Here is a 57,671-nt window from a genome sequence, read left to right on the forward strand (position 1 = left end):
GAGCAGGGACGAAAGTCGGGCTTAGTGATCCGGTGGTTCCGCATGGAAGGGCCATCGCTCAACGGATAAAAGCTACCCCGGGGATAACAGGCTTATCTCCCCCAAGAGTCCACATCGACGGGGAGGTTTGGCACCTCGATGTCGGCTCATCGCATCCTGGGGCTGTAGTCGGTCCCAAGGGTTGGGCTGTTCGCCCATTAAAGCGGTACGCGAGCTGGGTTCAGAACGTCGTGAGACAGTTCGGTCCCTATCCGTCGTGGGCGTAGGAAATTTGAGAGGAGCTGTCCTTAGTACGAGAGGACCGGGATGGACGCACCGCTGGTGTACCAGTTGTCTTGCCAAAGGCATAGCTGGGTAGCTATGTGCGGAAGGGATAAGTGCTGAAAGCATCTAAGCATGAAGCCCCCCTCAAGATGAGATTTCCCATAGCGTAAGCTAGTAAGATCCCTGAAAGATGATCAGGTTGATAGGTTTGAGGTGGAAGCGTGGTGACACGTGGAGCTGACAAATACTAATAGATCGAGGACTTAACTAAAATAGGAAAGCGGAAGAAGCTTTGGCTTCTGCAGCTGGACATGAATGATTGCTTGGTTCTTGTTTTTCTTCGAAGATGATTTAGTTTTGAGAGAACAACTCATAAAAACATAATAGTCTGGTGGCGATAGCGAGAAGGTCACACCCGTTCCCATACCGAACACGGAAGTTAAGCTTCTCAGCGCCGATGGTAGTTGGGGGCTCTCCCCCTGTGAGAGTAGGACGTCGCCAGGCACTTTAAAAAAAGCATCTAGTTTAACTAGGTGCTTTTTGTTTTATTAGGAAATCTAAGCTACATTTTGTTTGCTAAAAATTGAAAGATAAGCTGCGGCCCCTTTTTGGCAGCTATTGATAAAAAGGATTCAATATATGGATAATCTTGATTAGGCATCGTCTTCATCAGTTCACTCCACCACTCTATTTCATACCTGGCAATCATGCTCAAATTATATAATAATAAATAATGCACAAGAATTTCAGGCAACTGTACACTGCGTTTTTCTACCGGAATATAGTATTGAGCATCCGTTACATGGAAGTAGAACGGGGCAGCCGGCTGCAAGCTATCTGAAAAAGAAATATTAAGACTAGTTTTATTCGTGCTTATCCCCTTAATAGGAATTCCTAACTGGTCTTCTAAGTACTGCTGAAAACGGCCTTGACTCATAAAGTAACTATCTAGCACTTTAGAAGGGATGGTTGCTTCTGTACTGGAAAGGGTAACCGGCAAAAAGGTTGGACTTCCTGTGAATATATGGAATAAGTCATTAAGTTCAGGTATTTGTTTTAATAGTTCACCCATATTAAACTTCTCTCCTTCAATTGAAGGAAGCTGAAACATATTCTCCGACATACATGCAAATAATCCGTTTTTTTGAATTTTTATTTCATCCTTAAAAAATAAGTATTGTTGTTTTTTTCTTTTTCTTGTTGAGACACCATGAGCTAGTACAGAGGTACTGCTTGGATAGGCAGGATCTATTGTAAGGAGACAAGCTTTTATTAGATGAACAAACCCGTAAAAAAGTAAAACTGGCTGGATATTTATTGGTGAGTTTAGGGCTTGTTGATAATAGAGCTTACCATGCTCAAGAAAATAAATAAATGGATAGCAGTTTTGATAGCTCTTCGTATCGACATCACTGGTATGTAGTAATTTATAGCATTTTTTTAGAAAAAGCTGGGAATATTCTGCGGAAAAAAAGCAGCTAAACGAGTCCCAGTCCTTATAAGAACTGTACATATGTTTGCCTCCTGAATTTTTTGAAAAATGAAACTTATTGAACTAACCTTGACAGTATTTTGTCCAATTGATAACCTACTAATAATATTTTTTTACTAAATGGAGGCGTTAAAATGTGGGAAAGTAAATTTGCTAAAGAAGGTTTAACCTTTGATGATGTTTTATTGATACCTGCCAAATCAGAAGTATTGCCAAGAGATGTAAGCTTAAAAGTAGAATTGGCGTCTAATTTAAAATTAAATATCCCATTGATTAGTGCGGGTATGGATACTGTAACAGAGGCTGAAATGGCAATCTCAATCGCTAGACAAGGCGGAATGGGAATCATTCACAAAAATATGTCAATTGAACAGCAAGCTGAGCAAGTAGATAAAGTTAAACGCTCTGAGAGTGGTGTAATTACTGATCCATTTTTTCTAACTCCAGACCATCAAGTATTTGATGCAGAACATCTGATGTCAAAATATCGCATTTCAGGTGTACCTATCGTTAATAACCATGATGAGCAAAAACTTGTAGGTATCATAACAAACAGAGACCTTCGTTTCATTGAAGACTTTTCCATTAAAATTAGTGATGTAATGACTAAGGACAACTTAGTAACGGCTCCAGTAGGTACAACGTTAGAGGAAGCAGAAAAAATTCTGCAAAGACATAAAATTGAAAAGCTGCCTCTTATCAATGAAGAGGGAGTTTTGAAAGGCCTTATTACAATTAAAGATATTGAAAAGGTTATTGAGTTCCCTAACTCTGCTAAAGATGCACAAGGTAGATTGCTTGTAGGTGCTGCTGTAGGCGTAACGAGCGATGCTATTAAAAGGGTTGAGCTTTTAGTTAAGTCCCAAGTAGATGCTATCGTTATTGATACTGCTCATGGACATTCTAAAGGTGTTCTAGACGGTATTAGAGATATAAGGAATGCTTTCCCTGATTTAACTATTATCGCTGGGAATGTAGCTACTGCTGAAGGTACAAGAGCACTTATAGAAGCAGGAGCAGATGTGGTGAAGGTAGGAATCGGACCAGGATCAATCTGTACGACTAGGGTTGTTGCAGGTGTTGGTGTTCCACAAATTACGGCAGTTTATGATTGTGCAACAGAAGCTAGAAAACACGGTAAAGCAATCATTGCTGACGGAGGAATTAAATATTCAGGAGATATCGTAAAAGCACTGGCTGCTGGCGGACATGCTGTTATGTTGGGAAGCCTTCTTGCTGGGGTATCTGAAAGCCCTGGAGAAACGGAAATATTCCAAGGCAGACGCTTTAAAGTATACAGAGGTATGGGTTCTGTATCAGCAATGGAAAAAGGTTCTAAAGACCGCTACTTCCAAGAAGATAACAAAAAGTTTGTTCCAGAAGGTATTGAAGGGCGACTTCCATATAAAGGACCTCTTTCTGATACAATTTATCAGCTAGTAGGCGGTATCCGTTCTGGTATGGGATATTGTGGTGCGAAAGATCTTCTTGATTTGAGAGAAAATACACAATTTGTAAAAATGACAGGAGCTGGTTTAAGAGAAAGCCATCCGCATGATGTCCAAATTACAAAAGAAGCTCCAAACTACTCTATTTCTTAAGTAGTTTTGCAATTGTTACGGAATATTACAATAGATGGTGAACTCTATCACCGTCTATTTTTTTTGTTTTTTTTATGGTAAACTGTACAAGGGAAATTCTTAATTTAAAAAAATAATTTAAAGTTTAATAGATAATAATAATGTGTTGGAGGTTTTATCATTGATGCAATTAAAAAAGTGGACGCTGTATGTACTTATGGCCGTGCTTTTCGTGAGCACCGTTGCTGCAGGTCTACCGCAACAAGCAAAGGCAGCTGAGAATGAGGATACTTTAGGATTGGAAGCTGGTGCAGCTATACTAGTTGATGCTGCCACGGGGGAAATATTATACGAAAAGAACGCAGATAAACTAATGGGTGTAGCATCCATGTCAAAAATGATGACAGAATATATTGTCCTTGAAGCAATAAAAGAAGGAAAAATTAGCTGGGATCAAAAGGTTAAAATAAATAATTATATTCACCGTTTATCTGGTGCTCCTGGTCTTTCTAACATAGGATTGACAGAGGGGGAAGAATACACTGTAAAAGAGCTTTACCAAGCGATGGGTATATTTTCTGGCAATGCTGCGACAGTAGCATTGGCTGAACTAATTGCTGGAACAGAAAAAAACTATATTAATGTTATGAATGAAAAGGCAGAGGAGCTCGGGCTTAAAGATTATAAGTTTGTAAACTCATCTGGATTAAATAACAGCGACTTATTGGGCAATCACCCTGCAGGCAGTGAAACAGATGAAAATGAGATGTCTGCGAAAACTGTTGCATCACTTGCTTATCACTTGCTGAATGATTACCCTGAAGTGCTGGAGACATCTGGCATGCCAAGGCTAAAATTCCGTGATGGTAGAACATATGATAACTTTAACTGGCTGTTGCCTTCTTTGGTGTTTGGATATGAAGGAGCAGATGGTCTTAAAACAGGTTCTACAGATTATGCAGGCTACAATGTAACTGCAACAGCTAAACGCGGAGATCAACGTGTTATTGCAGTAATTATGAAGAGCGAAACGAAAAACAGCCGTTTCACAGACGCAACTAAACTGTTGAATTATGGCTTTAACAATTTCAGCACAGAAGAGATTCTTCCTGCGGGTTACACAGTAAAGGGAAACGAATCTGTTAAAGTAACAAAAGGTAAAGAAGACTCTGTAAAAATTCAAACAAGCGATGCTGTTAATTTAGTGATTAAAAAAGAAGATAAAGAAAACTATGTGGCAAAGCTAGTATTGGATGACAAAAAGTTAAACAGCAAGGGTGAACTGGCAGCTCCAGTCAAAAAAGGTGATAAGGTTGGTTATATTACTTTAGAGACAAAGGATGGAAAAGCAGTTCCGTTCTTAACTAGTGATGGATCAGAAAAGGCAAGCGTTGATGTTGTTGCTGCCGAAACAGTTGAAAAAGCAAACTGGTTCGTATTAGCAATGCGTGGCGTAGGTTCATTCTTTGCAAATATTTGGGATAGTGTTTCATCCACAGTAAAAGGATGGTTTTAATAAGAAAAGAAATGGTTCCTGTCTTGACAGGAACCATTTTTTATTGTTTATTTTCATTAGGGAAATTTATACAATACAACTCATATTCTTTTGGTCAATTAAGCAGGCTCTGCGAATAGAAGGCGGAAATAGGGGGCTTTGAATGATTATAGCTACGGAGAAACTGGCAGATAACCATAAGTACATTGTAGTTCGGGATGTTATTAACACAGAATATATAAAAATTCGCTAAAGCCTTAGAACATTACCAAGATGAAGATCTGAAAAAAACTGATTACAGCTATTTGGCGATGAGATTGTAAGTTTGGGGACCAGAAGCGTACATGAAGGAGCATAGCTGGTAATAAGGAGATAAAACTATGACAGATATAAAAGTAGGTGTTCTTGGCCTTCAGGGAGCTGTTAGAGAACATATGAATGCAATAGAAGCTAATGGAGCAACGGCAGTTCTTGTGAAAAATAAAGAAGAACTGAACGAGGTTGACGGTTTGATTATTCCAGGCGGCGAAAGCACAACAATGCGTCGACTTATTGATAAGTATGATTTTATGAAGCCTTTAAAGAAGTTTGCTGAATCAGGAAAACCGATGTTTGGGACATGTGCAGGCTTAATCCTTTTAGCAAAATCAATTGAAGGTTATAAAGAGCCCCATATCGGCGTTATGGATGTTCATGTGGAAAGAAATTCTTTCGGCCGTCAAGTGGACAGTTTTGAAGCAAATTTGGATATAGCTAATGTAGCTGAGGATTTCACTGCTGTATTTATAAGAGCACCGCATATTGTAAGTGCAGGTGAGAATGTGGAAGTACTTGCTAAGCATAACGGCAGGATTGTAGCAGCGAGAGAAGGACAATTTCTTGGTTGTTCCTTCCATCCAGAGCTGACACAAGATCACCGGTTGACAGGGTATTTCATTTCTATGGTAGATGAATCAAAAAAGAACTAATTTGCATATAGTGGTTGAACTTTGTTCATAATTATAGTACGATGAAAAAAACTTTTATATGACATCTACACTGATAGGAATCAGTAGCAGGAATACATTATTCTAAAGAGAGCCGATGGCTGGTGTGAATCGGTGAATAAAGCCTGTGAATCCATCCTAGAGTAAAAACAAGGAAAGCCATGTAAGATGGCAAGTAATTGTTTTCGGCTAAAAACCGTTATGTATTTAAGGTGGAAAGCATATTTGCTTTCAACTAGGGTGGCAACGCGGGTAACTCTCGTCCCTTTTTTGGGGACGGGAGTTTTTTGTGTTCTGCTAAAGGGTTTATCGTTTAGAGCATATAGCTAAAAAAGCAAGGAGGAAGAATACATGCTTGATATTAAGTTTGTACGTGCTAATTTTGAATTTGTAAAAGAACAGCTTCAGCATCGAGGCGAAGATCTGTCTGAATTGGATCATTTTGAGGAGCTTGACACAAGAAGAAGAGAGCTGATTGTAGAAACAGAACAACTAAAAAGCAGAAGAAATGAGGTATCCCAACAAGTTGCTGCACTTAAGCGTGAAAAGAAGGATGCTGAATCTTTAATTTTGGAAATGCGTGAAGTTGGTGACAAAATTAAAGGATTTGATGATGAGCTTCGCCAGGTTGAAGAGAGACTGCAGGCAATTATGCTCGGAATACCAAACCTTCCCCATGAAAGTGTACCTGTTGGTGAAACAGAGGATGATAATGTAGAGATCAGAAAATGGGGAGAGGTAAGAAATTTTGATTTTGAACCGAAACCACATTGGGATGTAGCGACAGAGCTGGATTTACTTGATTTCGAAAGAGCAGCAAAAGTTACTGGAAGCCGTTTTGTGTTTTATAAAGGGCTTGGTGCCAGACTAGAAAGAGCACTATTTAACTTTATGCTCGACCTTCATACAGAAGAGCATGGCTACAAGGAAGTTATTCCTCCATTTTTAGTCAATAGAGCAAGCTTAACAGGAACAGGGCAGCTTCCTAAATTTGAAGAAGATGCGTTCTTGATTGAAAAAGAGGATTACTTCCTAATCCCTACATCTGAGGTGCCTGTAACTAACCTGCATCGTGATGAAATATTAGATGGTGATCAGCTGCCAATCAAATATGCTGCTTTCAGTGCAAACTTCCGCTCTGAAGCTGGGTCTGCAGGAAGAGATACAAGAGGGCTAATCAGACAGCATCAATTTAATAAAGTAGAATTGGTTAAGTTTGTTAAACCGGAAGATTCTTACGAAGAGCTGGAAAAACTGACAGCAAACGCAGAGCGAGTATTACAGCTATTAGGCCTGCCATATCGTGTTTTAAGCATGTGCACAGGTGATTTAGGCTTTACAGCAGCGAAAAAATATGATGTTGAAGTATGGATACCAAGCTATGGTTCATATCGAGAAATTTCTTCTTGCAGTAACTTTGAAGCATTCCAAGCAAGAAGAGCAAACATCCGTTTCCGCAGGGAAGCAAAAGGCAAGCCAGAGCATGTTCATACACTTAATGGTTCAGGCCTTGCAATAGGGCGTACAGTGGCAGCAATATTAGAGAATTATCAGCAAGAGGACGGCAGTGTAGTGATTCCAGAAGTACTGCGTCCATATATGGGAAATAGAGAGGTTATAGGCTGATTAATTGGGCATTATAAAATATATAGAAGAAGCGAATGCTTCTTCTATATATTTATTGAATAAATATTGAATAAATGTTGACAGTAAAAACTACATATGATATATTGTTATCTGTCTGATGGAGGAATACCCAAGTCCGGCTGAAGGGATCGGTCTTGAAAACCGACAGGCGGGTCAAACCGCGCAGGGGTTCGAATCCCCTTTCCTCCTCCATAGTTATTTTACTAATATCGCGCATAAATATTGGAGATATAAAAGTCTGCTGTTTACAGCAGGCTTTTTTTGTTTTCCTATATAAAAAAAGAAGAGGAATAATCCTCTTCTTTATCTTTTTACAAGATTCTTTTGCTGAAGAATAACAGATATCTTCTCAATTATCGGTTCGATAGCAGAACTTCCTTCTGTTGCATCATAGTCGTTTATGTTCAATCGCAAGACTGGACATGAACTAAAGGAATCAATCCACTTCTCATAGCGAGTATGCATTTCTTGCCAATACTCTACAGGAGTTTCTTTTTCCATAGTCCGTCCTCGTTTGTCAATTCTCGTAAGTATGTCATCTAATGAACCTTCTAAATAGATCAGCAAGTCTGGATGTGGGAAATATGGTGTCATTACCATTGCATCGAACAAGCTTGTATATGTTTCGTAATCTGTTTCAGACATTGTGCCTTTTTCATAATGCATTCTTGCGAAAATACCTGTATCTTCGTAAATAGAACGGTCCTGAATAAAACCTCCGCCATATTCAAAGATTTTCTTTTGTTCTTTAAACCTTTCTGCCAAGAAGTACACCTGCAAATGGAAACTCCATCTACTGAAATCTTGATAAAATTTATCTAAATATGGGTTCGTATCTACCTTTTCAAAAGATGTGCGGAATTGAAGTGCATCAGCAAGAGCATTAGTCAATGTGGACTTGCCGACACCGACTGTTCCGGCAATTGTAATTACAGAATTGCTTGGAATATTATATTTCGTGCGTAGGTTCATGTGTATAGGCTCCTAATTTTAATGTTTGCTTCACTTTATCTATAATAGTTTCAAGATCAGCTTTATTTTTCACAAAGTCTAATGTATCGCCATTGAATGACAGCACCGGGATATGAGGATGCTGTTCTTGGTACTGCTCCATCACTTCATGATAATCGGTTGATAATTGCTCTAAATAAAGAGGGCTAATATTTTTTTCAATATCTCTATCCCTTTGTTGGATACGGTCCATCAGAGTATCTAAACTAGCATGTAGATAGATGATAATGTTTGGCGCAGGTAAATCCTCTGTTAAAACATCATATATACGTATATATTTTGTTAGTTCTTTCTCTTGTAGTGTTCTCTTTGCGAAAATTAAATTCTTTAATATATGATAATCAGCTACCACGGGAATATTCTTGTCCAAGTAATGGGATTGAATATCATTAAGCTGTTTGTATCGATTACATAAAAAGAACATTTCCGTTTGGAAGCTCCATTCATCAATGTTCTCGTAAAATTTACCTAAAAAAGGGTTTTCCTCGACTATTTCCTTTAATAGATGATATTGAAAATGTTCAGAAAGCAGCTTCGCTAAGGAAGTTTTTCCAACACCAATAGGACCTTCTACTGTAATAAAAGGGATATTGTTCAATGCTTGTCCCTCCTGATTTATAAAATATGATAAAAAAAGACATATGAAGTCATTTTAACACATGAAAAGCGGTTATGGACATTAACTAGTGTTAAATAAAAGTGCATATTATTTCCTGGAAAAAGGCTGCCTAACAAGAGGCAGCCTTTGAAGTGTAGTGGTTATCTTTTTGTGACGTTAAAGTTATCTGATATGAGCAGCCAGTTTTGCGGAAACGATAGTCCGAGCTTCCAATAACTTACACCTCTGATATTCAATTCCTTTACTAGATCAAATTTTGCCTGTATAGACCTAGCATCTTCAAACCATACTTCATGCTGCCTTCCTTGTGCATCTGTATAGTTGAAGTGAGGCGCCTGTGCATTTGTATCGTAAAGGATAGCAACATTATTGTCAGCTGCCAGTTGAATGGCGCTCTGAGGACTTAAAGCTTTTGCGACTGAACCCTGTACAAATGGAAGTGTCCAATCATACCCGTAAAGGTTTTGACCCATCATTATTTTGTTGGAGGGCATCTCGGTAATGGCATATTCAAGGACATTGCGCACTGGGCCAATGGGAGATACTGCCATAGCTGGTCCGCCGCTGTAGCCCCACTCATATGTCATTATTACAACAAAGTCGACAATTTGCCCGTGAGCACGGTAATCATGAGCTTCATACCATTTTCCTTTCTGCCCAGCGCTGGTTTTAGGGGCTAGAGCAGTGGAAAGCAGCCAGCCTTCCTGTGAGAAACGGGCTTTGGCTTTACGTAAAAACGAATTATAAGCTTCCCGATCAGCAGGACGCAAAAACTCAAAATCAAAATGAATGTCTCTAAAGCCATATTTTTTAGCTGTTGACACAATATTATTTAAAAAGGTATTCTGGATGGCTTGATCATTTAATAATATTCGGCCAAGCTCATCACTGAACTGGTCATTCTCTTGATTTGTGATAACCATCATCAGTACATTATTATTATTTGCTGCAATAGTAGGGAAATTATTAAGTAAAGGTTCCTTCAGCTTGCCATCTCTTAACGCTTGGAAGCTGAAAGGTGCGAGATAGGTGAGATAAGGTGCTGCTTCCCTTGCGGAAGACTCAAGAACAGGAGCTACAGTTGTTCCTCTAGGTTCAACATATGCATTAAACTCTCCTGCGCGTTTAGTTTGCTGTGGTATATATAAACGGTAACCTACTGTTAAAGGACTGTTTGGCGAGATTCTGTTGACGCTGGCAAGCTGTTGATAGGAAATGCCAAATCTCCTTGAGATAGACCATAAGCTGTCCCCTGGCTGCACCCAATAAAACCGCCCGACAATTGGAATAACTAATGCTTGACCTATGACGAGCTTATTAGGGTTAGGCAACTCATTTGCCTCTGCTATATTAGCTGCAGTAGTTCCATAAGCTTGAGCAATGCCTGTCAATGACTGGTTTGCCTGCACAACATGTATTTGCATGGGAAATCCCCTCCTGCTGTTAAAATTACTTATTGCAGTTTATGTTTGAAGTGGGGACGACATGATATTATTTTTTTCATACTTAAATATTTTTGCTTTCATTACGTTCTTCATCATTGTTAAAGCATAAACATTGTCTTTTTCATCGACAGAGGCGATGGCATTGTCAGGAACAATAATAGAGTATTCTCGCATATAAGCATCATTAGCTGTAAATAGGACACAAATATTGCCGGCAATGCCTGTCAGGATAAGCTCATCCACCTTAAGCTGATGGAGAAGTGTGTTTAATGCAGTGCCGTAAAAGGCGGAATGCTTCGGTTTTATTAAAAAGTAATCTGCCTTTTGTGGTGCTATCTTCTCAAGGATGTTGTGGCTGTATTCATTAGAACAATAATCAATGATACTGTTTATATCTGCTTTCCATAAGCTATAATGGTCATTGATATAGATTACAGGAATATTGGACTTATAACAGTATTTCTTTAAAGCAAAAATGTTTTCTGCGATTGCAGCAGCTTTTTCAGCCAAAACTTTTCCATGCTGAAATTGGAAGTCATTAATCATATCAATTATTAAAAGTGCCTTAGATGAAGTGCTCATAGTAACCTCTCTTTATTGAGTTATTAGGAATGATGACATTAGTTTAAGTAACTTTGTGAAAATAAATTACAGTTGGCAAGAAAAATGACAGTATGCACAGGGTGATGAAAAGTGGAAATAGAAAAAAATGATAGGTATTTCATGCAGATAGCTATAGAGGAGGCAAAGAAAGCAGGAGCTATTGGGGAAGTGCCAATAGGAGCTGTTATTGTACTCGATGGAGAGGTTATTGCAAAAGCGCATAACTTGCGCGAGGCAGAGCAAACTGCAATTGCTCATGCTGAGCTTCTGGCAATAGATATAGCTTGCAAAGAGACAGGAAGCTGGAGGCTGGATAATGCAGTGCTCTATGTTACTTTAGAACCGTGTGCTATGTGCTCAGGTGCTATCATACTCTCAAGAGTTAAAAAGGTAGTATATGGTGCAAGTGACCCTAAGGGAGGCTGTGCTGGTACTTTTATGAATCTTCTTCAGGATGATCGGTTTAATCACCAATCTGAAGTAGTATCAGGAGTGCTCAAGGAGGAAACAGGAGAGCTTTTGACTAACTTCTTCCGTGAACTTCGTACAAAAAAGAAAGCTGAAAAGAAGAAGAAGAAGGCTGAAATAGAAATTACAAAAATTAACAGCTTATAATTATTGCTTTTTTGTTTGAATATAAGTATACTTAGTTTGTGTCCAAGATGACACATTAAAATTTGGTATCAAGTTTGTCGTGCTAAGCGGGGAGGTAGCGGTGCCCTGTACTCGCAATCCGCTCTAGCGAGGCTGAATTCCTTTCTGAGGCTAGTGTCCTGTAGGGTCTGCCTTAAGCAAGTGGTGTTGACGTCCGGGTCCTGCGCAATGGGAATCCATGAACTATGTCAGGTCCGGAAGGAAGCAGCATTAAGTGGACACCCCCATGTGCCGCAGGGTTGCCTGGACTGAGCTAACTGCTTAAGTAACGCTTATGGGAGCTAGTCGACGAAAGGTGCACGGCAGTTTAATATTATAATTAAAAGACTCATTCTTCTAAAAGAGTGAGTCTTTTTGATTATATAGTTTTGGATACATAACAATAACAATGTCCATTGTTTTAATGTAAAAATATATTTAGATAAGATATAATAATGAGAGCAGATAGAAAGGAGGGCGGACGATGAATTATCAAGCATTATACCGAGTATGGAGACCACAGCAGTTTATTGATGTAGTAGGTCAGGAACATATAACGAAAACACTCCAAAATGCCCTTCTTCAGCAAAAAACAACTCATGCATATTTGTTCTCTGGACCAAGGGGTACTGGTAAAACTAGTGCGGCAAAAATTTTAGCAAAAGCAGTCAACTGTGAAAGAGCACCAATCAGTGAGCCTTGTAATGAATGTGCCGCCTGTAAAGGAATTACGGATGGTTCCATACCGGATGTAATAGAGATAGATGCTGCTTCGAATAATGGAGTAGAAGAGATAAGAGATATAAGAGATAAAGTAAAATACGCTCCAAGCTCTGTTCCGTATAAAGTTTATATAATAGATGAAGTTCATATGCTCTCTATTGGGGCATTTAATGCTTTGTTGAAAACACTTGAGGAACCTCCTAAGCACGTTATTTTTATATTAGCTACTACAGAGCCACATAAAATTCCATTAACAATCATCTCTAGATGTCAGCGCTTTGACTTTAGACGAATTACTGCCCACTCTATTGTAAAGAGAATGAAGCTAATTATAGATGAATCCGGCATTTCATGTGACGATAAGGCGTTGCAGATGATAGCAAGAGCGGCTGATGGCGGTATGCGGGATGCATTAAGCCTGCTTGATCAAGCCATTTCCTACAGCCAGGAAAGTGTCACTGTGGAAGATGCGCTTACTGTGACTGGGGCTGTTTCCCAAGGGTTTCTTAACGACTTAGCGAAAGCAGTCTATGAAAAAGATACGGTTAAAGGATTACAATCATTAGATGAACTCCTATTTTCAGGGAAAGACCCCTCAAGGTTTATTGAAGACTTTATCTTCTTTTACAGGGATATGCTTCTATATAAGACAGCACCAAACTTAGAAGAGTCATTAGAGCGGGTTATGCTTGATGATGAGTTCAGAAACTTGGCTGACTCGTATGGACAAGAACAAATTTATGAATTGATTGGTTTGCTGAATAAGACGCAGCAGGATATGCGCTGGACTAATCATCCTAGAATTTTCCTAGAGGTAGCAATTGTTAAATTGTGTCAAATGGCTATCTCTTCTCCAACACAAGACACAGGAGCCTTTTCGAACACGGAAATACAAGGGCTTATTTCAAAAATAAACAGTCTCGAAGAGGAACTTGCAAGAATTAGGCAATCGGGAGTAACAAGTTCAGCCGAGGAAGCTGCACCACAGAAAAAGGTGAGAGCAACTCGGAAAGGATTTCAAGCGCCTACTGGTAAAATTAATGAGATACTTAAGCAGGCAACGAAGCAAGAACTCCAAAACATTAAGAGTAATTGGGGTAATATGCTTGGACAGCTTGTTAAAAACCAGATGAGATCTCAAGCTGCTCTTTTAAATGAAGCCGAACCTGTTGCTGCATCTACGGACTCAATCGTTATCAAATTTAAATATGAAATCCACTGTCAAATGGCTTTGGATAATGTTAAATTTATAGAGACAATCACGTTATCTCTTCAGCAGCTGCTAGGCAGAAGGTATAAATTAGTAGGTGTCCCTGAAGAACAATGGCTAAAAATAAGAGAAGATTTTTTAAGCAGTTCCCATCATGCAAGATCCGATGAGGAAAATGAGGGAAATCACGTAAATCAGGCAGATGACCCAGTAGTTGCAGAGGCAAGAAAACTATTTGGTGAAGAATTGCTTGAAGTGAAGGACTGATTGTTGAACGACAGGAGAAATTTGCATATTATATTAAATATGCAAAAGGAATAAATAACTTTAAATGAAAATGGAGGAATTCTTATGCGCGGAATGGGTAATATGCAAAATATGATGAAGCAAATGCAAAAAATGCAAAAGAAAATGGCGGAAGCTCAAGAGGAACTTGGAGAAAAAAGAATTGAAGGTTCTGCTGGCGGCGGAATGGTAACAGTAATCGTTACAGGACATAAAGAAATAGTGGATGTAGTAATCAAGGAAGAGGTTGTAGATCCAGAAGACGTAGAAATGCTCCAAGATCTTGTGCTTGCAGCTACAAATGACGCATTGAAAAAAGCGGATGAGCTAACAAACTCAACAATGGGGCAATTTACAAAAGGACTTAATCTTCCTGGAATGTTCTAAGGAGGAGTTTCATGCATTATCCTGAACCAATATCAAAGCTGATAGACAGCTTTATGAAATTGCCAGGAATCGGCCCCAAAACGGCTGCTCGACTGGCGTTTTTTGTATTAAATATGAAAGAAGATACTGTTCTAGATTTCGCAAAAGCACTAGTCAATGCAAAACGAAATTTAACTTATTGTTCCGTATGCGGTCATATAACGGATCAGGACCCATGTTATATATGTGAGGATACTAGAAGAAATCGTAAGATAATCTGTGTAGTTCAAGATCCGAAAGATGTCATCGCCATGGAAAAGATGAAGGAATTTGACGGATTGTATCACGTTTTGCATGGTGCTATCTCACCAATGGATGGTATTGGTCCAGAGGACATTAATGTTCCATCTCTCATCAAGCGTTTGCAGGAAAGTGATGTAGAAGAGGTAATTATGGCTACTAACCCAAATATAGAGGGAGAAGCAACCGCTATGTATATCTCCCGTCTGTTAAAACCATCGGGGATTAAGATAACAAGGATAGCGCATGGCTTACCTGTAGGCGGAGATCTGGAATATGCAGATGAGGTTACTTTATCTAAAGCGCTTGAGGGCAGAAGAGAAGTATAATCAGAGGGAGGATAAAGTATGCTTTTTCGCCGAAAAGGAAAGTTGAGAAAAGAATTCGATGAGAAGTTATTAGTTCAGTTTCATGAAACAAAAAAACACTGGCTAAAAGAAAAGTCGATACTCGAAAAAAGCTTTGACCCTTCTGATGAGGTCATTTGTGCTGCAAAACTGACTGAAGCAAAGTATTTCTTTCTTTTTAAAGAGGCTAAAGAGAGAAATGTTAATTTAATGAAATAATAGAAGCACTCCCTAGTTCTTTTTTGTGGTAGTTGGACATACCTTTTAATACAAAAAGAACTAGGGAGGTTTTGTTTGTGAGCCCAGTTGTCATTATTTCTATTGTCAGTGGTTTGATTGTCCTTCTTCTGATAATAGGTACTCCCATTAAACCATTGCGTTTTGTAGGACAAGGGTTGATTAAAATTGTAATAGGTGCTCTTTTCCTTTTCTTCCTCAATGCTATTGGGACTAAGTATGGCATACACGTGCCGATCAATATTGCGACATCTACTGTTTCTGGAATTTTAGGTATTCCAGGTGTCGTTGCACTTGTAGCAATTCAACAATATATATTATAAGGGCAAGTTAGTATAAAGAGCAGACTGCTAAGTTTTAGCTGTCTGTTTTTTATTTAACGTCTATTATAGATAAATGTTTAAAAAGTTTAAAAAAGATGTTGACTAGGAAATAACATGCTGGTAATATTATAAAAGTCGCAGCAAGCAATTAATAACTAGTTAAAAATTATTAATTTATCTGTTGACATTTATAATATGTAAATGATAATATATAAAAGTTGCTTCTGATAGCAACGAAAAAATTGCTCTTTGAAAACTGAACAAACAAAACGTCAACAATAATCGTTTTTATAACTTGCGTTATAAAGATGAAAACAAAGCAACAAAAAGCTAGAGTTTAGCAAATGAGCTAATCTTACTCTTTATCGGAGAGTTTGATCCTGGCTCAGGACGAACGCTGGCGGCGTGCCTAATACATGCAAGTCGAGCGGACTTAAAAAGCTTGCTTTTTAAGTTAGCGGCGGACGGGTGAGTAACACGTGGGCAACCTGCCTGTAAGACTGGGATAACTTCGGGAAACCGGAGCTAATACCGGATAATCCTTTTCTACTCATGTAGAAAAGCTGAAAGACGGTTTACGCTGTCACTTACAGATGGGCCCGCGGCGCATTAGCTAGTTGGTGAGGTAACGGCTCACCAAGGCGACGATGCGTAGCCGACCTGAGAGGGTGATCGGCCACACTGGGACTGAGACACGGCCCAGACTCCTACGGGAGGCAGCAGTAGGGAATCTTCCGCAATGGACGAAAGTCTGACGGAGCAACGCCGCGTGAGTGATGAAGGTTTTCGGATCGTAAAACTCTGTTGTTAGGGAAGAACAAGTACGAGAGTAACTGCTCGTACCTTGACGGTACCTAACCAGAAAGCCACGGCTAACTACGTGCCAGCAGCCGCGGTAATACGTAGGTGGCAAGCGTTGTCCGGAATTATTGGGCGTAAAGCGCGCGCAGGCGGTCCTTTAAGTCTGATGTGAAAGCCCACGGCTCAACCGTGGAGGGTCATTGGAAACTGGGGGACTTGAGTGCAGAAGAGAAGAGTGGAATTCCACGTGTAGCGGTGAAATGCGTAGAGATGTGGAGGAACACCAGTGGCGAAGGCGACTCTTTGGTCTGTAACTGACGCTGAGGCGCGAAAGCGTGGGGAGCAAACAGGATTAGATACCCTGGTAGTCCACGCCGTAAACGATGAGTGCTAAGTGTTAGAGGGTTTCCGCCCTTTAGTGCTGCAGCAAACGCATTAAGCACTCCGCCTGGGGAGTACGGCCGCAAGGCTGAAACTCAAAGGAATTGACGGGGGCCCGCACAAGCGGTGGAGCATGTGGTTTAATTCGAAGCAACGCGAAGAACCTTACCAGGTCTTGACATCTCCTGACAATCCTAGAGATAGGACGTTCCCCTTCGGGGGACAGGATGACAGGTGGTGCATGGTTGTCGTCAGCTCGTGTCGTGAGATGTTGGGTTAAGTCCCGCAACGAGCGCAACCCTTGATCTTAGTTGCCAGCATTTAGTTGGGCACTCTAAGGTGACTGCCGGTGACAAACCGGAGGAAGGTGGGGATGACGTCAAATCATCATGCCCCTTATGACCTGGGCTACACACGTGCTACAATGGATGGTACAAAGGGCAGCAAAACCGCGAGGTCGAGCCAATCCCATAAAACCATTCTCAGTTCGGATTGTAGGCTGCAACTCGCCTACATGAAGCTGGAATCGCTAGTAATCGCGGATCAGCATGCCGCGGTGAATACGTTCCCGGGCCTTGTACACACCGCCCGTCACACCACGAGAGTTTGTAACACCCGAAGTCGGTGGGGTAACCTTTTAGGAGCCAGCCGCCTAAGGTGGGATAGATGATTGGGGTGAAGTCGTAACAAGGTAGCCGTATCGGAAGGTGCGGCTGGATCACCTCCTTTCTAAGGAAAAATGGAATTCGTTCCATTCACAGATTGTTGATGATTTTGTTGTTCAGTTTTGAGAGAGCAATGCTTTCTTATATGGGCCTATAGCTCAGCTGGTTAGAGCGCACGCCTGATAAGCGTGAGGTCGATGGTTCGAGTCCATTTAGGCCCACCATATAACATAAAGTAAAGATGAAGGGGCCTTAGCTCAGCTGGGAGAGCGCCTGCCTTGCACGCAGGAGGTCAGCGGTTCGATCCCGCTAGGCTCCACCAATTTTTTTTGTTCTTTGAAAACTAAATCATATAGAAGAAAAACCAAGATAAAACCGAGTAATCGCCATCTTAGATTCTCTATTTAATAGAAGAATTTCAGGGTAAAGAGTAACATCTTTAGCCGAAACAAGTTAAGTTAGAAAGGGCGCACGGTGGATGCCTTGGCACTAGGAGCCGATGAAGGACGGTACTAACACCGATATGCTTCGGGGAGCTGTAAGTAAGCTTTGATCCGGAGATTTCCGAATGGGGGAACCCACTATCCGTAATGGGATAGTATCGTTACTTGAATACATAGAGTAACAGAAGGCAGACCCGGGGAACTGAAACATCTAAGTACCCGGAGGAAGAGAAAGCAAACGCGATTCCCTGAGTAGCGGCGAGCGAAACGGGATTAGCCCAAACCAAGAGGCTTGCCTCTTGGGGTTGTAGGACACTCTACATGGAGTTACAAAGGAACGGGGTAGATGAATAGGTCTGGAAAGGCCAGTCATAGAAGGTAAAAACCCTGTAGTCGAAACTTCGTTCCCTCCTGAGTGGATCCTGAGTACGGCGGGACACGTGAAATCCCGTCGGAAGCAGGGAGGACCATCTCCCAAGGCTAAATACTCCCTAGTGACCGATAGTGAACCAGTACCGTGAGGGAAAGGTGAAAAGCACCCCGGAAGGGGAGTGAAATAGATCCTGAAACCGTGTGCCTACAAGTAGTTAGAGCCCATTAATGGGTGATAGCGTGCCTTTTGTAGAATGAACCGGCGAGTTACGATTACATGCGAGGTTAAGTTGAAGAGACGGAGCCGCAGCGAAAGCGAGTCTGAATAGGGCGTAATAGTATGTGGTCGTAGACCCGAAACCAGGTGATCTACCCATGTCCAGGGTGAAGTCCAGGTAACACTGGATGGAGGCCCGAACCCACGCACGTTGAAAAGTGCGGGGATGAGGTGTGGGTAGCGGAGAAATTCCAATCGAACTTGGAGATAGCTGGTTCTCTCCGAAATAGCTTTAGGGCTAGCCTCAAGGTAAGAGTATTGGAGGTAGAGCACTGTTTGGACTAGGGGCCCCCATCGGGTTACCGAATTCAGACAAACTCCGAATGCCAAATACTTATCCTTGGGAGTCAGACTGCGAGTGATAAGATCCGTAGTCAAGAGGGAAACAGCCCAGACCACCAGCTAAGGTCCCAAAGTATACGTTAAGTGGAAAAGGATGTGGAGTTGCTTAGACAACCAGGATGTTGGCTTAGAAGCAGCCACCATTTAAAGAGTGCGTAATAGCTCACTGGTCGAGTGACTCTGCGCCGAAAATGTACCGGGGCTAAACGTATCACCGAAGCTGTGGATTGACATCTACGATGTCAGTGGTAGGAGAGCGTTCTAAGGGCGTTGAAGCTAGACCGTAAGGACTGGTGGAGCGCTTAGAAGTGAGAATGCCGGTATGAGTAGCGAAAGATGAGTGAGAATCTCATCCACCGAATGCCTAAGGTTTCCTGAGGAAGGCTCGTCCACTCAGGGTTAGTCGGGACCTAAGCCGAGGCTGAAGAGCGTAGGCGATGGACAACAGGTTGATATTCCTGTACCACCTTATGAATCGTTTGAGCGATGGGGGGACGCAGGAGGATAGGGTAAGCGTGCTGTTGGATTAGCACGTCCAAGCAGTTAGGCTGGTAATGAGGCAAATCCCATTACCGTGAAGGCGGAGCTGTGACGGCGAGGGAAATATAGTACCGAAGTTCCTGATTCCACACTGCCAAGAAAAGCCTCTAGCGAGATTCAAGGTGCCCGTACCGCAAACCGACACAGGTAGGCGAGGAGAGAATCCTAAGGTGAGCGAGAGAACTCTCGTTAAGGAACTCGGCAAAATGACCCCGTAACTTCGGGAGAAGGGGTGCTCTTTTGGGTGCAAGCCCGAGAGAGCCGCAGTGAATAGGCCCAGGCGACTGTTTAGCAAAAACACAGGTCTCTGCGAAGCCGTAAGGCGAAGTATAGGGGCTGACACCTGCCCGGTGCTGGAAGGTTAAGAGGAGGGGTTAGCGTTCGCGCGAAGCTCTGAATTGAAGCCCCAGTAAACGGCGGCCGTAACTATAACGGTCCTAAGGTAGCGAAATTCCTTGTCGGGTAAGTTCCGACCCGCACGAAAGGTGTAACGATCTGGGCACTGTCTCAACGAGAGACTCGGTGAAATTATAGTACCTGTGAAGATGCAGGTTACCCGCGACAGGACGGAAAGACCCCGTGGAGCTTTACTGTAGCCTGATATTGAATTTTGGTACAGCTTGTACAGGATAGGTAGGAGCCTTGGAAGCCGGAGCGCCAGCTTCGGTGGAGGCATTGGTGGGATACTACCCTGGCTGTATTGACATTCTAACCCGCACCCCTTATCGGGGTGGGAGACAGTGTCAGGTGGGCAGTTTGACTGGGGCGGTCGCCTCCTAAAAAGTAACGGAGGCGCCCAAAGGTTCCCTCAGAATGGTTGGAAATCATTCGTAGAGTGTAAAGGCACAAGGGAGCTTGACTGCGAGACCTACAAGTCGAGCAGGGACGAAAGTCGGGCTTAGTGATCCGGTGGTTCCGCATGGAAGGGCCATCGCTCAACGGATAAAAGCTACCCCGGGGATAACAGGCTTATCTCCCCCAAGAGTCCACATCGACGGGGAGGTTTGGCACCTCGATGTCGGCTCATCGCATCCTGGGGCTGTAGTCGGTCCCAAGGGTTGGGCTGTTCGCCCATTAAAGCGGTACGCGAGCTGGGTTCAGAACGTCGTGAGACAGTTCGGTCCCTATCCGTCGTGGGCGTAGGAAATTTGAGAGGAGCTGTCCTTAGTACGAGAGGACCGGGATGGACGCACCGCTGGTGTACCAGTTGTCTTGCCAAAGGCATAGCTGGGTAGCTATGTGCGGAAGGGATAAGTGCTGAAAGCATCTAAGCATGAAGCCCCCCTCAAGATGAGATTTCCCATAGCGTAAGCTAGTAAGATCCCTGAAAGATGATCAGGTTGATAGGTTTGAGGTGGAAGCGTGGTGACACGTGGAGCTGACAAATACTAATAGATCGAGGACTTAACTAAAATAGGAAAGCGGAAGAAGCTTTGGCTTCTGCAGCTGGACATGAATGATTGCTTGGTTCTTGTTTTTCTTCGAAGATGATTTAGTTTTGAGAGAACAACTCATAAAAACATAATAGTCTGGTGGCGATAGCGAGAAGGTCACACCCGTTCCCATACCGAACACGGAAGTTAAGCTTCTCAGCGCCGATGGTAGTTGGGGGCTCTCCCCCTGTGAGAGTAGGACGTCGCCAGGCACTTTAAAAAAAGCATCTAGTTTAACTAGGTGCTTTTTGTTTTTTATTAAGCTTGGCGCCTTTGCATGGCATAATGAGCATCTTTTAACTTATGAATAAAAAATTTATATTTTGTATCACTTGTCTTCGTATTCAACATTTCATGTTCACATTCAGTACAAATCAGTGACTGATACAGATGTATACCTGTTATTTTTTGCTGATCGCAAAATAAACATTTCTCCACATAAGGCTGGATGATTTTCTGCGAATTTATACTCACTGGCTCCACCTCCCTAAAAACAGTCTTGCCAATAATAAATACATGCATACAAAATTCAGATAATTTTAAATTTACCTTTACTTTAAAATAGGTGGCTAAAACACGCATTTTATTCATAGTCAGGCAATGGTACAATAAAATAGAGTTAAAAGGAAATGAGGAAGAACAGTGCATGAAATGACGCCTTTATATAATAGATTGGAAGAGTTTATTCAGAATAAACCTATTTCTTTTCATGTCCCAGGGCATAAAAATGGTTCTTTAATGGACAAACATAACTTGTTAAAGAATGCATGGAACTTTGATGTAACAGAGCTTAACGGGCTAGATGACTTGCATTCAGCAAGTGGGGTAATATTGGAGGCAGAGAAACTGCTAGCAGCTTTATATAACACAAAAAAAAGCTTTTTTTTGGTTAATGGCTCAACAGTAGGCAATTTAGCTATGATTATGTCTGCTGTGAATGAAGGAGACCAAATCCTTGTACAAAGGAACAGTCATAAATCTATTATGAATGGCATTAAACTCACAAAGGCAAAACCTATTCTGCTTAATCCGAGCTATGATTTAGAGTGGAAAGTAGAAGGGACTGTTTCATGTGAAACAATTTTAGAAGCAATAAAAAAATATCCGAGTGCAAAGGTCCTTATTCTCACCTCACCCAATTATTATGGAATGATTGGAGAGTTAGGAAGAATAATTGAAATAGCTCACAAGCATGGGGTAACAGTATTAGTAGACGAGGCTCATGGAGCCCATTTTGCTGGCTCAGCTCACTTTCCTCCGTCTGCTGTAGAATTAGGCGCGGACATAGTTGTCCAATCTGCACATAAAACACTACCTGCATTAACGATGGGTTCATATCTCCATTTCAACTCAGAACGGGTTTCTTTAAATAAACTGCAAATGTATTTAAGCATCCTTCAGTCAAGTAGCCCATCTTATTTAATTATGGCATCCCTTGATTTGGCGAGAAGTTATTTGGGTACTTATAAGGAAGAAGACTTTATATACTTATTAGAAAAGCTTCAAAAGTTTAAAGCTGAATTGTCAACATTAAGTCAACTGAAAGTAATGAATTATGGAAACAAAGCTGGTGACCCTCTAAAATTAACTATTCAAAGCAGATGTAAGTTAACAGGTTTTGAACTTCAAGAGAAGTTTGAGAAAGCTGGAGTCTATTGTGAAATGGCTGATTTACATAATGTCTTGCTTGTATTGCCTTTGCTGAAGAACAAGATGTCATATCCTTTTGAAGATGCTTTTGAGAAAATTAAGAAGGCTGTAAGTCCATATAAGGCGTTGAATTTGCCAGTGGAGGAAGATAAAGGTGCAGCTATAAATCTATATACTAATATAGTAGAATTAAAGATAAATGAATTGGAGCAACCTAAGTACTCTAAACACGAAATTTTATTAGAAGATTCAATAGACAAAATTAACGCAGATTCTATTATCCCTTATCCACCAGGTGTACCATTGCTGATGCCGGGAGAAGTAATTACTGGTAAAAATATTGAAACATTAAAGGTGCTTGTAGCTAATGGCTGTAAGTTTCAAGGGAATTCATCTATATATGAAGGCAGAATTGCAGTTTTTATAAAGAAGTAAGGAGAATAACATGACAAGAGGTATTTTTATAACAATGGAAGGGCCAGAGGGCGCCGGAAAAACAACCATTTTAGAGATGCTGTATAAACACTACAAAGACAAAGGCATCAAGATTGTAAAGACAAGAGAGCCTGGAGGAATTAGGATTGCCGAAAAAATCCGCGAGATTATATTAAACCCTGACCATACAGAGATGGATGGAAAGACAGAGGCGTTATTATATGCTGCTGCTAGAAGACAGCATTTAGTTGAAAAGGTTATACCAGCATTAGCAGAAGGCAGTATTGTTCTTTCTGACCGCTTCATAGACAGTTCTCTTGCTTATCAGGGTTATGCCAGGGGGATAGGCATAGAAGAAATATGGAAGATAAATGAGTTTGCCATTGGCGGTGTAATGCCTGATTTAACCCTGTATTTTGACCTTGATCCAGAACTAGGGCTAGCAAGAATAAATAAATCAAATGAACGGGAAATAAATAGGCTTGATCTAGAGCAATTGGATTTCCATAAGCGTGTCCAAGCAGGATATTACAAAGTTATCGAGAAGTTTCCTGAAAGGCTGCATAAACTAGAAGCTTCACAAAGCATAGAGGATGTATTTGAACAAGCTCAACAAGCCATTAATCAGGTATTGAACAGAAACAGGTAAAGTGAGCTTTCATTTTTCCATTTATATATGCCTGTTTAATTATTTATTGTTATAATAGGAAAAAGCAGTAATTCTGGTAAAACTATAATAAAGGGGTTGGATAAAATGAAGTTAATTTTAACAGTAATCCAAGATAAAGACAGTGCTAAGTTATTGAATGCCCTTGTAGAACATAACTTTAGAGCTACTAAATTAGCTAGTACCGGGGGATTTTTGAAATCTGGGAATACAACCTTTATGATAGGGACAGAAGATATACGCGTGGAAAAAGCTTTGCAAATAATAAAAGAAAACTGCCAATCACGTGATCAGTTAGTTGCCCCTGTTTCACCTATGGGAGGAAATGCTGATTCGTATGTACCGTATCCTGTTGAGGTGGAGGTAGGTGGAGCAACTGTATTCGTGCTGCCTGTTGAACAGTTCAAGCAATTCTAAGGCTTAAGAATATGGTTGGAACTTAAATATATTACCTCTATATATAAAGGATTTTTTTAATGATGCTTTTATCGGAGGAAAAAAATGAAAATAAATAAAGACATTCGTGTGAGTACAGATGCTACTAAGCAAGAGATAAAAAGCGGACAAGTGGAAACGAAATTTAGGGAGCTTGTCACAAGGCAGAGTGAAAAGCTTCAATCTGGTCAACTGCAAACATTGATAAAGAGTATAGATGATACTGGCAACAGATTGGGCAGGTCACAAAATCTTAAGGATTTAAACAAGTTCAAATCGCTGGTCAAGCAGTTTGTAAAGGAAGCAGTAGATTACGGCATCGGATTGAAAAAAGATAAATCATGGGATCACTTCGGACAAGGCCGAGATTTGAGTGTTGTTCAGGTTGTGGATGAAAAGCTTGTCGAGCTTACTGAAGAAGTGATGAGTAAAGAAAAAAACAGCCTGAACATTTTAGGGAAAATAGGAGAAATTAAAGGCCTATTAATTAATATATATATGTAAGAGAGTGATCGTGTTGATAAAAACATGGGAACAGCTTGAACAGGAGCAGCCAATTGTTCTAAGAATGGTCCGAAACAGTCTGAAAAAGGACCGACTTGCACATGCTTATCTGTTTGAAGGAATGAGAGGAACTGGCAAAAAGGAAGTCAGCCAAATTCTTACGAAAAGCATACTTTGTACAAGGTTAATAGACGGTTATAAGCCTTGTGAGGAATGCTCTAATTGCAAACGAATAAATAACAGCAACCATCCGGACGTACATATTGTCGAACCGGATGGTTTGTCCATAAAGAAAAACCAGATTCAAAGCCTGCAGGAGGAGTTCTCCAAAACAGGGGTAGAATCAAAACAGAAGATTTATGTAATTGTACATGCTGATAAAATGACTACGAATGCAGCAAACAGTCTGCTGAAATTCCTGGAAGAACCACATGCAGAAACTACAGCAATCCTTTTGACTGAACAAATACATCAGATTCTCCCAACCATTTTATCGAGGTGCCAAGTCTTATCCTTTACTCCTCTTTCCCCAATAAAAATGCAGGAGCAGCTTATAGCAAATGGAATGAAAGCAAGTGGAGCGCCATTAATTGCGCAGATCACTAATGATTATGATGAAGCGTTTCGACTAAGTTCTGATGAATGGTTTGTACAAGCGCAAAAAATAGTGGTAAAATTGTATATGACTCTTAAAGGAAATCCTTTAGAAGCATTAGTTGCCCTTCAAAGAGAGTGGTTTGTTCATTTCAAAGAGAAAGATCAGTATGATAGGGGATTGGATTTACTGTTGCTGCTGTTTAAGGATTTATTATATATTCAACTAGGCAAGCAGGAGCAAATAGTCTATATAAATGATCGGCAACAGTTAGAAGAGCTTGCGCTTAAATCATCATCCCAAATGCTGACAGAGCAAATGACGTCCATCTTTGAAGCTAAACGAAAGCTGCAGGGTAATATGAATCCACAGTTATTGATGGAACAGCTTGTATTGAAGCTGCAGGAGGGATCTTCAGTTGTATAATGTTGTAGGAATCCGCTTTAAAAAAGCTGGAAAAATATATTACTTTGATCCGAATGATATGGATATCCAAAAAGGGGATTTCGTAATCGTAGAGACAGTGCGTGGAGTGGAATATGGAAAAGTTGTCATTGCTCCCAAGCAGGTTGACGAAAATGATGTAGTCTTACCTCTTAAAAAGGTACTCCGAGTCGCGGATCAGAAAGACCAATTAATTGTAGAGGAAAACCGGATTGCGGCAAAAGAAGCATATGAAGTTTGTTGTGAGAAGGTCAATCTGCATGAGTTAGATATGAAGCTTGTAGATGTAGAATATACATTTGATCGCAATAAAGTAATTTTTTATTTTACCGCAGACGGCAGAGTCGATTTTCGTGAACTCGTAAAGGATCTAGCTTCGATTTTTAGGACTAGAATTGAGCTGCGCCAGATTGGTGTTCGCGATGAGGCAAAAATGCTGGGCGGCATCGGTCCATGTGGTAGAATGCTTTGCTGTTCAACATTTTTAGGCGATTTTGAGCCAGTATCAATTAAAATGGCTAAAGACCAAAATCTTTCCCTAAATCCAACCAAAATATCAGGACTTTGCGGCAGACTTATGTGCTGTCTTAAATATGAGAACGATGAATATGAGTCTGCAAAAGAACAGCTTCCAGATTTGGGTGAGTGGATTAATACACCTGATGGAAGAGGTAAAGTAGTAGGTTTAAATATATTAGAACGTGTACTCCAAGTGGAAATTTCTGAACAAGAACGAGTGCTTGAATATACATTAGAAGAAATACTGCAAAAAGATACTGTTTCAGTTCAATCCACGGACTAATGAGGTGGCAGAGTGGATAAAAAAGAAATTTTTGATTCAGTAATTAATATGGAGAGTCAAATCGGCCATTTATATCAGCAATTAGGTGAGCTAAAGCAGCATGTGGCAGAACTGATTGAAGAAAATAATACATTGAAGCTGGAAAACGAAAATTTAAGAAGACATTTGGAGAGCCAGTCACAAAAAGAGAAGGAACAAAAGGAACAGACGAAAAAGAAAAATCGAAAGTCCACCAAGATTTTGGAAGAAAAGAATATGGATATTGGCGAAGGATATGACAATCTAGCGAGGCTTTATCAAGAGGGTTTTCATATTTGTAACCTTCATTTCGGAAGTCCAAGAAAAGATGGAGATTGTTTGTTCTGTCTATCCTTCCTTAATAAAAAATAGGGTGTGTCCTTCTAAATAGGGCACCCTATTTTTTTAGCTGTTAATGATTACAGCAAGATAATTAGAGAATGATTATGATAATATTTGCTTAGGCTAGTATTATGGAATACATATATAAATGGAGGTAACAAATTGGTTCAGCTAGTAGGAGATGAAAGGCTTGATTACTTGTTGGCAGAGAAGCTTAAGATTATTCAAAGTCCAACTGTGTTTTCGTTTTCCTTAGATGCCGTATTATTGGCAAACTTTGCAACTGTTCCTATTGCGAAAGGAAAAATTGTAGATCTTTGCAGTGGAAATGGTGTAATTCCGTTATTTTTAAGTTTGAGAACGAGAGGCTCTATAATAGGAGTGGAAATTCAGGAACGGTTATATGATATGGCTTGCAGAAGTGTTGCCTATAATAACTTAGAAGAAAAAATAAAGATGGTAAATGGTGATATTAAAGAAGCTCCTGCGCAGCTTGGGTTTGAAAAATATGATGCTGTTACTTGCAACCCTCCGTATTTCCAAACAGATTCTGTTGATGAAAGGAATACAAACGAACATTTGGCTATTGCACGACATGAGATTCTTTGCACGCTTGAGGATGCAATTCGAGCTGCAAGTCAGCTTGTTAAGCAGGGAGGAAAGGTTTCATTTGTGCACAGACCAGGAAGACTGCTTGATATTATTACATTAATGAGAGCATATCGACTAGAGCCAAAGCGGATAAGGTTTGTATATCCAAAGGAAGGAAAAGAAGCAAATATCCTGCTAGTCGAGGGAATAAAGGATGGCAAGCCGGACTTGAAAATACTGCCCCCTTTATATGTGTATAAAGGGTTAAATGAGTATACAGAGGAAATGAGCCGAATTTTGTATGGAGACAGCTAATCATTATTTTTATGTCTTACTTTGCAGAGATAATACTTATTATGCTGGATACACAAATAATCTGGAAAAACGCATTAAAACACATAATGAAGGAAAAGGCGCCAAGTATACTAGGGCAAGAAGGCCAGTCCAGTTAATTTATAAGGAAGTTTTTACAGATAAATCTCAGGCTTTGAAGGCAGAATATGCTTTTAAACAATTGAGCAGGAAAGAAAAAGAGTCTTATATGAGGAAGGAAATTGGTGTTGAACATGTGGCAGCAAAAAAGCTATAAGAATGATAATGGTCTTCTTTATTTAGTCCCTACTCCAATAGGCAACTTGGAAGACATGAGTTTTCGGGCTGTAAGAATTTTGAAAGAAGCAGATGTAATTGCAGCAGAGGATACGAGGAATACAAAGAAACTGTGCAATCATTTTGAAATAACGACCCCAATCGTAAGCTATCATGAACATAATAAAGAAACGAGCGGCCGCAAGCTGATTGAATCATTGCAAGCTGGTAAAACAATAGCCTTAGTCAGCGATGCTGGAATGCCAACCATCGCAGACCCTGGGTATGAGCTTGTAGTGGCAGCAGTAGAAAGCAAGCTTCCTGTCGTTCCACTGCCTGGTGCAAATGCAGCCTTAACTGCTTTAATAGCATCAGGTTTGCCGACACACCCTTTTTATTTCTATGGTTTTCTTAACCGACAAAAAAAAGAGAAGAAAAAGGAGCTAGAGGCATTAAAGAAAATTTCTGGAACTGTATTGCTATATGAATCTCCTCACAGGTTAAAGGAAACCTTACAGTTGATTAGAGAAATTCTCGGCAACAGAAATATCTCCCTTTGCAGGGAATTAACAAAAATCTTCGAGGAATTTATCAGAGGAACAGTAGATGAAGTTATCGAATGGGCAAATTCAGATGAGATACGAGGCGAATTTTGCATCGTTATTGAAAAGGGAGCTGCAGAAGAGGATCAGGACGAGCAATGGTGGATGAACTTAACAATTGTTGAGCATGTAAATCATTATATTGAAACAGATGGCCTGCAGGCAAAAGAGGCAATTAAGCGTACAGCTGTCGACAGAAGCATGCCAAAGCGGGAAGTATACCAAGAATATCATATAGATTAAAAAAAGCATGGAGCTCATCCCTTGAGCTGCCATGCTTTTTTATTATTACTTAGAAAGTTCAAACGAACTTTTGATTTCATTTATAAGCTGTTCTGCACCTTCACGGCTTAGGATTAGTTTACCGCCTGCTAATGACAGGTTATCATCAGAAACTTCACCAGTAACTTGGCAAGTCATGTTAGGTTTATATTTTTTCAAGATGATTTTTTCATCATCCACATAAATTTCTAAAGCATCTTTCTCAGCAATTCCTAATGTACGTCTTAATTCGATAGGTATTACAACACGACCTAATTCGTCAACTTTACGAACAATTCCAGTAGATTTCATTTCCTTTTCTCCTCCCGATGAACCTTATATATATTTTTTTCGCTAATATTCGACAAATTTCTTTGTTTGTATATATAATACCAGCCATTCCCATATACGTCAATTATTTTATTTTTAAATTGAGATAATTCCAGGAAAAACCTATATTTATAGGTTAAACAGCATATTATATATACTTTTAATACCAAAATAAGTGTATAAATGTAAAATGAATTAGAGCCAAAATTGAGAAATGTATTAAAGAGAATTCGACAAAACTCAACATTTTAATGTCGAATCAGCCATTCATTATAGTGAACAAAAATGAGGAGCAGAGAAGCATGCGGCCAGTTGCAAAAACTTTGGATTTTGGGTATATTTTGATGGTATGTAAGGGCACAATGGCAATGATTAGCTGCCATTTTTTATGGCATTTCTTCATTATGTAAGGAAGTCTACAAATATACCATAAAATTTCCGATGCAATTATATGTCTTGTAGTTTTAAGATTAGTGTAAGTATTGATACAATAAGAATTATGCATATTACATAGCATTATTGAATTAGGAGGGAAAAAACGTTGAAAGAGCAAGAAACTTTCTATATAACAACCCCAATATATTATCCTAGCGGGAATCTTCATATTGGACATGCATACACAACGGTTGCTGGGGATGCAATGGCTAGATATAAGCGATTAAAGGGCTTTGATGTTCGTTATTTAACTGGGACTGATGAGCATGGCCAAAAAATCCAGCGAAAAGCAGAAGAAGCAGGTATTACGCCTCAACAATATGTAGACGGAATTGTTGCAGGAATAAAAGAACTTTGGGATATGATGGATATCTCATATGATGATTTCATCCGTACGACAGAAAAAAGACATACAGAAGTAGTTAGCAAAATGTTCCAAAAACTTGTCGATCAAGGTGATATTTACTTGGATGAATATCAAGGATGGTACTCTGTTTCTGATGAAACATATTATACAGAACTTCAGCTTGTAGACCCTGTATATGATGAAAATGGTAAAGTCATCGGCGGAAAAAGCCCTGACAGTGGTCATCCTGTGGAGCTTGTAAAAGAAGAATCCTACTTCTTCCGTATGGGCAAGTATGCAGATCGACTTCTGAAGTTTTATGAAGAGAATCCTGGGTTCATTCAGCCAGAATCACGCAAAAATGAAATGATTAATAACTTTATTAAGCCAGGCCTTGAAGATCTAGCTGTTTCCCGTACAACATTTGACTGGGGAATTAAAGTTCCTGGAGATCCAAAACACGTTGTATATGTTTGGATTGATGCGTTGTCCAATTATATTACAGCACTAGGATATGGTTCAGATAACGATTCACTTTATCAGAAATTCTGGCCTGCAAATGTCCATTTAGTTGGGAAGGAAATCGTACGTTTTCATACAATTTACTGGCCAATCATGCTGATGGCATTAGATTTGCCGCTTCCTAATAAAGTGTTTGCTCATGGTTGGATTTTGATGAAAGACGGAAAGATGTCCAAATCAAAAGGCAATGTTGTTAATCCGGTAACATTAATTGAAAGATATGGACTTGACGCATTGCGTTATTATTTACTTCGTGAAGTGCCATTCGGTTCTGACGGTGTATTCACTCCAGAGGGATTTGTTGAAAGAGTGAATTTTGATTTAGCGAATGATTTAGGAAACCTGTTAAACAGAACAGTTGCTATGATCAACAAGTATTTTGACGGAGTTATTCCTGAATACAAAGGTTCTGAAGGTGGCTTTGAAAAGTCACTAGTAGAAGCTCATCAGGAAACGAAAGCACTGTACGAGAGTCATATGGATAATATGGAGTTTTCGGTTGTGTTAACGAATTTATGGCAGCTTGTCAGCAGAAACAATAAATATATTGATGAAACTCAACCATGGGTATTGGCGAAGGAAGGAAAAACGGATGAGCTTGCAACAGTAATGGTTCATCTAGCTGAATCCTTAAGACGTATTGCTGTCCTTTTAAAACCATTCTTAACAAAAACACCGGATAAGATCTTCCAGCAGCTGAATGTTCAGGAAGAACAGTTAAAAACATGGGCAAGCCTTGACCAGTTCGGTGTAATCCCTGCAGGAACAAAGGTAGAAAAAGGAGAACCTATCTTCCCAAGACTTGATATCGCAGAGGAAGTAGAATACATCAAAAAAGAGATGCAAGGACCTGCTGCTGAAGAGAAGAAGGAATCACAGCCGACTGAGAAGCAAGAAGTTCCTGAGTCGGAAGAAATTACTATTGATGATTTTATGAAAGTGGATTTACGAGTAGCGCAAGTTCTTCAGGCAGAACCTGTAAAAAAAGCAGACAAGCTGCTGAAGCTTCAACTGGATTTAGGTTATGAGCAAAGACAAGTAGTCTCAGGTATTGCTCAATATTATAAACCAGAGGAATTAGTCGGCAAAAGAGTAATTTGTGTTACAAATTTGAAGCCTGTTAAGCTGAGAGGAGAATTATCTCAAGGTATGATTCTTGCAGGTAGCCAAGATGGTGTTCTAGCACTTGCTTCTGTTGCTGAATCGCTTCCATTAGGCTCAAAAGTTAAATAAAAACTGGTTGAAAAACATAGGAATTGCACTTAAGATGCATATTTCTATGTTTTTCTTTCAAAATAGAGGATATTTAGTCAGCAAGTTGGGGAATAGAAACTAAACATGAATAATTATGGATAAAGAAAGGGTTTCATTATGTTATTTGACACACATACACATTTAAATGCAGAACAATTTAATGACGATTTAGAAGAAGTAATCGGCAGGGCAATGGAAGCTGGAATGGAAAAAATGATCGTAGTCGGCTTTGATCGTCCAACGATTAAAAGGGCCATGGAATTAATCGAGCGGTATGATTTTATATATGCAAGTGTCGGCTGGCATCCTGTTGATGCAATTGACATGACTGAGGAAGATTTAGAATGGATTGAATCATTGGCTAAACATCCAAAAGTTGTAGCAATTGGGGAAATGGGCTTAGATTATCACTGGGATAAATCACCAAAAGATGTCCAAAAGGAAGTATTCAGAAAGCAAATTCACTTGGCAAAAAAAGTGAAGCTTCCAATTGTTATTCATAACAGGGAAGCAACTGCTGATATTGTTGAGATTCTCAAGGAAGAAGGCGCAGCGGAAGTTGGTGGAATTATGCACTGCTATGGAGGAAGTGTCGAGACTGCAAAGGAATGCATCGACATGAATTTTTATATCTCATTAGGTGGGACTGTCACTTTTAAAAACGCTAGAAAGCCGAAGGAAGCAGCAGCAGCAATTCCGTTGGACAAGCTGCTTATTGAGACAGATTGCCCTTACCTTGCGCCAACACCACATCGCGGCAAAAGAAATGAACCAAGCTATGTGAAGCTTGTAGCAGAAGAAATCGCAGCAATAAAAGGAATTAGTTATGAGGAAGTTGCTGCCAAAACAACAGAAAATGCAAAAAAATTATTCGGCATAAAATGATAAGAGATGGTGTCGAATCATTGAAAAGCTTGTCCTAATATTACTTTGTTCTAAGAAGTTCTACATTGCTTCCTTTTCTCATAGAATGTTCATGTCGAGATTTCTTTCTTTCCTTTCATGGAGTTTTTTTGCATAATAGGAGATACGTTCAAAGAATGTAGAAGGGTTGACAGCAGACACGATACTCTATATAATCACTCCGAGAGAAAAGGAGGCGTTTTTCATCGTAATCCAAAACATGAAAAGCCTGTTTTCCAAGTCTTTGAGCAGAAAGAAATGGCCCATTATTATTGCTAGCTTCATAGTTTTTCTAAGTGGTTTAGGATTTGTTGTTTACGAATCAACGAAAAAAACTGTGGCGCTGTCATTAGATGGGAAAGAGAAGGTCATCGAAACGCACTCATCCACTATTCAAGATATATTTGATGAACTTGATATTGCCATACGCTCAGAAGATGAGGTGTTTCCCACGTTAGACACAAGAGTGGCTGACGAGATGGAGGTTGTTTGGAAGCAAGCAAAACAGGTTGAATTGAGCAAAGACGACGAGAAGAAAACGGTATGGACAACAGCAGAAACGGTTAAGGAGTTTCTCGAGGAACAAAAAATCTCTTTGAATGAACACGATAAGATCAATCAAAAGCAGAATAAGCATATAAAGAACAATATGGAGATTGTTGTACATACTGCATTTCCAGTTACACTAGTAGACGCAGGATCGAAAAAAGAACTATGGTCCACTTCGACTACGGTCGCTGACTTTTTAAAACAACAGGAGATATCACTTACGAAATTAGACCGAGTTGAACCAGATCTAAAGGAAGTAGTGAACAAGAAGGACGTTGTAGAAATTACACGTATAGAAAAGGTCACCGATGTAGTGGAACAACCGATTAATTATGCTGTTGTTACCCAAAAGGATGATAGCCTTGAAAAGGGAACAGAAAAGGTACTAAAGGAAGGTAAAAACGGTCTAAAGTCTAAAACCTTCGAAGTTACTCTAGAAAACGGCAAAGAAGTTTCGAGAGAACTGCTTAGTGAAAAAGAAGTTAAGGAAAAACAGGACAAAGTAGTTGCAGTAGGCACAATTGAAGTTACGCAAATTGCTTCCCGCGGTGAAGATGCCAGCGAAGAAGGCACAGAACTTTACGTTAACTCAACAGCTTATACAGCCAGCTGCAATGGATGCTCGGGACATACTGCTACTGGAATTGACCTCAAATCAAATCCGAATGCAAAAGTAATTGCGGTTGACCCAAGTGTTATTCCGTTAGGAACAAAGGTATATGTTGAAGGCTACGGATACGCGGTAGCCGGTGATACAGGCGGTGCTGTGAAAGGTAAGAAAATCGACGTCTTTTTCCCGACGAAGGCAGAAGCCTATCGATGGGGAAATAAACAGGTAAGAATTAAGATTTTGAAGTAACCTTTTTTAAAGCTTCTTACATGCATGTGTTTGTTAGTGTCTGCAAAAACCTAATACACATTGAACATCTACTATTAGCACATCTTTAACAGAGGAGTTATTCCTCTGTTTTTTTCTTTTGAACGGATTTTGTTGAAAAGAAAAATTTGAGCTATAATAACCTTTAGAATTTCATTTAACTCTTTTCTATAATATATAGACGTTTATTGTTACAAAAATGTTTCATTTTTTTTGCAAAACTTAAATTTTTTTTTGGAGGCTTCATGAAACTTAGAGAAATCATTGTAGTGGAAGGAAGAGATGACACTACCGCTGTCAAAAGAGCAGTCGATGCTGATACAATTGAAACAAATGGTTCTGCCATCAATAAGGCAACAATTGAGGCAATAAAGCTGGCTAATGAAACGAGAGGAGTCATAATACTGACTGATCCAGACTTTCCTGGCCAAAAAATAAGAAATACAATAGAAAAGCACATACCTAATTGTAAACATGCATTCATTGCAAAGGAAAAGGCATTGCATAAGCATGGAAAGGGTGTTGGTGTAGAACATGCCTCAGTGGAAGTGATTAGAGAGGCGCTCAAAGAAGCCCATCACATGGAAGAAAGCATTATAGAGCAAATTACTAAAGAGGACTTACTAGATGCACAGCTGATTGGCGGACCTGGATCGAAGGAGCGAAGAGAAAAGCTGGGCAAGATATTAAAAATAGGGTATACAAATGGCAAACAGCTTCATAAAAGGCTGATGATGTTTAACATCTCCAAGCAGGACTTTGCAGCAGCGGTTAATGCTATTTGGCAGGAGGAAAAAGATGTATAAAGATATAGCAACACCAGTAAGAACAAAAGCTATCTTAGAGAAATATGGATTTTCTTTTAAAAAGAGTCTTGGTCAAAACTTTTTAATTGATACGAATATATTAAGAAATATTGTAGACCATGCAGAGTTGTCGGAGTCTTCAGGTGCAATTGAGGTTGGACCAGGAATTGGTGCATTAACAGAACAGCTGGCAAAGCGTGCAAAAAAAGTTGTTGCCTATGAGATTGACCAGCGTCTGTTGCCTATTTTGAGCGAAACGCTTGAGCCATATCCGAATGCTAAGGTGATCCATTCGGACGTACTGAAGGCAAATGTAAAGGAAATGATTGAGGAAGAATTCGCAGGTATTGATGATATTATGCTTGTGGCTAACTTACCTTATTATGTAACTACTCCAATCATTATGAAAATTTTGGAGGAGAACTTGCCGCTGCGCGGAATTGTCGTGATGCTCCAAAAGGAAGTAGCTGACCGTATATCAGCTCGTCCAAGTACGAAGGAATATGGTTCCCTATCAATAGCGATTCAATATTACACAGTTCCAGAGGTTGTAATGATCGTGCCTAAGACAGTATTTGTACCACAACCGAATGTCGATTCTGCTGTTATCAGGCTGACGATTAGGGAAAAGCCTTTAGTTGCAGTTAAAAGTGAGGAATTCTTCTTCCGAGTGACTAGAGCTAGCTTTGCTCAACGGAGAAAAACCATTTTAAATAATTTAACAAGCCAGCTTGAAAATGGTAAGGAGAAAAAAGAAGCGATTATAGCTGCCCTTGAAACTGCTGGAATTGAGCCTTCCAGACGAGGAGAATCTCTTTCTATTGAAGAATTTGCTGCACTTAGCGATGCGCTGTATGATTCGTTTTAAACCGTTAATAAACATTGAAGGACCGGCCCTTTTAATTGAGGGGCCGGTTTCTTTTTTATAGGTGACAGGTGAGGGGGTAAATTGTTCCTCACATCTTTCTGGACTTTTGCATAGTTTAATGAGAGGTAGATAAGAAACATTAGCCCATTCATTAGGCAGGGCGTACTGGAGTGACGACTAGTGAGCATAAACATCATGGATATCGTCGGCAGAAAATCCTATCATTGTGATTTAGCTTTTCGAATTATTGATATAAAGGAAGAAAATGGACGCAAATATGCTGTTTTGTATGGGGAGGATTTCCGTCTCATTGCAGACGCTCCTTTTGATGACTTAATTTCTATCAATAAGCCGATGCAGAGAAAGATGGCGCAAGAGATTCAATTTTTAGAGGAACAATCATTAGCACTATTTAGGCAGGATGTAAACCTGCTGAAAAGGAAACAGGAGTATTCTTCTACAGATGCTTACAGTAAACCAATTAACTATTTTCAAATGCCTGGGAAGGTATTGCATTTGGATGGAGATCCTAACTACTTGAAGAAATGCCTTGATCTATATGAAAAAATAGGAATTCCTGTAACGGGGGTTCATTCTAATGAGAAGGAAATGCCGGGTAAAATCGGGAAGCTCCTTGAGTATTATCGGCCGGATATACTTGTAGTAACCGGCCATGATGCTTATTCTAAGTCATTAGGAGACAAGAAGGACATAAATGCGTACCGCCATTCTAAATATTTTGTGCAAACAGTTATGGAAGCAAGGCGGAGAGTTCCACATCTGGATCAGCTTGTAATTTTCGCAGGAGCTTGCCAATCGCACTTTGAATCCCTTATACATGCAGGAGCAAACTTTGCAAGCTCTCCTTCAAGGGTCAATATTCATGCTCTAGATCCTGTGTATATTGTAGCGAAAATAAGCTATACACCATTCATGGAAAGGGTAAACGTTTGGGATGTGCTGCGAAATACGCTCACAGGGGAAAAAGGGCTTGGTGGTATTGAAACAAAGGGAGTGCTGCGCACAGGCATGCCGTTTAACACGAATGCATCTGAATAGTCTAAGGACTTAAGAAAAGTGTATAATACAGAAAAATCACGATATAGATAACAGGTTTTCTCGAAAAGAGGGAGCTTGTTTTTTTTATTTAGAAAGGCTCCTTTATAAAAAAAACTTTAATACATAATTATGGTAGAATGGGAAAAAATAAAATTGTTGAAAAATAGAAGAAAAATAAGAATAAAAAATATTGACAACTTCTAAAAGAGACTGTTATAATTTATATTTTTGTTTGACTCTATTGTGTCAGTGTGATATACTTTACACAGTGAGGTGGACCGAAAATGGCAAAAACATTATCAGATATAAAAAAAGCTCTTGATTCGAATTTAGGGAAAAGATTGATGCTGAAGGCTAATGGCGGTCGTCGTAAAACGATTGAACGTTCAGGTGTATTGGCTGAAACATATCCCTCTGTGTTTGTGGTAGAGTTAGATCAGGATGAAAATGCATTTGAACGGGTATCGTACAGTTATGCAGATGTTTTAACAGAAACGGTTCAAATTACCTTCTATGAAGATACATCAGGACAAGTTGCTCTAAGCTAATATATATTGTAGAGACTAGCAGTTACCACGTGGTTGCTGCTTTTTTCATGGGGAAAATCTGTGATAACTGGAAATAGAAACAGTACATGAAAAAAAAACAGGGTTACATACTATAACTACCGTGAATAATGAAAGGAGAGGTTTAAGGTTGAGTAGACGAAGAGGAATTATGTCAGAAGGGCTAAAAGAAGAAATTGCAAAAGAACTAGGTTTTTATGATGTTGTCCAAAAGGATGGATGGGGCGGCATCCGAGCTAAGGATGCTGGGAACATGGTCAAGAGGGCAATTGAAATCGCTGAGCAGAGTCTTCTAAATAATCAAAAGTGAATTTTGATTCCTTTAAATTAAATCCTGTTTACAAAAATTAACTATCAAGGATTTATTCACGGCATCAGGTTTAACTCTGCACCCTTTTCACTATAGGGAAGGGTGTAGGGTTAGGTCTTTTTTTGCACCTTTTTTCTAACAAGTAAAAAAGCTAGGAAACGAGCGGAAAAAACATAAATGATTCTTAGTATTTTGCTTTAAATGACATATTTTATGGTAAAATCACTATAGCCATAAAATGCTGTGAATTTATTCATTAAACATAAAGCAATCAATAGTTTGCTTCTTTGTTTTTTGTTTCATACATAGAAGAATTGGGTTATTATATCAGTCATTCTTTTTATTTCCTATTGTGTGGTACAATAGGACGAAAAAGCGGACTTATGAAAATGTTAAGTAGGTGGAAATATTGAAGCTTTTGGTGAAGGCACCAGCTAAAATTAACTTATCGTTGGATGTATTGAGTAAAAGGCCGGATGGCTATCATGAGGTAGAAATGATCATGACAACCATTGACCTTGCAGACAGAATTGAACTTATTCTGGAAGAGAAGGATTCCATAAAGATAAATTCCCTTAATCGATTTGTACCCGATGACCAAAGGAATCTTGCTTATCAAGCAGCAAATCTATTAAAGAAAAAGTTTAATGTTAAAAAGGGAGTTACGATTAAAATTGAAAAGAACATCCCGGTTGCAGCAGGACTTGCAGGGGGAAGCAGCGATGCTGCAGCAGTATTGAGGGGTCTAAACAAGCTGTGGGACCTTCAATTGACCCTTGATGAGCTTGCTGAGATTGGAGCGGAAATCGGCTCTGATGTGAGCTTTTGTGTATATGGGGGCACGGCCCTCGCAACTGGCAGAGGAGAAATGATTAAGGAAATCCCTGCTCCGCCTATTTGCTGGGTAGTGTTGGCCAAGCCCTTTATAGGCGTGTCTACAGCGGATATTTACAAAAAGTTGAATGTCTCGCAAATTAATCACCCTGATACTGAAGGTATGATTGAGTGCATTCGCACAGGCGATTATGAAGCAATGTGCAATAATGTCGGGAATGTACTAGAAGATGTAACGTTAAATCTGTATCCTGAGGTGGCTCAAATAAAGGACCAGATGAAAAAGTTCGGGGCAGATGCAGTATTGATGAGCGGCAGCGGTCCGACTGTCTTTGGATTAATCCAGCATGATTCAAGAATGAACCGTGTATATAATGGATTAAGAGGTTTTTGCGACCAAGTATTTGCAGTCCGCATGATGGGGAATCGTCATACCCTTGATTAAATCCGTATAATACTGTAATATTAACTGTAAAATATTCGGATTTTTGGAGGTTCGCCTTATGAAATTTCGTCGTAGTGAACGTTTAATAGACATGACGAATTATTTATTAGAGCATCCAAGGCAATTAGTTTCCTTATCTTATTTTTCCGAAAGGTATGGTTCTGCTAAATCTTCCATCAGTGAAGACTTAGCGATAATAAAAGAAACCTTTGAGGAAAGAGGAATAGGGATTCTGCAAACATTGCCAGGTGCTGCAGGTGGCGTGAAATATCACGCTAAAGTTAATGAAGAGGAAGCAAAAGCATTCATAGAGGAGCTCTGTCAATTAATAATGAAACCTGACAGGCTGCTTCCCGGTGGATATCTTTATATGACAGATATTCTAGGAGATACGGCTCTTGTACAAAGGGTAGGGAAAATCTTTGCGTCTGCTTTTGCTGAAACAAATATTGATGTTGTCATGACAGTGGCAACAAAAGGGATCCCGCTTGCCTATGCTGTTGCTTCATTCTTGAATGTTCCAGTTGTGATGGTAAGAAGGGACAGTAAAGTAACGGAAGGATCAACAGTGAGCATTAATTATGTATCAGGCTCATCCAAGCGGATTCAAACGATGGTTCTTTCAAAACGAAGCTTAGAGCAAGGCTCCAACGTACTTATTGTCGATGATTTCATGAAGGCAGGCGGCACAGTGAATGGCATGATCAGCCTATTGGATGAATTTAATGCTAACGTTGCCGGTATTGCCGTCTTGATTGAGGCGGAAGAAGCGGAGGAAAGGCTTGTTGATGATTATTTGTCATTGGTAAAACTTTCTGGTGTGGATGTTAAAGAAAAGAAAATATCTGTTGAAGTTGGAAATTTTTTTGATAAGAACCAATAGGGGGATAATGAAAATGAAAATTGTACAAACAAATGATGCGCCAGCAGCAATTGGTCCATATTCTCAAGGAATTATTGTCAATAACATGTTCTACAGCTCCGGCCAAATCCCTTTGACTGCAGAAGGAGAATTAGTTACTGGTGACGTACAGGAACAAACACACCAAGTATTTAAAAATCTTGCAGCGGTACTGAAAGAAGCAAATGCTTCTTTTGAAACTGTCGTGAAAGCTACTGTTTTCATTAAAAACATGGATGACTTTGCAGCAATTAATGAAGTGTACGGTCAATATTTTAATGTACATAAACCAGCACGTTCTTGTGTAGAAGTAGCAAGATTGCCTAAAGATGTACTAGTTGAAATGGAAGTAATCGCATTAAGTAAGTAACTTTAGGTAGGAATATGTTAGTTTTTGTAACTAAAGTTAGCGTTTTTTAGGATTTTATCTTAAATATTCTAAAAAATTTTGCTGATTAAGAAGGAGTTATGGAAATTCTGTTGAATTACTTAACTAGATTTTATCTTCTAGTAAAGGTGGTGAACAGAATGGAAGTAACTGACGTAAGACTACGCCGAGTCAATACGGATGGACGAATGAGAGCCATTGCCTCTATTACTCTAGATAATGAGTTTGTTGTTCACGATATTAGGGTCATTGACGGAAATAACGGTTTATTTGTCGCAATGCCTAGCAAACGGACACCAGATGGTGAATTTAGGGATATTGCTCATCCGATTAACTCCGGGACAAGAGGTAAAATCCAGGAAGCTGTTTTAACAGAGTACCACCGTTTAGGTGAATTAGAAGTTGAATTTGAAGAAGCTGGTGCTTCCTAAAGAATAATGAGCAGCTAGAGCCTACTTCCGAAGAGTAAGGCTCTTTTTTTTGCGACTACAGATAGTTGAAGCATAATTTTATATAGATATAGAAATAATTTGCACATGTGAATTATTACAGTGGAAAAAAGGTAAGCGGATTCTTAGCATCCGTAAGAAAAGTAAATAAAAAAATCATTGATGAGAAACCCTTATACACCTTATTATTTCAGCTGTTTTTCATATATTTGGATACAAACATTCCTTGAAATCATGCTGTAATTAGGATATATTTTTAATGGATAAAAAGGTTAAATTGGAGGCCCGTTAATGATAAATCGATACGCAGTGATTTTGGCCGCAGGACAAGGAACAAGAATGAAGTCTAAGCTATATAAAGTGCTTCATCCAGTTTGCGGCAAGCCGATGGTGCAGCATGTAGTCGATCAAGTATCAAAGCTTCAAATGGAGCGTATTGTAACTGTTATAGGCCACGGTTCGGATCAAGTTAAAGCACAGCTTGGAGATAAAATCAGTTATGCTTATCAGGCTGAACAGTTAGGAACTGCACACGCAGTTATGCAGGCTAAGGAGTTTCTTCAAGATAAAGAAGGAGTCACAGTCGTTGTTTGCGGCGATACACCTTTGATTACATCGGAGACGTTAGAGGCTCTTTGCAGTTATCATTTAGAAGTTTCCGCTAAAGCAACAGTATTGACTGCAGTTGCAGACGACCCGACAGGTTATGGACGGATTGTACGGAACGATATTGGTGAAGTTGAAAAAATTGTTGAACATAAAGATGCTTCGGATGACGAAAAGAAAATTGTCGAAATAAATACTGGTACGTACTGTTTTGATAATGCAGCTCTGTTTGAGGCATTGAATAATGTCACAAATGAAAATGCTCAAGGGGAGTACTATTTGCCTGATGTCATTGAGATTTTCAAAAAACAAGGTGAAATAGTATCTGCATATAAGACAGAGGACTTTAATGAGACGATTGGCGTGAATGACCGGATTGCATTGGCTGAAGCTGAAAGACTCCTTAAGAAACGTGTCAATGAAGCTCATATGCGCAATGGTGTCACGATTGTAGATCCATCAAATACTTATATCGGCACAGATGTTACGATTGGAAATGATACGGTCATCTTGCCAGGCACAATAATTTCAGGGCAAACAGCTATTGCTTCCGATTGTGTTATTGGACCAAATACGGAAATAAGCAATTGTGTTATTGGAGAAAATACTGAAATCAGGCAATCTGCTGCATTTGACAGCAAAATTGGTTCGAATGTAAATATTGGACCTTTCGCCCATATCCGTCCTGCCTCCGCTATAGGTGATGACGTGAAAATAGGTAATTTTGTTGAAATCAAAAAGGCGGAATTTGGGGACAGAAGCAAAGCTTCCCATTTAAGCTATATCGGTGATGCGACAGTTGGCAGTGATGTCAATATAGGCTGTGGTACGATAACAGTCAATTACGACGGCGAAAATAAGTTTTTGACAACCATAGAAGATGGTGCATTCATTGGCTGTAATTCCAATTTGATAGCACCAGTCAAAGTAGGCAAAGGAGCTTACGTTGCAGCTGGTTCTACTATTACAGATGATGTTCCAGCGGATGCGTTATCCATTGCACGGGCCCGACAAGTTAATAAAGATGAGTACGTGAAAAAGTCAAAGCAAGATTGAAAGAAGTAAAAAGTGGAATAAGAGGGAATTAATCCTGTCTTATTCCTTGCTGAAATTAGGACAAGCTATTAATTAGGAATAAAGCCAGTGGAGGTTCATCATGCTAGTTAAAAATACAGATCCAAACTTAAAGGTATTTACCTTAAATTCCAATCCGGCGTTGGCAGCGGAAATTGCCAAAACAATCGGCGTAGAACTAGGTAAGTGCTCTGTTACACGTTTCAGTGATGGAGAAATTCAAATCAATATTGAAGAGAGCATTCGTGGTTGTGATGTTTATATTATTCAATCAACAAGTTCTCCTGTAAATGAGCACATCATGGAGCTTCTTATCATGATTGATGCTTTAAAACGCGCTTCTGCTAAAACAATTAACTTGGTAATACCTTACTATGGTTATGCACGTCAAGATCGTAAAGCTCGTGCACGTGAACCAATTACAGCTAAGCTGGTAGCGAATCTGTTGGAAACTGCAGGAGCTACTCGTGTTATAACGTTAGACTTGCATGCACCGCAAATTCAAGGATTCTTCGATATTCCTATCGATCACTTGATGGGTGTGCCAATTTTAGGGGAATATTTCAGCAAAAGGGAATTCGACGGCGATATTGTCATCGTATCACCAGACCATGGCGGTGTAACAAGAGCTCGTAAGCTTGCAGAGCGTCTTAAAGCACCAATTGCTATCATTGATAAACGACGTCCTAAACCGAATGTGGCTGAAGTCATGAACATCGTCGGAAATATCGAAGGAAAAATTGCTATTCTTATTGACGACATCATTGATACTGCTGGCACAATTACTCTTGGAGCAAATGCTCTTGCTGAGAATGGAGCGAAGGAAGTGTACGCTTGCTGTACACACCCTGTTCTGTCTGGACCTGCCATGGAAAGAATTAAGAATTCAAAAATAAAAGAGCTTGTAGTTACAAACTCTATTGAGCTTCCAGAAGAAAAGCTTACAGATAACGTAATTCAACTTTCTGTAGCAGAATTGCTTGGAGAAGCAATAATCAGAGTTCATTCCGATCAGTCAGTAAGCTATCTTTTTGATTAAGAAATATGTCGCTCTCTGTTAAGGGGAGCGACTTATTTCTATTGGGATATTGGTCTTCTGTATTCTTTCACTCTTAGGAAAAAATTACCTAGTTACTAACTAGTATGTTTAAAATAGCTAGTTTTAGGGAATTTTTTATATATAGTGATTTGAATATAATGGAGGCGAATTTTATTATGAGTGCAACATTACAAGCAAAAAAGCGTACGGTTTCTAAGCATTCGGTGTTAACGGATTTAAGGACTAAAGGAGACATTCCAGGCGTGGTTTATGGTTCCAAAGTGGACAGCACATCTATTACGCTAAATGAAGCGAACTTTTTAAAAGTATTGAAGGATGTTGGACGCAATGGAGTTATTTCCTTGGATGTCGATGGTGATAAGCACAATGTTGTGCTGAACGAATATCATTCTGATCCGATTAAACGAACAATTCTACATGTTGACTTTTTAGCGGTTGATTTATCAAAAGAAATAACTGCAACAGTCAGAATCAATCTTACTGGCGAATCAAGCGGCGTAAAGGATGGCGGCGTTCTGCAGCAGGCGCTGCATGAAGTCGAAGTAACAGCAAAGCCTAACGATATTCCTGCTGCTATTGATATTGATATCAGCAGCCTGCAGGTTGGCGAAACGCTATCTATCTCTGATATTAAAGGATATGACAATCTGGAAATTAACCATGAGGCAGATGAAACCATTGCTTCCATACTTCCTCCAAGACAAGAGGAAGAAATAAGCACTGGTGAGCAGCAAGATGGTGGAATTCCAGAAAATGTAGAAGGCAGAGAAACGACTGTTGAGGAAACAGATTAATTTTTAGGTAATATGGACCTTTTGTATGTATTTAATGATTAAATGCTTAAAAAAGGAAGGTATGCATTAAATGGATGTAGAATATCAAATAGGATGGCAAGTTGTGCTTGTTCCTATTTGATATATACATACAAGCTGTGATAATCAATAATGGAGGCTTGGCCGATTGAGAAGTTATTGGCAAGCCTTCTTTTTCTGTATATAAACAAGAATAAAAGGGTGAATTTCATGAAATTGGTAGTAGGCTTGGGCAACCCAGGAAAGCAATACGAAAAAACAAGGCATAATATTGGCTTTGAAGTTATAGATTATATATCTAAAGAGTATGGAATCCCTTTGGATAAATCTAAATTCAAGGGACAATATGGCATCGGGATGATTAATGGAGAAAAGGCAGTACTGTTAAAGCCGCTGACGTACATGAACTTGTCTGGGGAATCCATCCGCCCAATCATGGACTATTATGATATTAAAACAGAGGATATCGTTGTAATATACGACGATTTAGATTTGCCAGTCGGCAAAATAAGATTGCGACAAAAAGGAAGCTCTGGCGGACATAATGGGATTAAATCGACGATTGCCCATACAGGCACTGAAAAATTTAATCGTATTCGTGTCGGAATTGACAGGCCCCAGAATGGGATGAAAGTGACAGATTATGTTTTAGGAAGATTTACGAAGGAAGAGCAAGAGGCTTTGGAAATCATTGTGAAGAAATGTTCTGATGCTTGTGAACAGTGGATGAAAGAACCATTCCTGCAAGTGATGAATATATATAATATCCAGTAAGCGTTTTAAGGCCGCTGTGCTTTTAGATTCTTAAGTATAACTTCCCTCCAAAAGGTAAATACTAGCACTAGTATAAAGCTTTAAGGAGGCCTGCTTTATGGCTATACATTATAATTGCCGTCATTGTGGAGTAAAGATAGGAAGTATTGAAGCGAAGTCTGTTGAAACTTCCCGGCTGGGCTTTGATATCTTGACAGAACAAGAAAGAGCAGAGATGATAAATTACAGCGGGTCAGGCGATATTCATATCAAGTCCATTTGTGAGGATTGCCAAGAATCATTAGCTAAAAATCCAGGTTATTATGAAACCGATTATTTGATTCATTAATGTTATGAAAGCATTTCATGGCGAAAGAAGCTTTGGAGCGATTCCAAAGCATTTTTCCGTTTGCTTGTTTACAGAATTTTGGAGACTTAATGTAATATAATATTATTGATCTAAACAAAAAAATTATAAATAGATAAACAGGCTTCAAGGGGCAGATAAAATGTATGATAGGTGTAATTTGTACGAAAAAACAAGATTGTTTTTTCATTTTTTAAGTAGGGAGGGAATCTTCTATTGTTAGGCCTAAAAAAATTATTCAATAAACAGGAAGACATTAAAAATGTCATGTCTGGTGTTGAGGCGGGGTTGAAGGAACAAATAGTTTCTGGTTTATCTAACTCTGCAAGAACACTATTTATGACTTCTATATATGAGCAAACAAAAAGACCAGTGGTTGTAGTAGCACCAAATCTGCTTCAGGCACAAAAACTTTATGATGATATAACTAATGTAGTGGACGAGAAGGAAGTATTCTTGTACCCTGCCAATGAGCTTATAGCTGCTGAAATTAGTATCTCCAGTCCAGAATTAAAGGCACAGCGGATTGAAGTGCTAAACCACTGGACAAATGATAAAACAGCTAAAGGGATACTGATTGTCCCTGTTGCGGGTTTGAGAAAGATGCTTCCACCAAAAAGTCTGTGGCAAGCACAGCAAATTGAACTTGAAGTCGGTAAGGATATTAATCTGGAAGAGCTCATCCAACGCTTTGTTACGACTGGATATGTACGAACAGATATGGTTTCTGCCCCTGGTGACTTCAGTTTAAGAGGGGGTATATTGGATATTTATCCTTTAACTGAGGAGTATCCCCTACGTATGGAATTGTTTGATACAGAAATTGATTCTATTCGAACATTCTCACTAGAAGACCAGCGTTCAAAAGAGAAGCTCTCTTCCATAACAATTGGTCCAGCAACAGAGGTTATTATTAATACAGTTGAGCTGGAGGCTTTTGCAGCAAAGGTCGAGACTGGCTTGGCAAAAAGTCTGAAAAAGATTAAAGATGAAAAGACGAAGACACTGCTTGCACAGAATATAGGACATGAGATTGAGCAGCTGAAAAATGGCCAGAAGCCGGAGCAGCTCTATAAATATTTATCTCTTCTATATCCTGATCATACAAGTTTGATAGACTATTTACCAAAAAATGGTCTGGTTTTTATTGATGAAATTAGTAGAGTTCAAGAGATGAACGATACATTGGAGAAGGAAGAGGCTGATTGGTATACTGGCCTGCTGAATGAAGGGGAAATCATTCATGACATGAAGCTTTCGCAAAATGTCCAAGATTTGCTTCATAAGGCTGTGCAGCCAATTGTTTATATGTCTTTATTCCTGCGCCATGTTCCGAATACGAATCCGCAGAATATCATTAATGTTACGTGTAAACAAATGCAAAGCTTCCACGGGCAAATGAATGTGCTTAAATCTGAGATGGATCGTTGGAAGAAGAATAAGTACTCTGTCCTTGTTTTAGCGAACAATCAGGAAAGGTTAGAGAAGCTAGAACAAGTGCTTCAAGATTATGATATTCAGGCAGATATTCAAACAGACAATGACAGGATTGCGACAGGCAAAATTCAGCTGCTGGAGGGAAGCCTTCAGTCTGGCTTTGAAATGCCATTATTAAAGCTTGCTGTTATTACTGAGGAAGAGCTATTTAAGACTAAAGTGAAAAAATCATCTGCACGGAGGCAAAAGCTTTCTAATGCAGAAAGAATAAAGAGCTATTCTGAGTTGAAAATTGGCGATTATGTTGTGCATGTAAATCACGGGATTGGTAAGTACTTAGGAATTGAAACATTGCAAATCAATGGTATTCATAAAGATTACCTCCATTTACGCTATCAAGGCAGCGACAAGCTGTATGTTCCTGTTGATCAGATAGACTTAGTGCAAAAATATGTAGGGTCAGAGAGCAAAGAGCCAAAAATATATAAATTGGGCGGCAATGATTGGAAGAAGGTTAAGAAGAAGGTTGAATCATCTGTTCAGGACATTGCTGATGATCTTATTAAGCTATATGCAGAGCGGGAAGCAGCCGTCGGCTATGGTTTCTCTCCAGATGGAGAAATGCAGCGGGAATTTGAATCATCCTTTGCATACCAAGAGACAGAAGATCAGCTACGCTCTATCCATGAGATCAAAAGGGATATGGAAAGAGAACGTCCAATGGATAGACTGTTATGTGGAGATGTTGGCTATGGGAAAACGGAAGTTGCCATTCGTGCAGCCTTCAAAGCAATTGCAGATGGAAAGCAAGTCGCTTTTCTTGTGCCTACAACCATCTTAGCACAGCAGCATTATGAGACTTTGAGAGAGCGATTCCAGGATTATCCGATTGAAATAGGATTATTAAGCAGATTTAGGACAAGAAAGCAGCAGACAGACACTATTAAAGGGTTAAAAGCAGGCACCTTTGATATCGTTGTGGGAACACATCGTATTCTTTCAAAGGATATTACTTATCGTGATTTAGGTTTGCTGATCATTGATGAAGAACAGCGTTTTGGTGTTACGCATAAAGAAAAAATCAAGCAGCTAAAAACTAACATAGATGTTCTGACATTAACAGCAACTCCTATTCCGAGAACGCTGCATATGTCAATGCTGGGTGTGCGCGACCTTTCTGTTATTGAGACACCGCCGGAGAACCGCTTCCCAATACAGACATATGTAATGGAATATAACGGAGCACTAGTGCGTGAAGCGATTGAAAGGGAATTGGCACGTAACGGGCAAATCTACTTCCTGTATAACCGGGTTGAAGATATTGAACGGAAAGCAGAGGAAATATCGATGCTTGTCCCAGATGCAAGGGTAACATATGCCCACGGGCAAATGACCGAAAATGAGCTGGAATCGGTTATGCTCAGCTTCCTAGAGGGAGAGTTTGATGTGTTGGTTAGCACAACCATCATTGAGACAGGTGTAGATATCCCGAATGTAAATACACTAATTGTTCAGGATGCTGATCGCATGGGTCTTTCCCAGCTTTACCAGCTGCGCGGACGTGTGGGACGCTCAAACCGGGTTGCCTATGCATACTTTACTTACCGCAAGGATAAAGTTCTCACAGAAGTAGCAGAAAAAAGGCTGCAGGCAATCAAGGAATTTACTGAACTTGGTTCAGGCTTCAAAATTGCCATGAGAGATTTGACGATAAGAGGAGCAGGTAATCTTCTCGGAGCACAGCAGCATGGATTTATTGATTCAGTCGGATTTGATTTGTATTCTCAAATGCTCAAGGATGCTATTGAAGAAAGAAAAGGTACATTTGATGAGCAGCAGAAACAGACAATTGATCTAGATCTGGATATTGATGCTTATATCCCAGACTTTTATATTAGTGATGGTCAGCAGAAGATTGAAATGTATAAGAGGTTCAGAGGGGTTGCGTCCTTTGATGAGCTTTCAGAGCTTCAGGATGAAATGGTCGACAGATTTGGAGATTATCCATCTGAGGTTGCTTATTTGTTCAAATTGACAGAAATGAAGCTGTATGGAAAAGCTGCTGGAGTAGAGCTTATTAAACAATCGAAAGAAGAAGTTCTGATTCTATTGTCTGAGCATGGCAGCAGTTTAATGGACGGACAGAAGATTTTCGAGAAGAGTTCGAAGTTTGGCCGTATGATTGGTTTAGGAATGGATGGCAAAAAATTAAAAATCGTCCTCCATGTAAAAGGAATTGAAACAGATAAGTGGCTAAATGCTTGTTATGAAATGGTAGAGGCATTGAGCACATTTAAAAAAGAGCCTCAAGAGGCAAGCTGAAAATATGATAACTGAAAACTGTTTGGAGAGGGCATCATGCTTGTATCCAAACAGTTTTTTTGTCTTATTATGCCTATGCGCAGGTTTATCTAATATGGACAGGGGTAAAGAAAACCAGAGATATAATTGCTAAAAGGCAGCTTTTTAATGGATTCCGCTTTTTTGTCAAAGCAATGCCAATGTTTATGTTTTGTTTTGGAAAAAATGTCTTTAGCCGCAACTGTAAATTTTGCAGAAAATGTCCCGTGTTACCTAAGATGGTAATATTCACATCGAAGAGAAAATTTTACGTAGTTAATGCATAGAACTTTCCATATGAAAGATACTAAGTTTAAATATGGTAGCATTTCATATTTTACAGAAGAAATACTTACCAATATTAAAAAATCATCTGATGAAAGTGAGGCAACATGAAATGAAAGCAACTGGAATTGTGCGTCGAATCGATGATTTGGGTCGTGTCGTTATCCCAAAAGAAATCAGAAGAACTTTACGTATCCGTGAAGGAGATCCACTGGAAATATTCGTAGATCGCGATGGGGAAGTAATTTTGAAGAAGTATTCTCCTATTAGCGAGCTAAGTGATTTTGCTAAAGAGTATGCAGAAGCTCTTTATGATAGCTTAGGAAACTCTGTATTAATTTGTGACAGGGATACCTATATCGCAGTTGCCGGTGGATCGAAGAAGGAATATTTAAACAAGAATATCAGTGAAGTTATTGAGAAGGCAATGGAGGACAGAGGATCAGTCCTTATTACACAGCAAGAGCAAATTGCACTCGTAGATAACAATACAGAAACTGTTTCTGCCTATACCATCGGACCAATCATTGCAAATGGTGATCCAATTGGTGCAGTTATCATTTTTTCTAAAGAAGGTACTCTTGGCGAGGTAGAAAAGAAAGCAGTAGAAACTGCTGCTGGCTTTTTAGCTAGACAAATGGAATCCTAATCTTAATATTGTTAAGGGCAGCTATATTGGCTGCCTTTTTTGTTGTTTTTAAAAGAAAATCAGTGTCTTGTTATATGAAGTGTAGAACAAATCTGTTATAATAAAGGTATAACAAGTAAGGAGAATAAAAATGTATATTAAATTAGACCCTCAATCAGACTTCCCTATTTATGCGCAATTAATACATCAATTAATGGAGGGAATTTTAAAAGGGGAATTAAAGGAGGGAGACATGCTTCCTTCTGTAAGGTCCTTAGCAGCTGACCTAGGTATTAACATGCATACAGTTAATAAAAGCTATCATGAGCTCGAAAAGAGAGGAATTATTCAAATTATCCCGAAATCAGGGGCGATTGTAAGACTTCAACATGCGAATCCTGGGTCTGAGCATTATGAGCGGCTTGTTAGAGAAATGAAGCCAGTATTGCTTGAGGCAATGACATTAGGAATGGGGAAAGCAGAGATAAACGGTCTTGTAGAATTGCTGATCAATGAATATAAGGGGGAATAAACATGGAACAAGGAATATTTATAGTGTTAATGGTTTTTCAAACAGTGATGCAAAGTATTATCCCTGTTGTCATGAGAAAAACACATGTATTTGGTGTGTATGTACCGGATGAGTATAAAGATGAAAAGAGGGTGCAGTTTTATAAAAAACTATATGTGATCAGTTACTCAGCCGGTTCACTGGCTATTATTGCTGGTTATGCAATATGGATGAATGAACTGAATCCAAGTGTTAGAGCAGCTTTAGGTATGGTGCTTCTATTATCTTCGATGCTTTGGGGACTAATCTTATATTTTTACTGCCATGGAAAGATGTCGGAGTTGAAGAAGCGTACAGGTTGGTCTGCCGCTTTAAAGGAAGTGAAGATTACAGACTTGAGCGTCAGAAAGCTCGACGAAATGCTGCCATGGTTTATAGTAGCTATGCCGATTCTTTTAACACTAGGTTTAAGTGTGCTTACCCTCACGCAATATACTCAAATACCAGACAGTATTCCAACCCACTGGGGAGCTAATGGTCAACCAGACAGTTTTACGGAAAAAAGCTATCTTTCCGTTCTTTCCCATCTGCTGCTCCTATTGGTTATGCAGTCCATGTTTGTTGCCATCCACGAATTTACTAGAAAATCGGGAATCAAGATTAGCGCTTCTAACAAATCTGGTTCTAAGACAAGGCAGCTGCTTATGAGAAAGTACAACAGCTGGTTTTTAGCGATCATCTCTTTAGTAATAACGGTATTGTTGTCCTTCCTGCAATTATCCATTATTTATCCCGGCATATTTGCCGAGACTCTAATGCTGTTATTCCCGTTAGCATTTCTAGCGGTAGTATTGATTGGGACTCTTGTATATGCAATTAAAGTAGGAAAGCTAAATGTGCAGCTTGAGGCATTGACAAAAGCTGACGTCACGAAGGAAGTTTCTGATTTTGACTCAGACTATCATTGGAAGGGAGGACTTTTCTATTTCAATAAAAATGATCCATCGTTGTTCGTAGAGAAAAGGTTCGGAATAGGCTGGAGCATCAACTTTGCACAACCTTTAGGATATGCCATCATTTTTGGACCTCTCATTCTTATTATAATTGTGACATCTTTTCTGTAACAGAAAAAAGGAAAATGCTTTTTCACATTTTCCTTTTTTTAGCATTTTTTATGGGGTGTGCAAAGGCAACTAGGGTGGAATTGTGCTATAATACAAGCGAAACAGAAGATGGAAGGGGCCTTGCTTGTGCCTAAACAATCAAATAATTGGTTCACAGGTGCTATCATCCTGACAGTTGGAGCGCTTGTCGTAAAAATATTGAGCGCTGTATACAGAATACCCTTTCAAAATATAGTCGGAGATACAGGTTTTTATATATATCAACAGGTTTATCCAATCTATGGTGTGGCAATAGCTTTAAGTACATATGGATTTCCCGTTGTTATATCTAAGCTATATACAGAAATGAAATCAAAGGGCGATGTAATTGGACTGGAAGGACTTATTCGTTCCTCTTTTTTGCTTTTATACTCCTTGGGAATAGGCTCATTCTTGTTCTTATTCTTTGGAGCAGAGTATTTGTCAGCTGCTATGGGTGATGAAGAGTTAGCTATTCTGATTAAAGTGATATCATTTGCCTTTTTATTCACACCTTTTGTTGCTACATCTAGGGGATTGCTCCAAGGAGAAGGCAACATGGTTCCAACTGCTTTTTCTCAAGTTGCTGAACAGTTGATGAGGGTAGGCACCATTCTTTTTTGCTCCGTTTATTTCATAAGCAAAGGCTATTCGTTATATGCGGTTGGAGCAGGTGCGATGCTTGGCTCTGTAACAGGAGGTTTGCTTTCCTTTTTAGTGTTGTTTTACTTTTATAAAAAGCATCACTCTCTGCGTAGTATCTCGTCTGTTCGCAAATTATGGAACAGTGATAATAGAAAAATTATAAAAAGAATCATATATGAAGGAATTACTATTTCAATAAGCAGTATGCTGCTCATCTTATTACAGCTTGCTGACTCTTTAACAATTTATACTCAGCTTCTTTCTGCTGGAATTAATGAAGAAGAGGCAAAGGTGCTTAAAGGAATATATGACAGAGGACAGCCGTTAATACAGCTTGGGACAGTCATTTCTACTTCAATGGCTTTAACATTAGTACCATTTATTTCAGGTGAAAGAATGAAAAAGGAAAAGAGCATTTTAGCTGAAAAGGTAAGATTTTCACTAGTGGTCAGCCTTTTCTTTGGGTTTGGTGCCTCCGTTGGTCTGCTAAGCATGATTAGTGAAGTAAACAGCATGCTGTTCCAAAATGAACAAGGGTCCCAGGTACTAGCGGTTTTATGCTTTGTCATTCTGCTTAATGCAATGATTGTTACATGTACTGCAGTACTTCAAGGATTGGGTTCTACTCTTTTCCCAGCTGTTATTGTTTTATTTGGGTTTGTCATTAAGTATGTGTTAAACGGCCCGTTTGTTTCTGCGTTTGGAACGAGCGGAGCAGCCTATGCGACTAACTTAACACTGCTTATCATTCTTGTATTAATGGCTGTTAAATTATATATGCTATTGAAAGTGCCGCTTGTAAATAGCAAGCATATAGTCATTATTTTGTTTGCGGCTATATGTATGTACTTATCTGTTGAAGGGTATATTCTTCTGACAGATATATTTATGCAAAGAGAAGACAGCCGTTTGCTGTCCGCATTTCAATCTCTGACGGGAGTAGTGCTTGGAGGATTTGTTTATGTCTTCCTCGTTCTTAGAGGCAATGTGTTTAAAGAGCAAGATTTGCTGGTATTGCCGTTCGGAAGGAAGTTAAGCTGGTTTTTACCTAAGAAAGGAAGAAAATAGCATGAGAAACATTGAAGTAATAGGACTAGGTGCAGGTGATATTGACCAGCTTCCGCTTGGTGTTTATAGAAGCTTAATGAATAATAAGCAAAAGGTTTATGTGCGTACGAAGGATCATCCTGTTCTTGCTGTACTTGAAGAAGAGGGCGGCGAATTTATTTATATGGATTATATATATGAGAAGCATGATCAATTTGACGCTGTTTATAGTGAAATCGTGGATGTTTTAATGGTAGAGGCAGAGAAAGAAGCTATCGTGTATGCAGTGCCAGGTCATCCTCTTGTAGCAGAAAAAACAGTTCAGCTCCTTATTGAAAAAAGTGAAAAGGGTGAGGTTAACTTAAAGATTGGCGGAGGTCAAAGCTTTTTAGATAATATCTTTCAAGCGTTGAAAATTGACCCTATCGATGGTTTTCAGCTACTGGATGGTACAGACTTGCGAAAAGATGAGTTGCAGTTCACGCAGCATCTTATCATTGGACAAGTATATGATGCTTTTTCAGCATCTGAAGTTAAGCTTACCTTAATGGAAAAGCTTCCTTATGACTATCCTGTAGTGATTGTAACAGCTGCAGGCAGTGCGCAGGAGCGCATCAAGGAAATTGAGCTTCATGAATTGGATAGAGAGGTAGAGTTGAATAACTTAACATCGTTATATATTCCACCAGTGCAAGAGGAGCGAATGCTTTATAAACAGTTTGCAAAGTTGCGGCAGATTATTGCAACATTAAGAGGTCCCGAAGGATGTCCCTGGGATAAGGAACAGACCCACGAGTCGCTTAGAAAATATTTAATTGAAGAATCATTTGAACTTATTGAGGCAATCAATGAGGGTGATATCGATAATATAATAGAAGAACTCGGAGATGTATTGCTGCAGGTTATGCTTCATAGCCAAATAGGTGAAGATGAAGGCTATTTCTCCATTGATGATGTGATAGAAGGAATATCAGAAAAAATGGTGCGGAGACATCCTCATGTTTTTGGAAAAGAGAAGTTAGAAACAGTGGAAGATGTCTTGGATACATGGCAGCAAGCAAAAACTGCGGAAAAGCCAGAAAAGCAAGCTTCCTTGCTTGATGGGGTTTTAAGTAGCTCGCCTAATCTTTCCAGAGCTTATGATCTTCAAAGTAAAGCGGCAAAAGCTGGATTCGATTGGCCGGAAGTTGCAGAAGCTTGGGATAAAGTGAAAGAAGAAATGATAGAGTTCAGAGAAGAAGTAGAGAATGGGGCAAGTAAAGAAGAAATGGAAAAAGAATTTGGCGACATTCTGTTCTCGTTTGTAAATGTAGCTAGATATTACAAGATAGATCCAGAATTAGCTGTTTTCCGCACAAATCAAAAGTTCATCAGCCGTTTTCATTTTATTGAAGCAAAGGTTAAGGAATTGGGTAAGGAAGTGCAGGAGCTGCCATTAGAAATTTTAGATAGTTATTGGGAAGAAGCTAAACAGATGGAGAAAGAAAACAGATAAGGAGTGAATAGACATGCGATTAGATAAATTTTTAAAAATTTCCAGATTAATTAAAAGAAGAACATTGGCTAAAGAGGTTGCAGATCAAGGACGTATTCTTATAAACGGAATTCAGGCAAAAGCCAGCAGTAATGTTAAAGTGGGCGATGAACTGCAAGTCCGTTTTGGCCAAAAGCTAGTGACGGTCCAAATAGAAATACTGCAAGAATCTACAAAAAAAGAAGATGCGGCTAATATGTATAAAATCATTAAAGAAGAGACAGTATCCTAGTTTAACTAAAGGAATTACCGGGGAATAAAAGACAGAGTAACCAAGCGATCAATTTTTGGGAAAAGAGCTTGTTCTTTTTTCGACTCCCTCCTCATACACTTGTACAAATGATTGTACTTTTGTGATTGTGAGGGATAAGGATATGAACCAAAATTATGATTCCAATACTGCGAAAACGAGCAACATAGAGCATGATGTTATCATGAGAGGAAGAAGATTGCTTGACATTACAGGAGTTAAGCAAGTGGAAAGCTTTGATAATGAAGAGTTTTTGCTGGAGACAGTGATGGGTTTCTTATCTATTCGAGGACAAAACCTGCAAATGAAAAACCTGGATGTGGAAAAAGGGATTGTTTCTATTAAGGGCAAAGTGTTTGAATTGATTTATGTTGATGAACAAAGCGGAGAAAAAGCTAAGGGTTTCTTTAGCAAGATATTCCGATGACACTATCTACACAATTCATGACCATGCTGGCTATGGTTGGCATGGGTTTGTTTTTTGGGATAAGCTTAGATACGTATCAGTTCTTTTTGAAAAGAGCTGAAAGGAAAAGAACCATTGTCTTTTTCCATGACCTCCTTTTTTGGGTTTTGCAGGCTTTGTTAATATTTTATGTGCTATTTTTAGTGAACCAAGGTGAAATTAGAATCTATTTGGTACTAGCAGTGTTATTAGGTTTTGCAGCATACCAAGCCTTATTGAAATCAATTTATCTTTCGTTTTTGAAGCTTATTATTTCTGTTAGTGTCCGATTCTACCAGCTTACTGTCAAGTTAGTGGTAAATCTTATCTATAAACCTATAAAAACACTTCTCTTATTTATGGTTTCTGTGGTAATTTTCTTGTTAAAGGGACTTATGGCACTTGTCAACTTTATTATCAGGGTATTAAGATTTATTCTGAAGATAGTTTTGTTGCCGTTTAAATGGCTATTGTCCTTAATATGGCTGATTTTGCCGAAAAGGATTAAATTATTCGTCGAGAAATATTCTGGGAAATTGGCAGGATATTATACCATGATAAAGAAATATGTTAAGGAATGGATAAAAAATAGAAAAAAACAGTAAGGAAGGGAGGAGCAGAGTATGAGTGTATTAAAAAAAACAGATGTGACAAAATTACAAACAGAATATACAGTACAGCAAGAAGAACTGAGTATCAGTGCAGCAAGAAAAAAGAAGCTGTTGTTCCGAAGGTTAACTGCTTTCTCTATCTGTGCACTGGCTATCGGCTTTTTCATGATTTCAACACTCATATCCCAAAGCTCCACTTTGGAAGAAAAGGCTGCTGAAAAGGAAAAGCTTGATGGAAAGATCGCTATGTTGGAGAAGGAAGAAAAGCAGTTAAAGGAACAAATTGTGAAATTGAATGATGAAGATTATTTGGCCAAGCTTGCAAGGAAAGATTTGCTTCTTTCTGAAAAAGGGGAAATTATCTTCAGTATCCCAGATAAGAACGATTAAACAGGCGCTGATGGAAAATAATAAGGTCAACAGTTATATTGACACCCTTTTTTTTCATTTTGTATAATATAGTATAAGTATGATTTTTTATATCCTTAAGGAGGCAAAACTTTTTTATGTCAATCGAAGTAGGCAGCAAGTTACAAGGAAAGGTAACAGGAATTACTAATTTTGGTGCGTTTGTAGAACTCCCAGAAGGTGCAACTGGTCTTGTTCACATTAGTGAAGTCGCAGATAATTATGTAAAAGACATTAATGATCACTTAAAGGTCGGAGACGTAGTGGAAGTGAAAGTCATTAATGTGGAGAAAGATGGCAAGATTGGCCTGTCTATTAAAAAGGCAAAAGATAGACCGGAAAGACCAGAAAGACCAGAAAGATCCCATGATCGTGGGGAGCGCAGAGAGTCTAGAGGCGGCTACTCCAATAACGCATCAAGACCTCGCAATGCGAAATCGCATGATAACCGTGCTCCAAAGGAAAACTTTGAATCAAAGATGGCTCGTTTCCTAAAAGACAGTGAAGATCGGTTAGCTTCTCTTAAACGAAATACTGAGTCTAAACGCGGGGGAAGAGGCGCTAGACGAGGGTAACTTGCTGCTGAATTTTTTATAAAAAAGCAGGGTTTATCGTTCGTATATTCCCATAGCTTAAAGCAAGCCATAACGGCTTGCTTTTTTTGTTTTTATTGTTAAAGAACAAAAAAAGGACGATAGATTAATCTATCGTCCTTTTTAAAGGATAGCGGCGGAGGGGATCGAACCCCCGACCTCACGGGTATGAACCGTACGCTCTAGCCAGCTGAGCTACACCGCCATGTATGAAAGGCGCCTTAGGCACAAGATATATAATACAAACTTTTTCGATAAAAGTCAACTGCTTTTTTTTATGACAAAGTAAACATGGTGATTAATATAAAAAGTCGAAACTGACACTCATTTTTTGACAAATAAAACAAGCCCTAGAAGATTACAGGAAAAGATAGGAGCAAGGTTATTCATGCAGTTAATGGTAAGCAAACACAGGCGCTGATTAGTTAATTATAATCTTTAGTCGAAAAGAGAAACAGGAATATGTCAGCTATAGCTTTAGCGAATTTTGTTTAAATGCAAGAAATTGCTTGAAAGAAGTCGAGCGA

55 protein-coding genes, 4 tRNA genes, 5 rRNA genes, 1 other RNA gene and 1 other annotated feature (1 of these 66 running past the window's edge) are annotated in these 57,671 nt (G+C 39.3%); of the genes, 57 read left to right on the forward strand and 8 right to left on the reverse strand.

Annotated elements, in window-relative coordinates; genetic code table 11:
* Positions 1-535, forward strand: a 23S ribosomal RNA gene (locus L8T27_RS00060); it begins 2,400 nt to the left of the window's first position.
* Between the two features lie 116 nt (positions 536-651).
* Positions 652-768: ribosomal RNA gene (gene rrf / locus L8T27_RS00065) — 5S ribosomal RNA — on the forward strand.
* A gap of 58 nt (positions 769-826) precedes the next feature.
* On the opposite strand, the gene L8T27_RS00070 is transcribed toward rrf (L8T27_RS00065), so the two are convergent.
* Positions 827-1,777 carry a YaaC family protein gene (locus L8T27_RS00070; protein WP_237940502.1) on the reverse strand — a complete coding sequence of 317 codons (951 nt, stop codon included), beginning with the start codon at positions 1,775-1,777 and terminating at the stop codon, positions 827-829.
* 113 nt (positions 1,778-1,890) lie between these two features.
* On the opposite strand from L8T27_RS00070, the gene guaB reads away from it, so the two are divergent.
* The 5 genes from guaB (at position 1,891) to L8T27_RS00095 (ending at position 7,656) form a co-directional block, all read left to right on the forward strand.
* A complete protein-coding gene (guaB, locus tag L8T27_RS00075; protein ID WP_192486479.1) occupies positions 1,891-3,357 on the forward strand; it encodes an IMP dehydrogenase in 1,467 nt (488 codons plus the stop codon).
* Positions 3,358-3,520: 163 nt separating this feature from the next.
* Entirely contained in the window at positions 3,521-4,852 is a 1,332-nt protein-coding gene (locus L8T27_RS00080; protein ID WP_311315985.1) for a serine hydrolase, read from the forward strand.
* Between the two features lie 359 nt (positions 4,853-5,211).
* Positions 5,212-5,799, forward strand: coding sequence for a pyridoxal 5'-phosphate synthase glutaminase subunit PdxT (gene pdxT, locus L8T27_RS00085; protein WP_192486477.1), 588 nt, complete (start codon positions 5,212-5,214; stop codon positions 5,797-5,799).
* 61 nt (positions 5,800-5,860) lie between these two features.
* Positions 5,861-6,087, forward strand: a binding site (T-box leader).
* Positions 6,088-6,168: 81 nt separating this feature from the next.
* Positions 6,169-7,443 (forward strand): serine--tRNA ligase, encoded by a 1,275-nt coding sequence (gene serS, locus L8T27_RS00090; RefSeq protein WP_192486476.1) that lies wholly within the window; start codon positions 6,169-6,171, stop codon positions 7,441-7,443.
* Positions 7,444-7,563: 120 nt separating this feature from the next.
* Positions 7,564-7,656 (forward strand) — tRNA-Ser (locus tag L8T27_RS00095).
* A gap of 111 nt (positions 7,657-7,767) precedes the next feature.
* Here L8T27_RS00095 and L8T27_RS00100 read toward each other — a convergent pair.
* The 4 genes from L8T27_RS00100 to L8T27_RS00115 form a co-directional block, all read right to left on the reverse strand.
* Entirely contained in the window at positions 7,768-8,436 is a 669-nt protein-coding gene (locus L8T27_RS00100; RefSeq protein ID WP_192486475.1) for a deoxynucleoside kinase, read from the reverse strand.
* On the reverse strand, positions 8,414-9,073 hold the full coding sequence (locus L8T27_RS00105) for a deoxynucleoside kinase (protein ID WP_192486474.1): 660 nt from the start codon (positions 9,071-9,073) through the stop codon (positions 8,414-8,416). Before L8T27_RS00105 ends, L8T27_RS00100 begins: the two co-directional genes overlap by 23 nt.
* 161 nt (positions 9,074-9,234) lie before the next feature.
* Complete coding sequence (locus L8T27_RS00110; RefSeq protein WP_192486473.1) at positions 9,235-10,518, reverse strand: glycoside hydrolase family 18 protein; 1,284 nt, start codon at positions 10,516-10,518, stop codon at positions 9,235-9,237.
* Positions 10,519-10,557: 39 nt separating this feature from the next.
* A complete protein-coding gene (locus tag L8T27_RS00115; protein ID WP_192486472.1) occupies positions 10,558-11,121 on the reverse strand; it encodes a cysteine hydrolase family protein in 564 nt (187 codons plus the stop codon).
* 117 nt (positions 11,122-11,238) lie between these two features.
* Here L8T27_RS00115 and tadA point away from each other — a divergent pair, with 117 nt between their 5' ends.
* The 12 genes from tadA (at position 11,239) to rrf (L8T27_RS00175) (ending at position 21,032) form a co-directional block, all read left to right on the forward strand.
* The gene (gene tadA, locus L8T27_RS00120) at positions 11,239-11,757 is read left to right on the forward strand and encodes a tRNA adenosine(34) deaminase TadA (RefSeq protein WP_233319463.1); all 519 of its coding nucleotides are present in this window, start codon (positions 11,239-11,241) and stop codon (positions 11,755-11,757) included.
* Between the two features lie 77 nt (positions 11,758-11,834).
* Positions 11,835-12,099, forward strand: an RNA gene (gene ffs / locus L8T27_RS00125) — signal recognition particle sRNA large type.
* A 160-nt stretch (positions 12,100-12,259) separates the two neighbouring features.
* Positions 12,260-13,975: a DNA polymerase III subunit gamma/tau gene (gene dnaX, locus L8T27_RS00130; protein WP_237940503.1), complete on the forward strand. Its 1,716-nt coding sequence runs from the start codon at positions 12,260-12,262 to the stop codon at positions 13,973-13,975.
* 84 nt (positions 13,976-14,059) lie between these two features.
* Positions 14,060-14,380: a YbaB/EbfC family nucleoid-associated protein gene (locus tag L8T27_RS00135; RefSeq protein ID WP_233319451.1), complete on the forward strand. Its 321-nt coding sequence runs from the start codon at positions 14,060-14,062 to the stop codon at positions 14,378-14,380.
* A gap of 11 nt (positions 14,381-14,391) precedes the next feature.
* Positions 14,392-14,988 (forward strand): recombination mediator RecR, encoded by a 597-nt coding sequence (recR, locus tag L8T27_RS00140; protein ID WP_185764898.1) that lies wholly within the window; start codon positions 14,392-14,394, stop codon positions 14,986-14,988.
* An 18-nt stretch (positions 14,989-15,006) separates the two neighbouring features.
* Complete coding sequence (locus L8T27_RS00145) at positions 15,007-15,225, forward strand: YaaL family protein (RefSeq protein WP_233319449.1); 219 nt, start codon at positions 15,007-15,009, stop codon at positions 15,223-15,225.
* A gap of 77 nt (positions 15,226-15,302) precedes the next feature.
* The gene (locus L8T27_RS00150; RefSeq protein ID WP_233319446.1) at positions 15,303-15,566 is read left to right on the forward strand and encodes a pro-sigmaK processing inhibitor BofA family protein; all 264 of its coding nucleotides are present in this window, start codon (positions 15,303-15,305) and stop codon (positions 15,564-15,566) included.
* Positions 15,567-15,928: 362 nt separating this feature from the next.
* Positions 15,929-17,477: ribosomal RNA gene (locus tag L8T27_RS00155) — 16S ribosomal RNA — on the forward strand.
* Between the two features lie 83 nt (positions 17,478-17,560).
* A tRNA-Ile gene (locus tag L8T27_RS00160) sits at positions 17,561-17,637 on the forward strand.
* Positions 17,638-17,659: 22 nt separating this feature from the next.
* Positions 17,660-17,735: transfer RNA gene (locus L8T27_RS00165), tRNA-Ala, on the forward strand.
* Positions 17,736-17,864: 129 nt separating this feature from the next.
* Positions 17,865-20,799: ribosomal RNA gene (locus tag L8T27_RS00170) — 23S ribosomal RNA — on the forward strand.
* A gap of 116 nt (positions 20,800-20,915) precedes the next feature.
* Positions 20,916-21,032, forward strand: a 5S ribosomal RNA gene (gene rrf, locus L8T27_RS00175).
* The 16S, 23S and 5S rRNA genes sit together here with 2 tRNA genes alongside, the layout of an rRNA operon.
* A gap of 46 nt (positions 21,033-21,078) precedes the next feature.
* Here the strand turns inward: rrf (L8T27_RS00175) and L8T27_RS00180 are convergent.
* Positions 21,079-21,294, reverse strand: coding sequence for a sigma factor G inhibitor Gin (locus L8T27_RS00180; RefSeq protein WP_282581411.1), 216 nt, complete (start codon positions 21,292-21,294; stop codon positions 21,079-21,081).
* Between the two features lie 177 nt (positions 21,295-21,471).
* On the opposite strand from L8T27_RS00180, the gene L8T27_RS00185 reads away from it, so the two are divergent.
* The 10 genes from L8T27_RS00185 to rsmI all read left to right on the forward strand — a co-directional run bounded on the left by L8T27_RS00185 (position 21,472) and on the right by rsmI (position 28,736).
* Positions 21,472-22,905, forward strand: a complete 1,434-nt coding sequence (locus L8T27_RS00185; protein WP_237940505.1) for an aminotransferase class I/II-fold pyridoxal phosphate-dependent enzyme — start codon at positions 21,472-21,474, stop codon at positions 22,903-22,905.
* A 10-nt stretch (positions 22,906-22,915) separates the two neighbouring features.
* Complete coding sequence (gene tmk / locus L8T27_RS00190; RefSeq protein WP_237940507.1) at positions 22,916-23,554, forward strand: dTMP kinase; 639 nt, start codon at positions 22,916-22,918, stop codon at positions 23,552-23,554.
* Between the two features lie 105 nt (positions 23,555-23,659).
* Positions 23,660-23,989, forward strand: coding sequence for a cyclic-di-AMP receptor (locus tag L8T27_RS00195; RefSeq protein ID WP_127742579.1), 330 nt, complete (start codon positions 23,660-23,662; stop codon positions 23,987-23,989).
* Between the two features lie 84 nt (positions 23,990-24,073).
* Positions 24,074-24,511: a YaaR family protein gene (locus tag L8T27_RS00200; protein WP_233318827.1), complete on the forward strand. Its 438-nt coding sequence runs from the start codon at positions 24,074-24,076 to the stop codon at positions 24,509-24,511.
* 13 nt (positions 24,512-24,524) lie between these two features.
* Entirely contained in the window at positions 24,525-25,532 is a 1,008-nt protein-coding gene (gene holB, locus L8T27_RS00205; RefSeq protein ID WP_233318825.1) for a DNA polymerase III subunit delta', read from the forward strand.
* Entirely contained in the window at positions 25,525-26,352 is an 828-nt protein-coding gene (gene ricT / locus L8T27_RS00210; protein ID WP_233318824.1) for a competence/sporulation regulator complex protein RicT, read from the forward strand. The genes holB and ricT overlap by 8 nt, the downstream gene beginning before the upstream one ends.
* Before the next feature lie 12 nt (positions 26,353-26,364).
* Positions 26,365-26,742, forward strand: coding sequence for a DNA replication initiation control protein YabA (gene yabA, locus L8T27_RS00215; protein ID WP_233318822.1), 378 nt, complete (start codon positions 26,365-26,367; stop codon positions 26,740-26,742).
* Positions 26,743-26,874: 132 nt separating this feature from the next.
* Positions 26,875-27,618 carry a tRNA1(Val) (adenine(37)-N6)-methyltransferase gene (locus L8T27_RS00220; RefSeq protein ID WP_233318819.1) on the forward strand — a complete coding sequence of 248 codons (744 nt, stop codon included), beginning with the start codon at positions 26,875-26,877 and terminating at the stop codon, positions 27,616-27,618.
* Positions 27,605-27,892 carry a GIY-YIG nuclease family protein gene (locus tag L8T27_RS00225; RefSeq protein ID WP_237940508.1) on the forward strand — a complete coding sequence of 96 codons (288 nt, stop codon included), beginning with the start codon at positions 27,605-27,607 and terminating at the stop codon, positions 27,890-27,892. Before L8T27_RS00220 ends, L8T27_RS00225 begins: the two co-directional genes overlap by 14 nt.
* On the forward strand, positions 27,870-28,736 hold the full coding sequence (gene rsmI / locus L8T27_RS00230) for a 16S rRNA (cytidine(1402)-2'-O)-methyltransferase (protein WP_233318836.1): 867 nt from the start codon (positions 27,870-27,872) through the stop codon (positions 28,734-28,736). The genes L8T27_RS00225 and rsmI overlap by 23 nt, the downstream gene beginning before the upstream one ends.
* A gap of 45 nt (positions 28,737-28,781) precedes the next feature.
* Here the strand turns inward: rsmI and L8T27_RS00235 are convergent, their stop codons facing one another.
* On the reverse strand, positions 28,782-29,066 hold the full coding sequence (locus L8T27_RS00235; RefSeq protein ID WP_233318815.1) for a transition state genes transcriptional regulator AbrB: 285 nt from the start codon (positions 29,064-29,066) through the stop codon (positions 28,782-28,784).
* Positions 29,067-29,625: 559 nt separating this feature from the next.
* Between L8T27_RS00235 and metG the strand changes: the two genes are divergently transcribed.
* From metG to L8T27_RS00375, 28 genes are all read left to right on the forward strand, one after another.
* The gene (metG, locus tag L8T27_RS00240) at positions 29,626-31,620 is read left to right on the forward strand and encodes a methionine--tRNA ligase (RefSeq protein ID WP_237940510.1); all 1,995 of its coding nucleotides are present in this window, start codon (positions 29,626-29,628) and stop codon (positions 31,618-31,620) included.
* 138 nt (positions 31,621-31,758) lie between these two features.
* Positions 31,759-32,526 (forward strand): TatD family hydrolase, encoded by a 768-nt coding sequence (locus L8T27_RS00245; protein ID WP_233318811.1) that lies wholly within the window; start codon positions 31,759-31,761, stop codon positions 32,524-32,526.
* A gap of 238 nt (positions 32,527-32,764) precedes the next feature.
* Positions 32,765-33,952 (forward strand): resuscitation-promoting factor, encoded by a 1,188-nt coding sequence (locus L8T27_RS00250; RefSeq protein WP_233318834.1) that lies wholly within the window; start codon positions 32,765-32,767, stop codon positions 33,950-33,952.
* A gap of 263 nt (positions 33,953-34,215) precedes the next feature.
* Positions 34,216-34,776, forward strand: a complete 561-nt coding sequence (gene rnmV, locus L8T27_RS00255; protein WP_233318809.1) for a ribonuclease M5 — start codon at positions 34,216-34,218, stop codon at positions 34,774-34,776.
* Positions 34,769-35,644, forward strand: coding sequence for a 16S rRNA (adenine(1518)-N(6)/adenine(1519)-N(6))-dimethyltransferase RsmA (gene rsmA / locus L8T27_RS00260; protein WP_233318806.1), 876 nt, complete (start codon positions 34,769-34,771; stop codon positions 35,642-35,644). Before rnmV ends, rsmA begins: the two co-directional genes overlap by 8 nt.
* A 180-nt stretch (positions 35,645-35,824) precedes the next feature.
* Complete coding sequence (gene yabG / locus L8T27_RS00265; RefSeq protein ID WP_192486456.1) at positions 35,825-36,703, forward strand: sporulation peptidase YabG; 879 nt, start codon at positions 35,825-35,827, stop codon at positions 36,701-36,703.
* 284 nt (positions 36,704-36,987) lie between these two features.
* The gene (gene veg, locus L8T27_RS00270) at positions 36,988-37,251 is read left to right on the forward strand and encodes a biofilm formation stimulator Veg (RefSeq protein ID WP_192486457.1); all 264 of its coding nucleotides are present in this window, start codon (positions 36,988-36,990) and stop codon (positions 37,249-37,251) included.
* A gap of 148 nt (positions 37,252-37,399) precedes the next feature.
* The gene (locus L8T27_RS00275) at positions 37,400-37,579 is read left to right on the forward strand and encodes a small, acid-soluble spore protein, alpha/beta type (protein WP_192486458.1); all 180 of its coding nucleotides are present in this window, start codon (positions 37,400-37,402) and stop codon (positions 37,577-37,579) included.
* Between the two features lie 409 nt (positions 37,580-37,988).
* Positions 37,989-38,858 carry a 4-(cytidine 5'-diphospho)-2-C-methyl-D-erythritol kinase gene (gene ispE, locus L8T27_RS00280; RefSeq protein WP_192486459.1) on the forward strand — a complete coding sequence of 290 codons (870 nt, stop codon included), beginning with the start codon at positions 37,989-37,991 and terminating at the stop codon, positions 38,856-38,858.
* A gap of 58 nt (positions 38,859-38,916) precedes the next feature.
* Complete coding sequence (gene purR / locus L8T27_RS00285; protein ID WP_192486460.1) at positions 38,917-39,741, forward strand: pur operon repressor; 825 nt, start codon at positions 38,917-38,919, stop codon at positions 39,739-39,741.
* A 13-nt stretch (positions 39,742-39,754) separates the two neighbouring features.
* Positions 39,755-40,129 carry a RidA family protein gene (locus tag L8T27_RS00290; protein ID WP_233318805.1) on the forward strand — a complete coding sequence of 125 codons (375 nt, stop codon included), beginning with the start codon at positions 39,755-39,757 and terminating at the stop codon, positions 40,127-40,129.
* A gap of 158 nt (positions 40,130-40,287) precedes the next feature.
* Complete coding sequence (spoVG, locus tag L8T27_RS00295; protein ID WP_101658244.1) at positions 40,288-40,578, forward strand: septation regulator SpoVG; 291 nt, start codon at positions 40,288-40,290, stop codon at positions 40,576-40,578.
* A gap of 309 nt (positions 40,579-40,887) precedes the next feature.
* Positions 40,888-42,258, forward strand: coding sequence for a bifunctional UDP-N-acetylglucosamine diphosphorylase/glucosamine-1-phosphate N-acetyltransferase GlmU (gene glmU, locus L8T27_RS00300; protein ID WP_192486462.1), 1,371 nt, complete (start codon positions 40,888-40,890; stop codon positions 42,256-42,258).
* 100 nt (positions 42,259-42,358) lie between these two features.
* Positions 42,359-43,315: a ribose-phosphate diphosphokinase gene (locus L8T27_RS00305; RefSeq protein ID WP_192486463.1), complete on the forward strand. Its 957-nt coding sequence runs from the start codon at positions 42,359-42,361 to the stop codon at positions 43,313-43,315.
* 176 nt (positions 43,316-43,491) lie between these two features.
* On the forward strand, positions 43,492-44,130 hold the full coding sequence (locus L8T27_RS00310; RefSeq protein ID WP_192486464.1) for a 50S ribosomal protein L25/general stress protein Ctc: 639 nt from the start codon (positions 43,492-43,494) through the stop codon (positions 44,128-44,130).
* A 228-nt stretch (positions 44,131-44,358) separates the two neighbouring features.
* Positions 44,359-44,922 (forward strand): aminoacyl-tRNA hydrolase, encoded by a 564-nt coding sequence (pth, locus tag L8T27_RS00315; RefSeq protein ID WP_192486465.1) that lies wholly within the window; start codon positions 44,359-44,361, stop codon positions 44,920-44,922.
* A gap of 97 nt (positions 44,923-45,019) precedes the next feature.
* Entirely contained in the window at positions 45,020-45,250 is a 231-nt protein-coding gene (gene fin, locus L8T27_RS00320) for an anti-sigma-F factor Fin (RefSeq protein WP_192486466.1), read from the forward strand.
* Positions 45,251-45,484: 234 nt separating this feature from the next.
* Positions 45,485-49,027: a transcription-repair coupling factor gene (gene mfd / locus L8T27_RS00325; protein WP_237940512.1), complete on the forward strand. Its 3,543-nt coding sequence runs from the start codon at positions 45,485-45,487 to the stop codon at positions 49,025-49,027.
* Between the two features lie 415 nt (positions 49,028-49,442).
* Positions 49,443-49,979 carry a stage V sporulation protein T gene (gene spoVT / locus L8T27_RS00330; RefSeq protein WP_192486470.1) on the forward strand — a complete coding sequence of 179 codons (537 nt, stop codon included), beginning with the start codon at positions 49,443-49,445 and terminating at the stop codon, positions 49,977-49,979.
* Positions 49,980-50,109: 130 nt separating this feature from the next.
* On the forward strand, positions 50,110-50,490 hold the full coding sequence (locus L8T27_RS00335; RefSeq protein WP_237940513.1) for a GntR family transcriptional regulator: 381 nt from the start codon (positions 50,110-50,112) through the stop codon (positions 50,488-50,490).
* A 2-nt stretch (positions 50,491-50,492) separates the two neighbouring features.
* Complete coding sequence (locus L8T27_RS00340; RefSeq protein WP_233318798.1) at positions 50,493-51,593, forward strand: DUF1648 domain-containing protein; 1,101 nt, start codon at positions 50,493-50,495, stop codon at positions 51,591-51,593.
* 126 nt (positions 51,594-51,719) lie between these two features.
* The gene (locus L8T27_RS00345; RefSeq protein WP_237940514.1) at positions 51,720-53,324 is read left to right on the forward strand and encodes a putative polysaccharide biosynthesis protein; all 1,605 of its coding nucleotides are present in this window, start codon (positions 51,720-51,722) and stop codon (positions 53,322-53,324) included.
* 1 nt (position 53,325) lies between these two features.
* Positions 53,326-54,798 carry a bifunctional methyltransferase/pyrophosphohydrolase YabN gene (gene yabN, locus L8T27_RS00350; protein ID WP_237940516.1) on the forward strand — a complete coding sequence of 491 codons (1,473 nt, stop codon included), beginning with the start codon at positions 53,326-53,328 and terminating at the stop codon, positions 54,796-54,798.
* A 13-nt stretch (positions 54,799-54,811) separates the two neighbouring features.
* Positions 54,812-55,069: an RNA-binding S4 domain-containing protein gene (locus L8T27_RS00355; RefSeq protein WP_233318792.1), complete on the forward strand. Its 258-nt coding sequence runs from the start codon at positions 54,812-54,814 to the stop codon at positions 55,067-55,069.
* A 142-nt stretch (positions 55,070-55,211) separates the two neighbouring features.
* Positions 55,212-55,514: a sporulation protein YabP gene (gene yabP / locus L8T27_RS00360; RefSeq protein ID WP_233318790.1), complete on the forward strand. Its 303-nt coding sequence runs from the start codon at positions 55,212-55,214 to the stop codon at positions 55,512-55,514.
* A complete protein-coding gene (yabQ, locus tag L8T27_RS00365) occupies positions 55,511-56,137 on the forward strand; it encodes a spore cortex biosynthesis protein YabQ (protein ID WP_233318788.1) in 627 nt (208 codons plus the stop codon). Before yabP ends, yabQ begins: the two co-directional genes overlap by 4 nt.
* A gap of 18 nt (positions 56,138-56,155) precedes the next feature.
* Positions 56,156-56,533: an FtsB family cell division protein gene (locus tag L8T27_RS00370; RefSeq protein ID WP_237940518.1), complete on the forward strand. Its 378-nt coding sequence runs from the start codon at positions 56,156-56,158 to the stop codon at positions 56,531-56,533.
* Between the two features lie 116 nt (positions 56,534-56,649).
* Positions 56,650-57,126 carry a S1 domain-containing RNA-binding protein gene (locus L8T27_RS00375; RefSeq protein ID WP_233318785.1) on the forward strand — a complete coding sequence of 159 codons (477 nt, stop codon included), beginning with the start codon at positions 56,650-56,652 and terminating at the stop codon, positions 57,124-57,126.
* Between the two features lie 149 nt (positions 57,127-57,275).
* Here the strand turns inward: L8T27_RS00375 and L8T27_RS00380 are convergent.
* Positions 57,276-57,349: transfer RNA gene (locus L8T27_RS00380), tRNA-Met, on the reverse strand.
* Between the last annotated feature and the right edge of the window lie 322 nt (positions 57,350-57,671).

This window comes from Niallia sp. Man26 (genome assembly GCF_022049065.2).
Taxonomy (GTDB): domain Bacteria; phylum Bacillota; class Bacilli; order Bacillales; family Cytobacillaceae; genus Niallia.

Bases quoted from the DNA above. Each gene is read 5' to 3' on its own strand.
- L8T27_RS00070 (WP_237940502.1), bottom strand. From the start codon at position 1,777: ATGTACAGTTCTTATAAGGACTGGGACTCGTTTAGCTGCTTTTTTTCC.
- guaB (WP_192486479.1), top strand. From the start codon at position 1,891: ATGTGGGAAAGTAAATTTGCTAAAGAAGGTTTAACCTTTGATGATGTT.
- L8T27_RS00080 (WP_311315985.1), top strand. From the start codon at position 3,521: ATGCAATTAAAAAAGTGGACGCTGTATGTACTTATGGCCGTGCTTTTC.
- pdxT (WP_192486477.1), top strand. From the start codon at position 5,212: ATGACAGATATAAAAGTAGGTGTTCTTGGCCTTCAGGGAGCTGTTAGA.
- serS (WP_192486476.1), top strand. From the start codon at position 6,169: ATGCTTGATATTAAGTTTGTACGTGCTAATTTTGAATTTGTAAAAGAA.
- L8T27_RS00100 (WP_192486475.1), bottom strand. From the start codon at position 8,436: ATGAACCTACGCACGAAATATAATATTCCAAGCAATTCTGTAATTACA.
- L8T27_RS00110 (WP_192486473.1), bottom strand. From the start codon at position 10,518: ATGCAAATACATGTTGTGCAGGCAAACCAGTCATTGACAGGCATTGCT.
- L8T27_RS00115 (WP_192486472.1), bottom strand. From the start codon at position 11,121: ATGAGCACTTCATCTAAGGCACTTTTAATAATTGATATGATTAATGAC.
- dnaX (WP_237940503.1), top strand. From the start codon at position 12,260: ATGAATTATCAAGCATTATACCGAGTATGGAGACCACAGCAGTTTATT.
- L8T27_RS00135 (WP_233319451.1), top strand. From the start codon at position 14,060: ATGCGCGGAATGGGTAATATGCAAAATATGATGAAGCAAATGCAAAAA.
- recR (WP_185764898.1), top strand. From the start codon at position 14,392: ATGCATTATCCTGAACCAATATCAAAGCTGATAGACAGCTTTATGAAA.
- L8T27_RS00145 (WP_233319449.1), top strand. From the start codon at position 15,007: ATGCTTTTTCGCCGAAAAGGAAAGTTGAGAAAAGAATTCGATGAGAAG.
- L8T27_RS00185 (WP_237940505.1), top strand. From the start codon at position 21,472: ATGACGCCTTTATATAATAGATTGGAAGAGTTTATTCAGAATAAACCT.
- tmk (WP_237940507.1), top strand. From the start codon at position 22,916: ATGACAAGAGGTATTTTTATAACAATGGAAGGGCCAGAGGGCGCCGGA.
- L8T27_RS00195 (WP_127742579.1), top strand. From the start codon at position 23,660: ATGAAGTTAATTTTAACAGTAATCCAAGATAAAGACAGTGCTAAGTTA.
- L8T27_RS00200 (WP_233318827.1), top strand. From the start codon at position 24,074: ATGAAAATAAATAAAGACATTCGTGTGAGTACAGATGCTACTAAGCAA.
- L8T27_RS00225 (WP_237940508.1), top strand. From the start codon at position 27,605: ATGGAGACAGCTAATCATTATTTTTATGTCTTACTTTGCAGAGATAAT.
- rsmI (WP_233318836.1), top strand. From the start codon at position 27,870: ATGTGGCAGCAAAAAAGCTATAAGAATGATAATGGTCTTCTTTATTTA.
- L8T27_RS00235 (WP_233318815.1), bottom strand. From the start codon at position 29,066: ATGAAATCTACTGGAATTGTTCGTAAAGTTGACGAATTAGGTCGTGTT.
- L8T27_RS00245 (WP_233318811.1), top strand. From the start codon at position 31,759: ATGTTATTTGACACACATACACATTTAAATGCAGAACAATTTAATGAC.
- L8T27_RS00250 (WP_233318834.1), top strand. From the start codon at position 32,765: ATGAAAAGCCTGTTTTCCAAGTCTTTGAGCAGAAAGAAATGGCCCATT.
- rnmV (WP_233318809.1), top strand. From the start codon at position 34,216: ATGAAACTTAGAGAAATCATTGTAGTGGAAGGAAGAGATGACACTACC.
- rsmA (WP_233318806.1), top strand. From the start codon at position 34,769: ATGTATAAAGATATAGCAACACCAGTAAGAACAAAAGCTATCTTAGAG.
- veg (WP_192486457.1), top strand. From the start codon at position 36,988: ATGGCAAAAACATTATCAGATATAAAAAAAGCTCTTGATTCGAATTTA.
- purR (WP_192486460.1), top strand. From the start codon at position 38,917: ATGAAATTTCGTCGTAGTGAACGTTTAATAGACATGACGAATTATTTA.
- L8T27_RS00290 (WP_233318805.1), top strand. From the start codon at position 39,755: ATGAAAATTGTACAAACAAATGATGCGCCAGCAGCAATTGGTCCATAT.
- spoVG (WP_101658244.1), top strand. From the start codon at position 40,288: ATGGAAGTAACTGACGTAAGACTACGCCGAGTCAATACGGATGGACGA.
- glmU (WP_192486462.1), top strand. From the start codon at position 40,888: ATGATAAATCGATACGCAGTGATTTTGGCCGCAGGACAAGGAACAAGA.
- L8T27_RS00305 (WP_192486463.1), top strand. From the start codon at position 42,359: ATGCTAGTTAAAAATACAGATCCAAACTTAAAGGTATTTACCTTAAAT.
- L8T27_RS00310 (WP_192486464.1), top strand. From the start codon at position 43,492: ATGAGTGCAACATTACAAGCAAAAAAGCGTACGGTTTCTAAGCATTCG.
- pth (WP_192486465.1), top strand. From the start codon at position 44,359: ATGAAATTGGTAGTAGGCTTGGGCAACCCAGGAAAGCAATACGAAAAA.
- fin (WP_192486466.1), top strand. From the start codon at position 45,020: ATGGCTATACATTATAATTGCCGTCATTGTGGAGTAAAGATAGGAAGT.
- spoVT (WP_192486470.1), top strand. From the start codon at position 49,443: ATGAAAGCAACTGGAATTGTGCGTCGAATCGATGATTTGGGTCGTGTC.
- L8T27_RS00335 (WP_237940513.1), top strand. From the start codon at position 50,110: ATGTATATTAAATTAGACCCTCAATCAGACTTCCCTATTTATGCGCAA.
- L8T27_RS00340 (WP_233318798.1), top strand. From the start codon at position 50,493: ATGGAACAAGGAATATTTATAGTGTTAATGGTTTTTCAAACAGTGATG.
- yabN (WP_237940516.1), top strand. From the start codon at position 53,326: ATGAGAAACATTGAAGTAATAGGACTAGGTGCAGGTGATATTGACCAG.
- L8T27_RS00355 (WP_233318792.1), top strand. From the start codon at position 54,812: ATGCGATTAGATAAATTTTTAAAAATTTCCAGATTAATTAAAAGAAGA.
- yabP (WP_233318790.1), top strand. From the start codon at position 55,212: ATGAACCAAAATTATGATTCCAATACTGCGAAAACGAGCAACATAGAG.
- yabQ (WP_233318788.1), top strand. From the start codon at position 55,511: ATGACACTATCTACACAATTCATGACCATGCTGGCTATGGTTGGCATG.
- L8T27_RS00370 (WP_237940518.1), top strand. From the start codon at position 56,156: ATGAGTGTATTAAAAAAAACAGATGTGACAAAATTACAAACAGAATAT.
- L8T27_RS00375 (WP_233318785.1), top strand. From the start codon at position 56,650: ATGTCAATCGAAGTAGGCAGCAAGTTACAAGGAAAGGTAACAGGAATT.